The organism is Magnetococcales bacterium, assembly GCA_015231755.1.
GTDB lineage: Bacteria > Pseudomonadota > Magnetococcia > Magnetococcales > Magnetaquicoccaceae > Magnetaquiglobus.
Genome location: JADGAZ010000001.1, coordinates 57672 through 115342, shown reverse-complemented (window position 1 = coordinate 115342; position 57671 = coordinate 57672). Strand labels below are relative to the sequence as shown.

At 60.1% G+C, this 57671-nt stretch carries 58 protein-coding genes (2 of these 58 cut by a window edge); 25 read left to right on the top strand and 33 right to left on the bottom strand.

Features of this window, described 5'->3' with window-relative positions:
* On the bottom strand, positions 1–173 hold the start of the coding sequence (locus tag HQL98_00565) for a phosphoribosylaminoimidazolesuccinocarboxamide synthase (GenBank protein MBF0270553.1). The gene continues 553 nt to the left of window position 1, outside the view; only the first 173 of its 726 coding nucleotides appear in the window; the start codon lies at positions 171–173; its stop codon lies beyond the left edge, outside the window.
* A gap of 13 nt (positions 174–186) precedes the next feature.
* The gene (locus tag HQL98_00560) at positions 187–999 is read right to left on the bottom strand and encodes a TIGR00282 family metallophosphoesterase (GenBank protein ID MBF0270552.1); all 813 of its coding nucleotides are present in this window, start codon (positions 997–999) and stop codon (positions 187–189) included.
* Positions 1000–1424: 425 nt separating this feature from the next.
* Here HQL98_00560 and HQL98_00555 point away from each other — a divergent pair, with 425 nt between their 5' ends.
* The 8 genes from HQL98_00555 to HQL98_00520 all read left to right on the top strand — a co-directional run bounded on the left by HQL98_00555 (position 1425) and on the right by HQL98_00520 (position 7741).
* On the top strand, positions 1425–1655 hold the full coding sequence (locus HQL98_00555; protein MBF0270551.1) for a ferrous iron transport protein A: 231 nt from the start codon (positions 1425–1427) through the stop codon (positions 1653–1655).
* Between the two features lie 2 nt (positions 1656–1657).
* Positions 1658–4015: a Fe(2+) transporter permease subunit FeoB gene (feoB, locus tag HQL98_00550; protein ID MBF0270550.1), complete on the top strand. Its 2358-nt coding sequence runs from the start codon at positions 1658–1660 to the stop codon at positions 4013–4015.
* A complete protein-coding gene (locus HQL98_00545; GenBank protein MBF0270549.1) occupies positions 4003–4248 on the top strand; it encodes a hypothetical protein in 246 nt (81 codons plus the stop codon). Before feoB ends, HQL98_00545 begins: the two co-directional genes overlap by 13 nt.
* Before the next feature lie 102 nt (positions 4249–4350).
* Positions 4351–5604, top strand: coding sequence for an LbtU family siderophore porin (locus tag HQL98_00540; GenBank protein MBF0270548.1), 1254 nt, complete (start codon positions 4351–4353; stop codon positions 5602–5604).
* 2 nt (positions 5605–5606) lie between these two features.
* Positions 5607–6311 carry a hypothetical protein gene (locus HQL98_00535; protein MBF0270547.1) on the top strand — a complete coding sequence of 235 codons (705 nt, stop codon included), beginning with the start codon at positions 5607–5609 and terminating at the stop codon, positions 6309–6311.
* A gap of 112 nt (positions 6312–6423) precedes the next feature.
* Positions 6424–6675, top strand: coding sequence for a molybdopterin converting factor subunit 1 (moaD, locus tag HQL98_00530; protein MBF0270546.1), 252 nt, complete (start codon positions 6424–6426; stop codon positions 6673–6675).
* 14 nt (positions 6676–6689) lie between these two features.
* Complete coding sequence (gene mobB, locus HQL98_00525; protein ID MBF0270545.1) at positions 6690–7223, top strand: molybdopterin-guanine dinucleotide biosynthesis protein B; 534 nt, start codon at positions 6690–6692, stop codon at positions 7221–7223.
* Complete coding sequence (locus tag HQL98_00520; protein MBF0270544.1) at positions 7220–7741, top strand: O-acetyl-ADP-ribose deacetylase; 522 nt, start codon at positions 7220–7222, stop codon at positions 7739–7741. Before mobB ends, HQL98_00520 begins: the two co-directional genes overlap by 4 nt.
* Here the strand turns inward: HQL98_00520 and HQL98_00515 are convergent.
* Entirely contained in the window at positions 7729–8025 is a 297-nt protein-coding gene (locus HQL98_00515) for a hypothetical protein (GenBank protein MBF0270543.1), read from the bottom strand. The genes HQL98_00520 and HQL98_00515 overlap by 13 nt on opposite strands.
* Positions 8026–8070: 45 nt before the next feature.
* On the opposite strand from HQL98_00515, the gene HQL98_00510 reads away from it, so the two are divergent.
* Positions 8071–9087: a 2-dehydropantoate 2-reductase gene (locus HQL98_00510; protein MBF0270542.1), complete on the top strand. Its 1017-nt coding sequence runs from the start codon at positions 8071–8073 to the stop codon at positions 9085–9087.
* Positions 9088–9091: 4 nt separating this feature from the next.
* Here HQL98_00510 and HQL98_00505 read toward each other — a convergent pair whose 3' ends face one another.
* The 11 genes from HQL98_00505 to mgtE (HQL98_00455) all read right to left on the bottom strand — a co-directional run bounded on the left by HQL98_00505 (position 9092) and on the right by mgtE (HQL98_00455) (position 19471).
* On the bottom strand, positions 9092–9241 hold the full coding sequence (locus HQL98_00505; GenBank protein ID MBF0270541.1) for a hypothetical protein: 150 nt from the start codon (positions 9239–9241) through the stop codon (positions 9092–9094).
* Positions 9242–9377: 136 nt separating this feature from the next.
* On the bottom strand, positions 9378–9791 hold the full coding sequence (locus HQL98_00500) for a hypothetical protein (GenBank protein MBF0270540.1): 414 nt from the start codon (positions 9789–9791) through the stop codon (positions 9378–9380).
* An 18-nt stretch (positions 9792–9809) separates the two neighbouring features.
* Positions 9810–10538, bottom strand: coding sequence for a hypothetical protein (locus HQL98_00495; protein ID MBF0270539.1), 729 nt, complete (start codon positions 10536–10538; stop codon positions 9810–9812).
* A 32-nt stretch (positions 10539–10570) separates the two neighbouring features.
* Positions 10571–11161, bottom strand: coding sequence for a MotA/TolQ/ExbB proton channel family protein (locus HQL98_00490; protein MBF0270538.1), 591 nt, complete (start codon positions 11159–11161; stop codon positions 10571–10573).
* 489 nt (positions 11162–11650) lie between these two features.
* Entirely contained in the window at positions 11651–13345 is a 1695-nt protein-coding gene (locus tag HQL98_00485) for a glutamine--tRNA ligase/YqeY domain fusion protein (protein MBF0270537.1), read from the bottom strand.
* 73 nt (positions 13346–13418) lie between these two features.
* The gene (locus tag HQL98_00480; protein ID MBF0270536.1) at positions 13419–13799 is read right to left on the bottom strand and encodes a hypothetical protein; all 381 of its coding nucleotides are present in this window, start codon (positions 13797–13799) and stop codon (positions 13419–13421) included.
* A gap of 53 nt (positions 13800–13852) precedes the next feature.
* The gene (locus HQL98_00475; protein MBF0270535.1) at positions 13853–14161 is read right to left on the bottom strand and encodes an EscU/YscU/HrcU family type III secretion system export apparatus switch protein; all 309 of its coding nucleotides are present in this window, start codon (positions 14159–14161) and stop codon (positions 13853–13855) included.
* Between the two features lie 13 nt (positions 14162–14174).
* Positions 14175–15194 carry a hypothetical protein gene (locus HQL98_00470; GenBank protein ID MBF0270534.1) on the bottom strand — a complete coding sequence of 340 codons (1020 nt, stop codon included), beginning with the start codon at positions 15192–15194 and terminating at the stop codon, positions 14175–14177.
* 6 nt (positions 15195–15200) lie between these two features.
* The gene (gene mgtE / locus HQL98_00465) at positions 15201–16592 is read right to left on the bottom strand and encodes a magnesium transporter (protein MBF0270533.1); all 1392 of its coding nucleotides are present in this window, start codon (positions 16590–16592) and stop codon (positions 15201–15203) included.
* A gap of 32 nt (positions 16593–16624) precedes the next feature.
* Positions 16625–18019, bottom strand: coding sequence for a magnesium transporter (mgtE, locus tag HQL98_00460; GenBank protein ID MBF0270532.1), 1395 nt, complete (start codon positions 18017–18019; stop codon positions 16625–16627).
* A 54-nt stretch (positions 18020–18073) separates the two neighbouring features.
* Entirely contained in the window at positions 18074–19471 is a 1398-nt protein-coding gene (gene mgtE, locus HQL98_00455; protein ID MBF0270531.1) for a magnesium transporter, read from the bottom strand.
* An 810-nt stretch (positions 19472–20281) separates the two neighbouring features.
* Between mgtE (HQL98_00455) and HQL98_00450 the strand changes: the two genes are divergently transcribed.
* Together HQL98_00450 and HQL98_00445 are read left to right on the top strand one after the other, a co-directional pair.
* Positions 20282–21136, top strand: coding sequence for a universal stress protein (locus HQL98_00450; protein MBF0270530.1), 855 nt, complete (start codon positions 20282–20284; stop codon positions 21134–21136).
* Complete coding sequence (locus HQL98_00445) at positions 21133–22332, top strand: cytochrome b/b6 domain-containing protein (protein ID MBF0270529.1); 1200 nt, start codon at positions 21133–21135, stop codon at positions 22330–22332. The genes HQL98_00450 and HQL98_00445 overlap by 4 nt, the downstream gene beginning before the upstream one ends.
* 6 nt (positions 22333–22338) lie before the next feature.
* On the opposite strand, the gene HQL98_00440 is transcribed toward HQL98_00445, so the two are convergent.
* From HQL98_00440 to flhA, 6 genes are all read right to left on the bottom strand, one after another.
* On the bottom strand, positions 22339–23502 hold the full coding sequence (locus HQL98_00440) for a flagellar hook-length control protein FliK (protein ID MBF0270528.1): 1164 nt from the start codon (positions 23500–23502) through the stop codon (positions 22339–22341).
* A 16-nt stretch (positions 23503–23518) separates the two neighbouring features.
* Positions 23519–23998 carry a hypothetical protein gene (locus HQL98_00435; protein ID MBF0270527.1) on the bottom strand — a complete coding sequence of 160 codons (480 nt, stop codon included), beginning with the start codon at positions 23996–23998 and terminating at the stop codon, positions 23519–23521.
* A 20-nt stretch (positions 23999–24018) separates the two neighbouring features.
* On the bottom strand, positions 24019–24798 hold the full coding sequence (locus HQL98_00430) for a FliA/WhiG family RNA polymerase sigma factor (GenBank protein MBF0270526.1): 780 nt from the start codon (positions 24796–24798) through the stop codon (positions 24019–24021).
* 13 nt (positions 24799–24811) lie between these two features.
* Positions 24812–25762: a MinD/ParA family protein gene (locus HQL98_00425; GenBank protein MBF0270525.1), complete on the bottom strand. Its 951-nt coding sequence runs from the start codon at positions 25760–25762 to the stop codon at positions 24812–24814.
* Between the two features lie 115 nt (positions 25763–25877).
* Positions 25878–27122, bottom strand: coding sequence for a flagellar biosynthesis protein FlhF (gene flhF / locus HQL98_00420; protein MBF0270524.1), 1245 nt, complete (start codon positions 27120–27122; stop codon positions 25878–25880).
* Between the two features lie 38 nt (positions 27123–27160).
* Positions 27161–29236, bottom strand: coding sequence for a flagellar biosynthesis protein FlhA (flhA, locus tag HQL98_00415; GenBank protein MBF0270523.1), 2076 nt, complete (start codon positions 29234–29236; stop codon positions 27161–27163).
* 237 nt (positions 29237–29473) lie between these two features.
* Here flhA and HQL98_00410 point away from each other — a divergent pair, with 237 nt between their 5' ends.
* Both HQL98_00410 and HQL98_00405 read left to right on the top strand, forming a co-directional pair.
* Positions 29474–30664: a homoserine O-acetyltransferase gene (locus HQL98_00410; GenBank protein MBF0270522.1), complete on the top strand. Its 1191-nt coding sequence runs from the start codon at positions 29474–29476 to the stop codon at positions 30662–30664.
* Between the two features lie 19 nt (positions 30665–30683).
* The gene (locus HQL98_00405) at positions 30684–31280 is read left to right on the top strand and encodes a TetR/AcrR family transcriptional regulator (GenBank protein ID MBF0270521.1); all 597 of its coding nucleotides are present in this window, start codon (positions 30684–30686) and stop codon (positions 31278–31280) included.
* Between the two features lie 95 nt (positions 31281–31375).
* Here the strand turns inward: HQL98_00405 and HQL98_00400 are convergent, their stop codons facing one another.
* The 7 genes from HQL98_00400 to HQL98_00370 form a co-directional block, all read right to left on the bottom strand.
* Positions 31376–32155 carry a class I SAM-dependent methyltransferase gene (locus HQL98_00400; protein ID MBF0270520.1) on the bottom strand — a complete coding sequence of 260 codons (780 nt, stop codon included), beginning with the start codon at positions 32153–32155 and terminating at the stop codon, positions 31376–31378.
* On the bottom strand, positions 32155–33693 hold the full coding sequence (locus HQL98_00395) for a YifB family Mg chelatase-like AAA ATPase (GenBank protein MBF0270519.1): 1539 nt from the start codon (positions 33691–33693) through the stop codon (positions 32155–32157). The genes HQL98_00400 and HQL98_00395 overlap by 1 nt, the downstream gene beginning before the upstream one ends.
* A 17-nt stretch (positions 33694–33710) precedes the next feature.
* The gene (locus HQL98_00390; protein MBF0270518.1) at positions 33711–35165 is read right to left on the bottom strand and encodes an aldehyde dehydrogenase family protein; all 1455 of its coding nucleotides are present in this window, start codon (positions 35163–35165) and stop codon (positions 33711–33713) included.
* Positions 35162–35425 carry an accessory factor UbiK family protein gene (locus HQL98_00385; GenBank protein ID MBF0270517.1) on the bottom strand — a complete coding sequence of 88 codons (264 nt, stop codon included), beginning with the start codon at positions 35423–35425 and terminating at the stop codon, positions 35162–35164. The genes HQL98_00390 and HQL98_00385 overlap by 4 nt, the downstream gene beginning before the upstream one ends.
* Before the next feature lie 18 nt (positions 35426–35443).
* Positions 35444–36349, bottom strand: coding sequence for a U32 family peptidase (locus HQL98_00380; protein ID MBF0270516.1), 906 nt, complete (start codon positions 36347–36349; stop codon positions 35444–35446).
* Positions 36349–37344 (bottom strand): U32 family peptidase, encoded by a 996-nt coding sequence (locus tag HQL98_00375; protein MBF0270515.1) that lies wholly within the window; start codon positions 37342–37344, stop codon positions 36349–36351. Before HQL98_00375 ends, HQL98_00380 begins: the two co-directional genes overlap by 1 nt.
* 132 nt (positions 37345–37476) lie before the next feature.
* On the bottom strand, positions 37477–38139 hold the full coding sequence (locus HQL98_00370; GenBank protein ID MBF0270514.1) for a UbiX family flavin prenyltransferase: 663 nt from the start codon (positions 38137–38139) through the stop codon (positions 37477–37479).
* Positions 38140–38202: 63 nt separating this feature from the next.
* Between HQL98_00370 and HQL98_00365 the strand changes: the two genes are divergently transcribed.
* The 9 genes from HQL98_00365 (at position 38203) to HQL98_00325 (ending at position 47697) form a co-directional block, all read left to right on the top strand.
* Positions 38203–39858 carry an acetolactate synthase large subunit gene (locus HQL98_00365; protein MBF0270513.1) on the top strand — a complete coding sequence of 552 codons (1656 nt, stop codon included), beginning with the start codon at positions 38203–38205 and terminating at the stop codon, positions 39856–39858.
* Between the two features lie 14 nt (positions 39859–39872).
* Positions 39873–40955, top strand: a complete 1083-nt coding sequence (locus tag HQL98_00360) for an AAA family ATPase (protein MBF0270512.1) — start codon at positions 39873–39875, stop codon at positions 40953–40955.
* Complete coding sequence (locus tag HQL98_00355; GenBank protein ID MBF0270511.1) at positions 40955–41614, top strand: hypothetical protein; 660 nt, start codon at positions 40955–40957, stop codon at positions 41612–41614. Before HQL98_00360 ends, HQL98_00355 begins: the two co-directional genes overlap by 1 nt.
* 18 nt (positions 41615–41632) lie before the next feature.
* On the top strand, positions 41633–42967 hold the full coding sequence (xseA, locus tag HQL98_00350) for an exodeoxyribonuclease VII large subunit (GenBank protein MBF0270510.1): 1335 nt from the start codon (positions 41633–41635) through the stop codon (positions 42965–42967).
* Complete coding sequence (locus HQL98_00345) at positions 42968–43843, top strand: M23 family metallopeptidase (protein ID MBF0270509.1); 876 nt, start codon at positions 42968–42970, stop codon at positions 43841–43843.
* A gap of 100 nt (positions 43844–43943) precedes the next feature.
* Positions 43944–44150 carry an exodeoxyribonuclease VII small subunit gene (xseB, locus tag HQL98_00340; protein ID MBF0270508.1) on the top strand — a complete coding sequence of 69 codons (207 nt, stop codon included), beginning with the start codon at positions 43944–43946 and terminating at the stop codon, positions 44148–44150.
* An 8-nt stretch (positions 44151–44158) separates the two neighbouring features.
* Positions 44159–45046: a polyprenyl synthetase family protein gene (locus HQL98_00335; GenBank protein MBF0270507.1), complete on the top strand. Its 888-nt coding sequence runs from the start codon at positions 44159–44161 to the stop codon at positions 45044–45046.
* Between the two features lie 14 nt (positions 45047–45060).
* A complete protein-coding gene (gene dxs, locus HQL98_00330) occupies positions 45061–46932 on the top strand; it encodes a 1-deoxy-D-xylulose-5-phosphate synthase (GenBank protein ID MBF0270506.1) in 1872 nt (623 codons plus the stop codon).
* A 21-nt stretch (positions 46933–46953) separates the two neighbouring features.
* On the top strand, positions 46954–47697 hold the full coding sequence (locus HQL98_00325) for a TlyA family RNA methyltransferase (GenBank protein MBF0270505.1): 744 nt from the start codon (positions 46954–46956) through the stop codon (positions 47695–47697).
* A gap of 96 nt (positions 47698–47793) precedes the next feature.
* Here HQL98_00325 and ettA read toward each other — a convergent pair whose 3' ends face one another.
* Both ettA and HQL98_00315 read right to left on the bottom strand, forming a co-directional pair.
* The gene (ettA, locus tag HQL98_00320; protein ID MBF0270504.1) at positions 47794–49467 is read right to left on the bottom strand and encodes an energy-dependent translational throttle protein EttA; all 1674 of its coding nucleotides are present in this window, start codon (positions 49465–49467) and stop codon (positions 47794–47796) included.
* Between the two features lie 7 nt (positions 49468–49474).
* Positions 49475–50392, bottom strand: a complete 918-nt coding sequence (locus HQL98_00315) for a branched-chain amino acid transaminase (GenBank protein MBF0270503.1) — start codon at positions 50390–50392, stop codon at positions 49475–49477.
* 249 nt (positions 50393–50641) lie between these two features.
* Here HQL98_00315 and HQL98_00310 point away from each other — a divergent pair, with 249 nt between their 5' ends.
* The 3 genes from HQL98_00310 (at position 50642) to HQL98_00300 (ending at position 53712) form a co-directional block, all read left to right on the top strand.
* Positions 50642–51091 (top strand): hypothetical protein, encoded by a 450-nt coding sequence (locus HQL98_00310; protein ID MBF0270502.1) that lies wholly within the window; start codon positions 50642–50644, stop codon positions 51089–51091.
* A 36-nt stretch (positions 51092–51127) separates the two neighbouring features.
* Positions 51128–51505, top strand: coding sequence for a hypothetical protein (locus tag HQL98_00305; GenBank protein ID MBF0270501.1), 378 nt, complete (start codon positions 51128–51130; stop codon positions 51503–51505).
* A 107-nt stretch (positions 51506–51612) separates the two neighbouring features.
* Entirely contained in the window at positions 51613–53712 is a 2100-nt protein-coding gene (locus HQL98_00300) for an AAA family ATPase (GenBank protein MBF0270500.1), read from the top strand.
* Between the two features lie 109 nt (positions 53713–53821).
* Here the strand turns inward: HQL98_00300 and HQL98_00295 are convergent, their stop codons facing one another.
* The 4 genes in view from HQL98_00295 to HQL98_00280 are tightly spaced (at most 44 nt apart) and all read right to left on the bottom strand, a layout consistent with a single transcriptional unit that may run on beyond the window.
* On the bottom strand, positions 53822–54226 hold the full coding sequence (locus HQL98_00295; protein MBF0270499.1) for a DUF302 domain-containing protein: 405 nt from the start codon (positions 54224–54226) through the stop codon (positions 53822–53824).
* A gap of 44 nt (positions 54227–54270) precedes the next feature.
* Positions 54271–56184, bottom strand: a complete 1914-nt coding sequence (locus HQL98_00290; GenBank protein MBF0270498.1) for a hypothetical protein — start codon at positions 56182–56184, stop codon at positions 54271–54273.
* Positions 56177–56974, bottom strand: a complete 798-nt coding sequence (locus HQL98_00285) for an ATP-binding cassette domain-containing protein (GenBank protein ID MBF0270497.1) — start codon at positions 56972–56974, stop codon at positions 56177–56179. Before HQL98_00285 ends, HQL98_00290 begins: the two co-directional genes overlap by 8 nt.
* Positions 56971–57671 carry the 3' portion of a hypothetical protein gene (locus tag HQL98_00280; GenBank protein ID MBF0270496.1) on the bottom strand. Its footprint extends 1957 nt past the window's final position, so 701 of the gene's 2658 nt are visible here — the last part of the coding sequence; the start codon falls outside the window, past its right edge; it ends in the stop codon at positions 56971–56973. The genes HQL98_00285 and HQL98_00280 overlap by 4 nt, the downstream gene beginning before the upstream one ends.

Sequence of the window (57671 nt, the reverse complement as noted above, 5' to 3'; positions counted from 1 at the left end):
ATCAGCTTGGAGGCCACCAGATTGTTGACCGCGCCTTTGTCGGTGATGGTGCCTTTTTTCACCCCATTGAAGGCGGTGGCGTCATCCTTGAAATATTGAACATACAGGTTGGGATCCTCGGTGGCGAAAATCACCTTGGCCTTGCCCTCGTACAGCCGGTCCCGTTTTTCCATGATCAACCAATCCTTATTGAAATGAGTAACTTTCGCTCAACCCCGCGCCGACACGGGCCGGGATGATGGTTTGACAGCGCCCGGTCTGAAAATCAGCCCGGACGAGTACCGCGCACAACATGCCCTCACCCGTGGCAGGCTCGAAACGGGTGGGCAGTTTGGTCAGGAATCTCGGCATCACGGTTTCGGCCTGCATGCCGATGATCGAATCGTAACAACCGGTCATGCCCACATCGGTGATGAATCCGGTTCCCTGCTTGAGCACCCGGTGATCGGCAGTGGGCACATGGGTATGGGTACCCACCACCGCCGTCACCCGTCCATCCAGATGAAACGCCAAAGCCGTCTTTTCGGAAGAGGCTTCGGCGTGCATGTCCACGATCCAAAGATCCACGTCCCGTCCCAGCCGGTTCGCGTCCAGCACCGCGTCCGCGGCGCGAAACGGGCAATCCAGATCTTCCATGAAGACCCGGCCTTGCAGATTCAGCACCCCGATGCGCGCCCCGCTGCGGCTGGTGAACACCCCGAATCCCCGACCCGGCGCACCGGGGGGAAAGTTCAAGGGACGCAACAGGCGTTTTTGATCCGCCAGGGCCACCTGAATCTCCTTGTGGCGCCAGATGTGGTTGCCGGAGGTGATCACATCCACACCGGCCTTGAACAGCTCGTCGGCCACATCCGGGGTGATGCCCACACCGGCGGCGGCGTTCTCGCCGTTGGCGATGACGAATTCGGCGCCGGAGGCCGTTTTAAGGGCTTCCAGATGCCGGGCAATGGCCCGACGACCCGGACGACCGAAAATGTCGCCGATCACCAACACGCCGATCCGCCGGGAGTTTGCCCGGGGTTGATTTATGGCCATGCCAGCCGTGGATCAAACATTGAGTCCCACTCTCCTTGAGTTGCCCGGCACTATGCAAAATCACGCGAGGAAAAACAATGGGGTTGCTTCAAGAAGACGCCAGCCAAGTATGGACTCCTCGATCCATGCACCCGTCCCGAGGCTTTTTTTTCAATTCCGCATTCTCCCCATGATACTACCCGTCCGGCACCGCGGAAAGGTCTCACAAACAAAGGATGAACAGCGCATGCGCCAACGGGGGAGCCGGGGCGGAATCGGGGCTGGATGGAGGCCCGATTCCGCCCTACGGCAGACAAATACAAATGAGAATTATTTCTATTGACTCCGGAACCTCCCGTCAGCTAGCATGGTCTTAACACATGTTAACCCCTCATCACGGAGACACAGCCATGACCATTGGCGATCTGGAAGTGGGCGCGCAAGCGCGCGTCATCGGTTACAACAAAGGATCCGTCGCATACCGCTCCCGCCTGTTGGCCATGGGGGTCACCCGGGGAGAAACCGTGCAGGTACGCCGCATGGCGCCCATGGGGGATCCAGTGGAAATTCTGCTGAAAGGATTTGCCCTGGTGCTGCGCAAAGACGAAGCCAGCGCCGTTTTGGTGGAAAGGATCGGTTGAAAATGAACACCAATCGAGTGATCGGGATTGTCGGCAATCCCAACTGCGGCAAAAGCACCCTGTTCAACCGTCTGACCGGCAGCCAACAGACCGTGGGCAACTGGCCGGGGGTGACCGTGGAACGCAAAGAGGGGATCTGTCGCTTGGACAACGACCGGGAGATCACGGTGGTGGATCTGCCGGGGGTCTACTCTCTGGCGGCCCACTCCCCAGACGAACAGGTGGCCCGGGATTTCATCCTCTCCGGGCAGCACGACCTGATCGTCAACATTCTGGACGCCTCCAATCTGGAACGCAATCTCTATCTGACCCTGCAACTCATGGAGATGCGGGTTCCCCTGATGGTGGTCCTGAACATGATGGACGTGGCTGATGAGCGGCAAATCGTGCTGGATCCGGAAGCCCTCTCCCGAATGCTGGGCTGTCCGGTGGTGGCGGTGGTAGCCAAAAAACGCACCGGACTGGAAGCCTTGCGTCAGGTCATCGCCCATGAGACCGCCCGGGAGACCCCCACCCTGCCCAACCGACCAGAGCTTCCGGAAGCGTTGTCCCGGGCCATCGACGCTCTGATCCCCGGGTTGGAACCGGCGGCGCGTCATGCCCGGATGGATCCCCGCTGGATCGCCCTCAAACTGATCGAAGGGGATGGGGGCGCCCCCGCCCTGTTCCGGGAGTCGGAATACGCCGCGCTGGCCACCCCCTGGCGGGACAGCTTGGAAGAGAGTTCCGGCGACGAACCCGACATTCTGGTGGCCGACGCCCGCTATCGGGTGATCGACCGGATCATGGCGCAAGCGGTGGGACACCGGGGCGTGGCCTCCCACGCCCTGACCGATCGACTGGATGCCATTCTGCTGCATCGACTGCTGGGCATTCCCATCTTTCTGGCGGTGTTGTACGGAATGTTCATGTTCACCATCAATCTGGGGGGCACCTTCATCGATTTCTTCGACATTCTGTTCGGCGCGATCTTTGTCGAAGGCACCCGGGAACTGTTGCAATGGGCCCACGCCCCGGACTGGCTGATCACCGTGCTGGCGGATGGCCTGGGTGGCAGCATTCAAACGCTGTCCACCTTCATTCCCCCCATCGGATTCATGTTCTTGTTCCTGTCGTGGCTGGAGGATTCGGGCTACATGGCCCGGGCGGCCTTCATCCTGGATCGGCTGTTGCGGTTCATCGGCCTGCCCGGCAAGGCCTTCATTCCGATGATGGTGGGTTTCGGGTGCAACGTGCCGGCGATTCTCGGCGCCAGAACCCTGGAAAACCCAAGGGACCGCATCCTGACCATCCTGATGAACCCCTTCATGTCCTGCGGCGCCCGCATGCCGGTCTACGCCCTGTTCGTGGCCGCCTTCTTTCCCCAGGGCGGACAGAATGTGGTGTTCTTTCTGTATCTGGCAGGGGTGGGCTTCGCCATTCTGACCGGTCTGATCCTCAAAAACACCCTGCTGCGGGGTGAACCGTCCCCCTTCATCATGGAACTGCCTTTGTATCATCTCCCGGCCCCTGGAGCGGTACTCAGACATGCCGCCAACCGGTTGCGGGGGTTCGTCACCCGCGCCGGCCAGGTGTTGATTCCGGTCATCATGGTCTTGAGCCTGCTCAACTCCATGGGTACCGACGGCAGTTTTGGCAACACCAATCAGGAAAAATCGGTGTTGAGCCAGATCGGTCGCCAGATCACCCCGGTTTTCACCCCCATGGGCATCCAAGAGGAGAATTGGCCCGCCACGGTGGGACTGTTCATCGGCATCTTCGCCAAAGAGGCGGTCATCGGCGCCCTGGATGCTCTCTACAACCAGATGAGCGGACAGGAAAACGCAAACGAAGAGAAAAAATCCTTCGATCTCATGGCCAAGGCCGAAGAAGCCGTGGCCTCCATCGGGGGAAAATTCTCTGAACTGGGCAAAACCCTCGCGGATCCCCTCAAGCTGCGGGTTGACTCCTTCGAAAACCTGGAGGAGGCGGCCAAAGCGGGCAAGGTCACCACCGGAACCCTGGGGGCCATGACCCGGCTGTTTGACGGCACCATCGGAGCGTTCGCCTACATGCTGTTTGTTCTGCTGTATTTTCCTTGTGTGGCAGCCACTTCCGCCATTTATCAAGAGACCGGCTGGAAATGGACCCTGTTCGCCGCCGCCTGGACCACGGGCGTGGCCTGGAGTGCTGCGACCCTGTTTTACCAGATCGGCACCCTGGCGCGTCATCCGGGATCCTCTCTGGCCTGGATTGCCGCCCTGGCGCTCTTTTGGATACTGGTGGTGGGAATGATGCGCCGACTCTCCTCCAGACCCGCCGGCATGGCGCTCCCACTCCAGATCCAACCCAACAAGGAGGCCCTCTCATGGCCACATTGAACGATATCAAAACCTGTCTCCAGGGACGGGAGGTGGTCGCCATGGAAGAACTGGCGCAGCATTTGCAAATGGACCCTGCAACGGTACGCGACAGGCTCTCCCACTGGATGCGTAAAGGAAAAGTAAAAATGATAAAAATTTCAGGTTCTTGTCAATCCGGTTGCTCCGGTTGCCCCACCGGAAGCCGGGATGAGGCCTATACATGGATCAGCGACGCGGAAAAACGCCCTTGAGACCATCGCCAATCGACCCGATACACCTTCTAAGGGCTTTCATGATCCACCTTCCAACCGTGCGTGTGCGTTGACACTCACAACTGTCCAAAAGGATTGACCATGCACAAAAGAACCACCCCTGCGCTTCTGGCCGCGACCGCCCTGATGGGGACCGCCTCGGTCGCCATGGCCGCGGATCTGCCCTCGCGGGAAGAAATGTGGAAAATGCTCCAGCAACAGCAACAAGAAATCAACGGATTGAGGCAGGAACTCCAGTCGCAGAAAAGCGCCCCGGCTCCTCAGCAAGCCGCGCCCCCGCCTCAGGCCGCACCTCAGGCGGCGGAAGCCGGCAAAGAGCCTCCCAAAAAAGAAGGCTTGAACTGGTCGGATCGCATCACCTTGAGCGGTGCGGTGGATGTGCGGGCCAATACGGTCGAGACGTTCAAGAACGCCGCCACCAGTGATGTGGTCATCGATACCGTAAAACTGGGGATCGATGTCAAGATCGCCGACATGGTGACCGGTCGCATCGTCTTCTTGCACGAAGAACCCTACAACGCCCCCGATACCGCCTTCGTGGATGTGGATGAAGCCACCATCACCCTCGGAGACACGGAACGTCAGCCCCTCTATCTGACCGCCGGACGCAAAACCGTACCCTTTGGCAAATTCACCACCAACCTGATCAGCGACCCCCTCACCATGCAGCTTGGCGAAACCAAGGAATCGGTTCTGGAGGTGGGTTTCCAGCATAAAGGCGGGTATGGTTCGGTCTACGCCTTCAACGGCAACGCCCAGAAGGCCGGCGGCAACGATACCATCGACCAGTTCGGCGCCAATCTGGGTTATGGCGGCAAGATCCGGGAAGTGACCTTCGACTTCGGCGGCAGTCTGATCAACTCCCTGGAAGACTCGGAAGTGCTGACCTCCCGGATTGCCACGGTGAACGCCATGCAGCAGCACATCGGCGGCGCCGGCTTGCATGCCCAGGTGGGCTTTTCCGGTTTCACCCTGATCGGCGAATACATCACGGCTCTGGACCGCTTCGCTCCGACGGAGTTGGCCTGGAACGGCGGCGGGGCCAAACCGAGCGCCTGGAATCTGGAAGCCGGCTACGGCTTTACGATGATGGGCAAGGAGACCACCATCGCCGGCGCCTGGCAGGGCAGTGAGGAGGCGTTGGGTCTGGGGGGCGGATTGGGCTTCCCGGAAAATCGTCTCATGGTTGGCTTTTCCATGGGCATCTACGACCACACCACCCTCGCCATGGAATGGATGCACGACAAGGACTACAACACCACCGACATCTCCACCGCGCCCGGCACCAACAACACGGCCAATACCGGCACGGTCAAACTGGCTGTGGAGTTCTGAGCTTGAACCGGATTCTGCCAGGGCTCGCGCTCCTTTTGCTGTTGGGGGGCGCGGGCCTGGGCGTGGCCATGGCCACGCTGGACGATCTGCTGACCCAGTTGCAACGTCTCTGGATTCAGGTCGGGGTCACCAACCCCGACCCGGACCTGACCGGGACGTTGGACCGTTTGCAAGGAGCCCTGAATCTGGTGATTCTCGCTTTGGGAAGCGGCTGCGGCGTGCTCGGGGCAGGCCTGTGGATGCGCCGCAGCACGCTCCGGGATCAAGCCGACTGGCAATCCCGCCTGACCCGCATGCTCGCCGACACCCACGAAACCCGCCAAACGGAAATCGCCCGGCTGGAAACCCTGCTGACCGCCCAGACCGAAACTTCCAAGGAAATGACGGTCGCTCTGACCACCCAGACCGAAATCTTCAAAGAGATGGCGGCAACCCTCGCCAACCAAACCAAGGCCTCCCAGGAAATGGCAGCGGAACTGGCCACCCTCAAGGAAAGCGCCCTGCGGGCCGAAACCTTGGCGAACACCCCACCGCTCCCCCCGGTTCATGCGCCGCCGACCAATCTGTTGGCCCCCCTGACGCCGATCGCCTCACCGTTCGCCTCGCAGCACTATACCATGACTCCCCCCCACCACGCCCGACGCTTGGCCATCGGTGGACCTGAAGCCCCCCACGACAAACAGGACGAAGAGTTCGAACCGTTTTGATCCGACACTCCAGCCGTCGCCAACACCATCCGCGCCATTGAATCCCCTCCGGGCTTCAGGGTACAATCCGTCGAAAACGATGGCATCCCCAGCCCGGAGTCTCCGAACCAACATGGCCAGACTGCTCTATTTTTCCTGGGTACGGGAGAAGATCGGCGTTTCATCCGAGACCCTCCCCCTGCCCCCCGAGGTGGTCACGGTGCAAGCGCTGCTGGATTTTCTCAAGACACGGGATGAAGTCCACGCCTCGGCCCTGGCCCATCCCGCCTTGCGGGTGGCGGTCAACCAAACCCATGCCCGCCCGACGGATCCGGTTGCCGATGGAGACGAAATCGCCATCTTCCCCCCGGTCAGCGGCGGTTGAAAAAGGAAGCTTTCATGCCCACACTCCCCCCGGTCATCGGTTTCGTGGCCCCGAGCGGTACCGGAAAGACCACCCTTTTGGAACAGGTGATCACCCATCTGGTGGCTTCAGGCCTGAAGGTGGCGGCCATCAAACATGGACACCACCCCGCCGACCCGGACATTCCCGGCAAGGATACCCACCGCTTCCGGCAAGCCGGGGCGCAAACCGTGCTGTTCGCCTGTCCCGAACGTTGGTTCATGATCCAGGATCTGCATCACCTTCCGGAACCCACCCTGGCCCAACAGGTGGAGCGTCTGATCGGTCATGATCTGATTGTGGTGGAAGGCTACAAGGAGGAGGCGCACGCAAAAATCGTCATGGTACGCCGCGAGGCCGGAGTCCATGCCCTGCACCAAAGTCTCAAACAGGTTGTGGCCGTGGCCACGGACGACCCGGAACTGACCACCCACCTGCCCATGCTGCCCCTGAACGATCCCCGGCGGGTGGCCGGTTTCATTCAGGAGTGGCTCCGGACCGCCCCAACCGTCCAGGATCCCCGGACGTGAACACCCTCCAGACCCTCACCGGAGACATCACCCGACTGGCGGTGGATGCCATCGTCAACGCGGCCAACGCCTCGCTGCTGGGTGGCGGGGGTGTGGACGGGGCCATCCATCGGGCCGGAGGAGTCGCCATTCTGGAGGCGTGCCGACAGATCCGCCAAACCCGCTTTCCGGATGGTCTGCCCATGGGAGAGGCGGTGGTGACCACAGGTGGACAACTGCCCGCCCGTCTGGTGATCCACACCGCCGGCCCCATCCATCACTCCGACCCCGACCCGGAAGGCAATCTGGCCCGTTGTTATCGTCGCTGCCTGGAACTGGCGGTGGAACACGACGCCCGCCGGATCGCCTTTCCCGGCATCAGCACCGGGGTGTATGGTTTTCCCAAGGAGGATGCCGCCCGTATCGCCATCCAGACGATCCGACACTTTTTCGCCCGGTTTCCGGAAGCCGGATTGCACGTGACCCTGGTGGCCTTTTCACCCGCAGACGAAGCGATCCTGCAACGTCATTTGAAATGATAAAACGTTGCGTTGAGATAGGCGACCACATCCGCCTCATCTTCCGGGAACCATTTGGATTGAAGCGCCTGCTGATTGCAAAAGGCCACCTGAGCCTTCAATTTCTCCAAAGAGTCCTTGCGTCCCGGACGCTGATACAAGGCATTGGGATCCCCCTTGCCCTTGGCCGCATGACATCCGCTGGTACAACTGGCATCGTGCAGCGCCTTGCCCTTGACCGGATCCGCCGCCCAGACGGATTGCGCTCCCAGAAGCAAAACCGCCAGCCCCACACCCCAACACATAACTTGTTTCATCCTGGTTGACTCCCCCATAAAAAAGGATTGGACATGAAACAGCACGATACACCCCCCGGCGACAAACATCCAGAAAAGTCTCAAGATCCCCCATCCCCCCCCACGGTGCTGATCGTGGGCACCGGGGCGGTGGGGGGATTCTACGGGGCCGCCCTGGCCAGGGCCGGAGCGCAGGTCACCACGGTACACCGTTCCGATTTTGACACCGTCAGACAACACGGTATCCACATCGACAGTCTGAATGGATCGTTTTTGTTTCGCCCCTACCGGGTCACCAACCGGGTCGAAGCCTGCGACACTCCGGATTTTCTGCTGGTGGCCATGAAGGCGCTGCCCGGTCAGCCGGTGGCGGAGATCATCCGTCCGGCTGTGGGACCCAATACCGTCATCATCATGGTACAAAACGGCCTGGGGGCCGAAGAGCCGGTCCAGCAAGCCTTCCCGAACCATGAAATCATCGCGGGTCTGGCCTTTGTCTGCCTGCAACGCACGACTCCCGGACACATTCAACATCTGTGTCACGGCAAGATCACCCTGGGGCGTCATCCCGAAGGGATCTCTCCGGCGGTGCGGCGTCTAGAATCGTTGTTCCAGGCCGGGGGAGTCCCCTGTCAAGTCACCGACTCCCCGGCCAGGGCGCGCTGGACCAAACTGGTCTGGAACGCGGCGTTCAATCCGGTGTCGGTATTGGCCGGGGATATCACCACCCACGCCATGCTCGCCCTGCCCGAAGGGGAAAAACTGATCCGCACCCTCATGCAAGAGGTGATCGGGGTTGCCAGAGCCCTGGGCCACCCCTTGCCGGATACCCTGATCGATGATCATCTGGCGGCCACCCGTTCCGTGGCGCCCTATCACACCACCATGGCGCAAGACCATATGGCAGGCCGACGGATGGAACTCGACGCGATCCTTGGCGCGGCCATAAAAGCCGCGCACTCGGTCGGATCGACGATGCCACTGTTGGAAAACATCTTTATCTTACTGAAACTGCTGGAAAGAAAAAACGGGGAATCAAGCCGGAACCAGTGCCCGAACGAGCACTCTTAACCCTCTAATGCCGAATCCAGGAGACCAGAATCATGACCTGAACCACGGCCATCCCAATCAAACCATAGGCTCCCCCCACATACAGGGCGTTGAGAACCTTAACCGTGAACTTGGAACCCTCCTCCAATTTTTGACCGGTACGCATGTCCTGCATGGCTCCTCCCGTGCGAAAGGGTGATCGGTTTCCTTGTGTAGAGATGATTTTCGGTCCAGGGCCACCCCAAACCCTGAACCGAAAATCCTTCCTGCTTGACGCTTGACCTGCCTTCAAGCAAGAATCAATCCAACCATCACAGATGCGACAGAAACACCCCGATGGGATTGCCGGATGGGAGTCTGGCCATGGCAAACAGGGTCAACACCACCAGAATCATCAAACCAACACTCATCCGATCATCCCGGCGCCGCAACCGCATGCCATTGAGCAGCAGACCGCCCAGGGCCACCAGCACCGTCAGCCACATGAAGAACCAGCTCAGGGTCATCAAGTCCCGATTCCAGTGTTTGGCTACCCCCATCTCCATGAGCCGATGAAAGAACGACTCATCCGGTGGCTTGGCCAACTGGGCGAAATACATGGCCATGGACCAGAACAAATAGCCCACCCACTTGCACCACAACAGCGGATTGCTTGCCGGATTGTACGCTGTTTTGCGTCGATTTTTCCGTTCCTTGTGGACCGGCACCTGTTCAGCCATTCTCATGCACCCCTATCAAGGAGATCAGTTGTCACCCGGAGCCGACGCGTCACCCGCTCCCCGCACCTCGGAAGTCCGCATCACTCCGATTTCCACCAGATAATGGGAGGCGTCATGCCGTTCCCCCGGCACCTCACCCAGTTTCTTGGCCGGCGAAACCACCCGGACCCGTCTGGGGTCGATACCCCCTTCACCGATCAGATATTCAGCCACCGCCTGGGCTTCCACCATGCCGGCGGCCCAGGGATTCAACAGACCCGCCAGAGGCGGGGGCGGTGCGGGGTCGGGAAAGCCGGTCACCTGGATTTCATTGCGCAAACTTTGCAACATGTTGGCAATCTGACTCAACTTCAACTTGGCGTCCGGATGGATTTCCAGGGTCTTGGGTTTGAACAGGCTCTTTTTGGCCAGTTTCAGGAAGATGCCCGATTCGCTCTCCCGCAGTTCCGCCTCGCCATTGTCCACCAAGTTGTTGACCATCAACTCCAGCTTCTCGACCAACTGCACCAGCTTGATCTCCTGCTGAAAGTCCACACTGACCAGACTGTCGCCACCCACCGGATTGACCTGCTCCGAACTGTTCAAGCCAAAGGCGTGACGCATGGTGCCTTGGAGTTTCTTGAACTTGGTGGCGTTCACCGTGGACATGGAAAACAGAATCACGAACAAACACAGCAACAGCGTGGCCATATCCGCCCAGGAGATGAACCAGAGCGGTGTTCCTTTTTTGCATGTGGGGCATTTTTTGGCCATGGTCCGGCATCCTTATAATCTGGAGAGGTCCGTCAGACCATCATCTCGCGGTGCTTGCGGGAAAGAGCCGAAATCAGGGACTTTTCCAGGATCCGGGGATTGACGCCACGTTGAATCCCCTGCACGCCATCCATGACCAACTCGTAAATGACCCCCTCATGGGTACTGTAATGATGCAGCTTGATGCCGAACGGAATCACGATCAGGTTGGCGACGATGGCGCCGTACATGGTGGCGAGGAGGGCCGTGGCCATCGAAGGTCCGATAGCGTCCGGGTTGCTCAAGTTGGACAGCAACTCCACCATACCCACCAACGTACCCACCATACCCATGGCCGGTCCGGCCTCACCCATACTTTCAAACATCACCACCCCCACGTGGTGACGAATCTGCATGTATTCCAGCTCTTTGGTCATCATCTCCCGCAGATAGACCGGATCCACCCCATCGACGCAAAAGGTGATGGCGGTTTTCAACACCGGATTGTGAATCTGCACCTTTTCCAGGGCCAGGATCCCCTCCTTGCGGGCAATATTGGAGCAGTTGACAATCTGCTCGATGATCTCTTTGGGATGTTCCTTGGGCACCTTGAACAACTTGGAAAGGATACCCGCGGTATTCATGATATCTTCGATATTGAACTTGATGAATGTACTCGCAATCAGGCCACCAATAACGACAATGGTCGCATGCATACTCCAGAACAAACCGATATTGTGCCCCATCAAGCCGATAATGATCAATGCTCCGATCAACATGCCAATGACGGTCGAAATGTCAAGTTTCATTGTCCTTACCCCAGAGCCTGTTCAAAATGTCAAAAAACCGACAAACCTCGTCAATCCGCCTGCATGATCCCGATTGCCAACACAGGTCAACCCGGATTCACGACTGTGACGAAGGGGTATCTTGCACAATACAGGCCATATGAAACTGAAACTGAACCGGAAACACGTGAACTCAACGAGGCGGAAATGGAAAAGCGGAAAGTGGAGCGGCGGAAAACGCCCCACCCGAAAAATCAGAAAAGATTCCCGGGTGGGGGAGAAACAAGGCGTGACCTTCTGCAAACAAAGGCTACAGCGCGGATGGCAGGGGTAACCTCCTCCGGCTCAAACGGTTGCTTTTACCGAACGCTGCTCGATCTTGGACCAAGCGTCACGCAGACTCACGGCGCGATTGAACACCGGACTGCCCGGCACCGCATCCCGATCCCGATGGAAATATCCCAACCGCTCGAACTGATAGGGCAAAATCCCATCGGCCTCGGCCAACTCCGGTTCAAACCGACATCCGGTCAACACCTCGATGGAGTCGGGATTGACATGTTCCACGATCTCCCCTTTCAAGCCATCCGGTTCGGGCATGGTGAACAAAGGGGCGTAAAGCCGTACCTCGCCGCTCACGCAACGGGAGGCGGAGACCCAATGGATCACCCCCTGCACCTTGCGTCCCACGGGATTGGCGTTGAGGGTGGCGGGATCGTGATCACAACGCAGTTCGCAAATCTCGCCGCTGACCGGATCCTTCACCACCTCGCGGCAACGAATCACATAGGCGTTGCGCAAACGCACCTCCCCGCCGGCCACCAACCGTTTGTACTGCTTGGGGGCGGATTCGCGGAAATCCTCCTGTTCGATGAAAATTTCCCGGGTGAAATGGATCGTCCGCCGCCCCATGTCCTCATTCTGGGGATGAACCGGGACCGTCAAAGCCTCTTCATAACCTTCGGGCAAAGAGTCGATCACCACCTTCAAGGGACGCAGCACCGCCATGGTCCGGGGGGAACGGGTTTCCAGATCGCTGCGCAGACAGTTTTCCAACAGGGCGTGTTCCACCCGGTTCGGAGACTTGGAAATGCCGATACAGCGACAAAACTCCCGAATCGCCTCCGGGGTGTAACCCCGACGCCGCAGCCCGGAAATGGTGGGCATGCGGGGATCGTCCCAGCCGGACACCACCCCGGATTGGACCAAAGCGTTCAGCTTGCGCTTGCTCATCACCGTGTATTCCAACGACAGACGGGAAAACTCAATCTGACGTGGCCGACAGGGCAGATCCAACTGGTCCAGGATCCAGTCGTACAGCGGTCGATGATCCTCGAACTCCAAGGTACACAAGGAGTGGGTGACACACTCCAAAGCGTCGGAAATCCCGTGGGCATAGTCATAGGTGGGATAGATCAGCCAAGCCATGCCGGTACGGTGATGTTCCACCCGACGGATCCGATACAAGGCGGGATCCCGCATGTTCATGTTGGGAGAGGCCATGTCGATCCGGGCGCGCAGCACCCGGGCGCCATCCGGAAATTCCCCGGCACGCATGCGCCGGAACAGATCCAGATTCTCTGCCACCGACCGGTCCCGAAAAGGACTCTCCCGCCCCGGTTCGGTCAGAGTGCCCCGGTATTCCCGCATGTCGTTGGCGGACAGGTCGCAGACATACGCCTTGCCCTTGAGGATCAACTCCTCGGCAAACTGATAAAGCGGCTCGAAATAATCGGAAGCGTAGAACTTGCGCTCCTCCCAGTCGAATCCCAACCAGCGCACATCCTCCTGGATGGAGTCCACATACTCCACATCCTCTTTTTCCGGATTGGTGTCATCGAAACGCAGATTGCATTTCCCTCCCGGATTCTCCGCCGCCACGCCAAAATTCAGACAAATGGACTTGGCATGGCCAATGTGCAAATAGCCATTGGGTTCGGGTGGAAAACGGGTCTGAAGGCGTCCGTCGTTGACCCGGGTTGCCAGGTCGTGGGCGATGATGTCGCGAATGAAGTCTGCGGGTTGGGTCGATTCGGTCATGATTTCGGAGTACCAGCGCGTCAAAAGGGATCCAGGAGTAAAACCAGTGCCAAAATCTTTGCAACTTTCAATCCTACTCCGAACCGTCCGTGACATCAACCCGACGCATCAGCACTTCCTGACGTGCGGCCAGTTGATGGATGCGCTCATGGATATCGGTGAGGGTGTCGTTGAGAGAGTGGAGCAGATCGTTCTGATTGGCGAAAATACGGTTGCTCTCCTCCTCCTGCTCTTCGGCCATGCGCATCAACCGCTCCTGCCGGATGGTCAGTTCGTCGAGCTGTCGGGGAAGCGTGGCGGAAAAGTGTTCCAGACGTTCGCGGGTGGTGCGTTCCAATTCGTCCAGACGCCCCACCAAAGAGGCGTGACGCTGATACAACTGGTCGAGCCGCACCGTGAGATCACCGGAAATCGCGTCGCATCCCATTGGAAAGAACCGTTTCTCCTTGGCCATGAACGCCTCCGCGAATAAATGAGTATCAAGCTGGGGAGTCTATCATGCCCGGTTCAAACCGGGAAGCTTTTGTTCATGCGGTAGACGTAGGCCAACACCTCGGCCACGGCCTTGTAAAGGGTGGGCGGAATGGCATCGCCGACGGCAACCTTGCCCAAAAGATTGACCAGATCCGGATCCTCCATGAGGGGAATGCCCGCCTCCCGGGCTTTTTTCATGATGGTTTCGGCGATCAATCCCCGTCCGGAGGCGGTGACACGGGGGGCGGTGTCCTGGTTGCGTTGATAGCGCAAGGCCACCGCCTTGCGCCTGGGCAAGCCACGCTGCGGGTTGTCGCCGGAATCCGCACCCGAGACACTCATCCCCCCACCTCCGCTACAGCCACTTGAGTCGCTTGAAAAACCACACCTCGATCACGCCGATCACCACCAGAATGATTCCTTCCATGGTGAATCCATGCTCGGTGGGAAACCAGGCGCTGTCCGTGTTGAGATACAACCCGCTGACATTGCTGCCAAACCACCCCACCACAAACGACAGGGGCATGAAAAAGGCCGACATCATGGTCAATTTGAACAACAGGTCATTCAAACCTTCGTTGACCACGTTGGCCACCGAGTCTTGAATGATCCCGGCGGTATCGCGAATTTCGTCCAGGTCTTCCATGTGACGGGTGGTTTCGTTGATCACCTCGTGAAGACGGGGTTTGTATTCCGGCCCCATCCAGGGAAACTCTTCGCTCATCAGCCGAGTGATGGCCTCTTTTTGCGGCGACAGATAACGACGCATGGCCACCGCCGCCACCCGCAAACGCCCCAGTTGCTGACGGATCCGGGGTCCGTCGCGGCGGGCCTCGTAGGGATCCCGCTCGGTGAGGGTATAAGCCTCCAACTCCTCGATCTGGGAGCGCATATGTTCCAGAATCGGTTCCATGCGGGCGGTCAGCCGTTCCAGGAAGGTCACCAGCAGTTCCGCCGGGGTTTTGGGGCCGTTACCGTTTTCCAGGGCGTGATAGACCTCTTCGACAAAATACATGCGCCGTCCACGCAGGCTCACCACCCCCGTGGCATCCACCCACAGGCGCAACGCCACCATGTCGTGGAAATCGTGTCCTTCGTTTTCGTTGACGCTGCGCAACAACAAGACCGCGCCATCGTTGAACCGGGAACAACGGGGTCTGGTTTCGCTGGCCATCAACGCCTTGACGGCACTGTGCTCCACCCCGGAGCGACCCTGGATCCAGTGGGTGGCGGTATCGGAGTTGCGGTTGAGATACAGCCAGAACGGTTGCAGTTTGGTGACGTTGGAGGCCTGAATCTCCGACCATGTCAGGGGCTTGCCCCCCCCGACACCATCAAACCGCCAGGCATGAATGACAGGATATGCGGCAACCATGATCGATCAGCCTCCCACCTGTTGCTGAAAAAGGGTGGCGATGAAAAAGTAGGCTGTCACCCCCACCGCATCCAGCACCATGACCACAATCGGCCCCTGGGCCTTGGAAGGATCCACACCAAAACGTCGGAAGATGCCAGGCAGACCGGTGGCGATCAGGGCCGCGAGGACCATGTTCACCAGAATGCTCGATCCCACGGTCCGCGTCAGCACATGGTCCTGAAAAGCCACCCAGGAGACCACCCCGGCCAAAGCCCCGTACAACCCCCCCATCATCACGGCGGTGCGCACTTCGCGCCACACCAGAACGAAATATTGACCCGCCGACAGCACATCCGCAGAGAGGGTACGGGAGACCACGGTGGCGATCACGGTGCCGAAGGTGCCGGACAACCCCAGGATCAATGGCAAAAAGGCGGTCAGGATCAAGGCGCGGGTGAGATCGTGGTCAAAATAATTGACGATCAGGCTGCACATCAGGCCGCCGGCGAACGAGGCCATCATCCAAGGCAGACGGATGCGAAAAATTTTCCAGGGCGAAAGGACATCGATCTCCGAGGAACTGGTACCCGCCACCTTGAGCAGTTCGTCGGTAGTCTCCTGCTCCATCACGTCCATGACATCATCGACCGTGACCAATCCCAGCACAATGCCGGAGTCATCCACCACCGGTACGGCCAGCAGACGGTAACGTCCCACCACATCGGCCACTTCGGATTGGGGCGCATCGGCCCGCACCTTGACCACCTTTTTGTTCATCATCCGTTCCAAGGTGGAGTCCGGATTGGCCAACAGCAACTGGCGCAAGGAACTGACCCCGGTAAGACGGCCATCCGCATCCACCACATACAGATAAAACACCATCTCATAGGCCGCCAGACCACGCACCGACTCGATGGCCTCGGCCACGGTGGTCGCCTCGGGCAGGGCGAAAAACTGGGAGGTCATCAAACCACCGGCGGTGTCCGGGGCATATTGCATCAGGCTTTTCAAGTCCCGCTGGATCTGGATATCCATCTTGCCCAGATAGCGGGAGGCCAACTCCGGCTCCAGCAGGGCGATCAAGTCCGCACGGGTATCCGGTGCCAGCTTTTCCAGAATGGGCAGCACATCGGTGGGCGGACTCTCCGACAGGATGGTCTGCTGCAAAAAGACCGGCACCTCCTTCAACACCAGGGCCGCGTGCAGAACATCCGGGATGCTCATGAAAATCTCACGGGCCTCATCCCCGGGGAAACTCTCCATCACCTTGGCCAGATCCGCCGGAATGATCCGCATCAACAATTTTTGCAAATTGGCCGTGGCCTTCATGTGCAACAAACGGTCGATGGTTTCGACCAGACGGTGGTTTCTTTTCTTGCCAAATTCCTGGGAAGACAACTTCTCTTCGTTAACCATGTCACCCATCCCCTGCCGGTCTTGAAGGTTTCTTAAAGCTTGAACACAAAATAGGCCACGGTCAAATAGTTGATGGAGCCCACCATGTCGATGAAAGCCAACGCCAACGGTCCCGCCGCCACCGCCGGATCGGCACCGAGACGCTTGAAGAAAAACGGCAAGGACATGGCAATCGCCGCCGAACAGATGATACTCAAGGTCATGGCCACGCCCAGGGTGATGGAGAGCAACGGATTCTGGAAAATCGCGTAGGAGGCCACCGCCAGACAGACCCCGTAAAAGCCTCCCTGAATGAAATTGACCCCGAGTTCCTTGAACAGCAGCTTGAAGAAATGGGCGTTATGGATGGTCCCGAGGGCCAGACCCCGCACCACCACAGCCCCGGTCTGACTGCCGGCGTTGCCCGACATGCCAATGACGATGGGGAAGAAAAAGGCCAATTGCACCACTTTTTCCAAGGTATGCTCGAATCCTTCCAGGATGGCGGAGACGATCAGATAGGCGACGAAGGCGGTGATCAGCCAAGGCACCCGGGTCCGGAAAATGGCAAAGGGGGATTGGGCCAGAACGTTGGTATCTTTGGAGCCGATACCAGCCATTTTCAGGATGGAGTTGGTATTCTCCTCCTGGATGATATCGATCAGATTGTCGATGGTCACCTGTCCCACCAACACGTCGAACTCATCCACCACCGGCATGGCCAACAGGCGATAGCGGGAGATGAGATTGGCCACCACCCCTTGCGGCGTATCCACATGCACCTTGACCAGTCGGGTTTGGGTAAACTCCCGCAGGGTTTTGTTCGGATCCGCCAGGATCAAACGACGCAACGAACACACGCCGATCAAACGCTGCATGTCATCGAGCACATACAGATAGAAAATGGAATCGTGGGAAGAGAGCGCCTGCACCGCCTGGATGGCATCCTTGGCAATGGTCTGATCCGACATGGCGATGATGTTGACATCCATCAGGCTGCCGGCGGTTCCCTGCTCGTAGCTGAGCGGTTCATCCATCACCTCGGGGGATTCGGCGCGGGTCAGGGCATGGGACAGACGGGTGCTGTTCTCTTCGTCGAGTCCGGTGAAGGCCATCTGCCGCACCTCGGCAGGCAGAGTCAGGAGCGTCTCCGCCATCTGTTCCATCGGGCCGTTGATGATCACAAAACGACGATGATCATCATCCAGTTCCGTCAGCACCTGGGCGGCATGCTCCGCCGGCTCGATTCTTCTGAAGATCTCCAGGGCGCGGGGTCCGGGAAATCCGTTCAATACTGTACCGATGTCGGCGGGTTTGAGTTTGCTCAACAGTTGGGTGAGGTGGGCGGAAGCGCCCCGTCGGTGCAAACGCACGATCGCCTCGGCGATATTGTTCTTGAGAGGCGGTTGTGCGGTGGGCTTGTTGTCATCCAGAACCATCATGGCCATGGCGATAAACCTTTCTTTTCGAGTCGTTGCAAGAAAACGGCGGCGCGGTGAACCTTACAGCCCGTAGACCAGGGTGGCGATCAGCAGATAGTTGATCACCCCCAGGACATCGACTGTAGTCAGCACATACGGCCCTCCGCCCACCGCCGGATCATGTCCGAGTTTCTGCAACAAAAGCGGCAGACTGGAGGCGATGACCCCCGCGTAGGTGATGTTGCTTAAGATGCTGATGCCCACCACAAAGGCCAACGTGGTACTCTTGAAGACCACCAGGGCGTAGCCCGAAAGACACACACCATAAAACATTCCGATCAGAAGGCCGGTCTGGGTCTCCTTGAACAGCAAAGCGAAATAGTCGCTGACCTTGATCACGCCGGTGGCCAATCCACGCACCGCCACCACGGCGGTCTGACTGCCCACATTGCCCGCCATGCCGAAGATCATGGGCATGAAGAAGCTCAACTGGATCACCTTGGACATGGTGTCTTCAAACATGCCGAGGATCCAGGCCGCCGACAATCCGCCAAAAAACGGCGCGATCAGCCAGGGAAGACGGGTACGGGCCACACTGGTGATGGCCTCGGAAAGGATGCTCATTTTGTGTTCGGCGTCCGCGCCGACGGATTTCAACATGGATTCGGTATCGGCCCGCTGGATGACGTGGATCAGGTCGTCCACGGTGATGATGCCCCGCATCACCCCCTGGTCGTTGACCACCGGCACGGCCATGAGATCCATCTCCGTGACCAGTTTGGCCGCTTCGGTTTGGGCGGTATCGACGTTGACGGTGTGAACCCGGTCATCCATGATATCCCGGACCAGGCGATCCGGCTTGGTGAGCAGCAGACGACGCAGGGAACTGACCCCGGTGAGACGCTGGTGTTCATCCAGGACGTAGACATAAAAAACGAACTCATGGTCCGCCAGACCCCGCACGGCTTCCAGGGCCTCTTTGGCGGTGACGGTCTCCTGGATGGCGAAAAACTGGGAATTCATGATGTGACCCGCCGAATCCGGCAGGTATTGCAGCAGGGTCTGCACCTCTTTCTGGGTTTCCCGATCCAGGGCGTTCATCAGGTGCTGCCCCACTTCGGGATTCAGCTTGCCGATGATGTGGCCACGGGTATCGGGTGGCAGTCCCTCCAGGATCGCCACAGCCCGGTCCAGACCGCACACCGAAATGATGTGGATCTGGAAATCCTCGTTGACCTCCTGAAGGGTTTCCCCGGCCTGCTGGGGATCGGTGATCAGATTGAAGATATCCGCCGCCTCTTCCACGTCCTCGGAAGAGTTGATGACCAGGGCGATATCACCCGGCAACAGCTTGGCCAGAATGCGGGAGAGCTGGGCATTGGCACCCTTGATGTAGAGGCGACGGATCGTCTCGACGTACATGGGAGAGTGACCAGCTTCCATGGGGGTTTGCGGTTCATCGACCACGATCATGCTCATGTCTCGTCCTTCCTTCACGGTTTCCGTGAGGAGGTGAGGAGACGATCGATGGGCTGCGACCTTGCGGACCCGATCCACCGAAACAGATCGGAAGAACCGGGCATGACCATGTCAACCATCCTGCCGGAGCGTTCGGGTATACACCGAAATCCTTGGCTGCTCCAGTGACCGGAAAACATCTTGGGCCGGTTGATCCACAAAACCGACGCCTTGTTTTCCGAATCACCCCAAGGAGAATCGATACTGTTCTTCCGCCTTGCCCTCTTGGCGCGCAAACAGGCCAGAAAGGCAAAACAAAAAAAAGTACACCATCCCTGTGCCGGGATTTTGCAAAGCTCTCTAAGGATTGCCGTCGATTCTTAAGGAAAAGCCAAACGCCTATTCTACGTTTTTTCGCGGGAGAATAAAACGGGCATCCCTTCTTGTGGTCAAGACAAGCAAGGCATGAGTCTGGAGCGGGTAGGCAGGAAAGGCTCGAAGGAGATGGAGTCTCTGTCGAACCGTATCACCGTCCAACGGCGAACCAGAGTCGCAACCATCAATGTGTCCACACATCCTCCGATAGTAGTTAATACTGGCGCGCAGTCTAACCCAACCCCCGGAAAGCCGTCAAGATTCAACTTGCTTAACCACCTAAAAAAAAGCCGTTCCACCCCACCGGATCTTGGAGAACCGATCCCGAACGCTTGAAACCTTGCGCATCCATCTGCTACTCTACACCGGCATGGTGTGGCGTCTTGACGCAAAGGCACTCCCGAAGGCGCGACGCAACGCACCCAAACCACACGACACCTTGGGACTACACAGCACATGAATGACCACGACATCGAGGTTCCGGAACCCTGCAAGGTCATCCTCCTGGCCACCGACGGATCGGAGTTTTCCGCCGGAGTCGAACGGGTGGGCATGGAGATGGCGGTGCAAAACCAGTCGCATTTGCATGTGTTGCGGCTGTTGCTGACCCAACCGGGCACCGACGAGGCCATTGTCGAAGAACAAGACGCCATCGCGAGCCTGGAACAGATCGGTTCGACCTGCACCCAGCGGGGCATCAACCATACGCCGGTGATGCGTCGTTGCGAAGAACCCGCTCCAGGCATTCTGACCGTGGCCCGGGAGATTCAGAGCCATTTGATCATCATCGGGCGTCGCGGACGCCGTGGACTGGCCAAACACAACGTGGGGGAGGCCACCACCCGCATCCTCGACAAACAGGCCTGTTCGGTCCTGGTGGTGCCCCGTTTGTTCTCCTTTTGGAGCAACGGCGTGCTGCTGGTGATCGATCCGGATAATACCGAAGGGGATCGGGTGGCCATGGTGGCGATCCAACTGGCCAAATCCGCCGCGATCCCCCTGACCATCCTGCTGGTGGCCGACGCAAGCGGCGACGAAAGCCGGGAAGCCAATCAAACCGTCAACCGTCTGGTGGCCATGGCCGGGCTGCAAGGAGTGCATGCCGAAGGTCTGATCCAATCCGGCGACATCGATGATGTGATCCTGGAAGTGGCCAGACAGCGTTCCGCGGATCTGATCGTCTGCGAACCCCGGGACCGCTCGGTTCTGGATCGGCTGTTCAACATCAACAAACTGGTCCAACTGATCGGCAAGGCCCACTGCCCGGTGCTGGTGGTCCACGGTGCCCAGAAAAACGGCGCTGCGGAGTGATCCAGCCTGCTTCCAAAAAACCGACGACCCGCTGGCAACGGTTGCGACGCTATTGGCGCGCCTGCACCTTCATCGAACGGGAGGTGTGGGACCGTCCGACCCGTTTCACCCACTGGGCACTGACCGTGGTACTGGTGGCCGCCCTGATCACCGGCTGGTTCGATCCCCCCTGGCAACTGGATCGCCATCTGATCATCGGGGGCATGGTGGCGGGTTTGATGCTGTTCCGTTTCATCTGGGGGGTGTTCGGACCGGAATTCAGCCGTTTCTCCCATTTTTTCGTCAGGCCCACCCTGGTGCGGGAGGATCTCTCCTCCCTCCTGGATGAACGGCTCAAACTCGCCTCCCCGGGACTGAATCCCCTCAACGCCTGGGTCAGCCTCGCCCTACTCCTCACCCTGGTGGCCCTGATGGGGACCGGCCTCATGGCCTATGGCGGCGAAGAACATCTGGGCCCCCTCGCCACGCTGGTGAGTTTCAAGACCGGAGAACAGAGCCAACAGTTGCACGAATGGCTGTCGATGCTGCTCATCGCCCTGGTGGTCCTGCATTACTGGATCATCGAGCGGGAAACCCGTCTGACCCGCATTCCGATTCTGCGCAGCATGATCACCGGCTGCAAGCCTTTGGATCCGGATCTGCCCAAACTCCCGGCCCGTTCCGGAAACGCCACCTGGGCCATGCTGTTGGGTATGGGGTTGATGTTCGGCATCGATCACGCATCCAAAACCCTGGGACAACTCCCCATGGATGGCTGGCGTCCCCTCCAGTTTCCCACCGCCTATCAGGAAAAGTGTGGTCAGTGCCACTGGACCATCCATCCCAGCCTGATGCCCGAAGAGCGCTGGCGGGATCTGCTGCACCATTTGAGCGACCACTATGGCAAAAAGGTGATCCTCACCGGCCCGGAAGCCATGGCCATCAGCACCTTCATACTGGTTCACGCCGCCGAGGACTGGAACACGGAAGCCGCCCACCGTTTCCGCAAAGCCGCGCCCGCATCGGTTCAGGCCGTCTCCGACCATCCGATCTGGGAGAAAATCCACGCCCGGATCGATCCCGAACGTTTCAGCGCCCCCCCGGTCCGCTCACGGACCAACTGCCCGGTCTGTCATCACGACGCCCTCAGTGGCCGCTTTGATTCCCACGCCATCCACACGCCAGCCGCCAACACCCCCACCACCCTGCCCCCGTAACGCGTCTCACGCCTCGGTGCGGAATCCCCCACCTCCCTCCGTGGTGCCCATGCCGAGAAATTCGGCCCGTTCGGCCTTCATGCCCCCCTCCCCCAGCATGGTCAGATCCAAGGCCCGCAGCGGCAATCCCGCAGCCAGCAACCCTTGCCGCAACGCCCCGATGTCGCCCCGCAACGCAGAGAGTGTCTCCTCCTCCCCGGCGGCGATTCCCACCGCCAGCATCCCCTCTCCCAGCACCAGACGGGCCTGCACCGTGCCCAGACGGGTCATATTCAAAGACAGCAGCACCGACAGCACCGATTCGTCCCCCTGACGCCCTCCGCGCTTGCGCTTCTCCCGTTCCTTGCGCCAGACCACCTCCCCCAACCCCCCTTCGTTCAACCAGAAGAGCCGATAGCCCAGCAAAGCCGCGCCATCCTCCGGGGCCGGCGCGGTGTGAGGCAGAATCTGTTGCATGGCCAACAGATCTCCGAGGCGCTGCAAGGCGTGACGGGCACCGGCCACCTCGCTTCCTTCCCCGGCGGCCCCGGCCACACCTCCCCCACCGCCCCCTTTTCCGGCCTCCTGCTGGATCAGGTCGGCGGCCTGGCGCACCAGACGCACCGCGCTGGTCACCTCCTGACGGCTGCCGCCTTCCAGAAGCTGCGTCAGGCCCGACAAATCCCCCTTGAACAGCGCCTCGGCGGAAAGATTCGGCAAGGCCCGCTGAATCACCGACGCCAGACTCTCCCGCCCCACCAGCAACACCGGCGCCCGCCCCCCCAAAGAGGCGGTCAACGCACTGCCGGTGGCCCCACCACGGGACAAACCCGTCAGAACCATCAAACGTCCCATCAGATCCGGGGCGCGGGCCAGACTTTGTTCGGCGTTTTGGGCCAATGCGGAGGCGCTGCCGGATTCGCTGGCCACCAGTCGCACACCGATCTCCGGGACCAGTCGCGTGACTTCCAGCGTCACCTGTTCGCCGACCCGCAGGGATTGTCCTCCGGAAAATGAAAAACCACTGCCATTGGGAAATCGGATCACACCGTGACCGTCCGGACTCAATTGACTGATCCGACCGACCAACAGCCGACCCTCCAGCAACTCGGGGGGGGATGGCGGGGTAAACAGATTGGAAGAAACCGGAGCGGTTTCTCCCGGAGGGAGCGGGACTCCCGAAAGGATCATCGGCCCACTCCGCCGATCATAGATCCCGATCCTCCTGCTGATTGCGATGCAGACGCTTCAAAAGACTCACTTCTTCCACCGCCAGACCGGTCTCGTTGACCACCCGGTCCTCGTCCACGCCGTTGGCGAGCAACAGACGGGCTTCCCGATAAGCATCCGACATGCTGGCCGGTCCGTTGTTTTCGGAAAGTTTGCTCCCATGTCCCCCCATGTTCATCATATTGCCGGAGCCGGGACCGGGACGGGCCATGAAACGCAAATCCGACTGAATCCCCTGCAAATCCTTTTGCAACTGCTCGGGGATGGCGCGTATGGCGGAATCCAGACGCTCTTCCAGGTTGGCGATCTCCCGGCGCACCGTGTTGACGCACTCCAGGGTATCCACCGGTTCCACATCCGGTTCGGCAGCCCGGACCGCTTTCATCTCCTCACGCATTTTCTGCACCTGCAGAAACACCAGGGAGACAGCCAGATAAAGGGCTATGAAACATAGCACGATGAGAAGATTCCAGATATTCACGTGATTCGCCCCGATCCCCGTCGCATCCGCGCCCGCATGCGCATGGCGGCCTTGCTGTGCAACTGGGAGATGCGGGACTCGGTCAAGCCCAGCACCTCCCCGATTTCGCTCATGGTCAGCTCCTCGAAATAATAGAGCGTAACCACCAATCTTTCTTTTTCCGGCAAGGCGGAAATCGCCTCGGAAAGAGAGAAGCGCAATTCATTCAATCCGATGCTGTCCACCGGATCCACGATGTCCGGATCCGCCAGAATGTCCAGCACATCCCATTCGTCCTCGTCCAGGGAAGGACGCAGATCGTCGAACGACAAGATGGCAATCCCGCGCACCGCATCAAGATTGCGATAAAATTCGTTCAGAGACAAGCCCAGATGGGCCGCCACCTCCAGATCCTCCACCGCCTTGCCGTGCTGGCCTTCCAGGAGCAGATAGGTCTCCTGGATCTGGGAAGCGGTCTGACGCACCGCCCGGGGTACCCAGTCCATGGAACGCAATTCGTCCAGAATCGCCCCACGCACCCGGAATTCCGCATAGGTCTGAAACTTGATGCCCCGATGGGGATCAAACTTGGATACCGCGTCGATCAAGCCCAGAATCCCCACCTGGATCAGATCGTCGATGTCCACCGACTGGGGCAGCTTCATCGAGATCCGGCTCGCCACGTACTTGACGATCGGGGCATATTTGAGGATCACCTCATCCCGGGTCAATCCTTCCCAGGTCTGGCCCTGATCATTGTCCGCAGGATCCCGGACGCTATCCGCTTTCTTGGACATCACGCCCCCTCGATCACGATCCGGATTGCTCGTGGGTGTCCCGCAACAGCCGCCGCCAGAAAAAGATCATCCTGCCCTCCTCCTGACGTTTCTCCCGCCACAGACGCATCAGGCTCGTGGACAGTTTCAGGAACGCCCTGGAAACCACCGCGTCCGGATGGGAGACGGAGACCGGCTTTTGCACCCGCACCGACTGGGCCAACAACGGATCCTCCGGGATCGACCCGACAAAATTCAACACAATGTTCAAAAACTTGTCCGCCACCTGGGACAAGGTGCGGTAGACATCCTTGGCTTCGGCCTCGTCGCGCACCTGATTGACCACCAAGTCGAAATGGGAAGCCCGATGGTTCAAAAACAGCACCTTCATCAAGGCGTAAGCGTCGGTCACGCTGGTGGGGTCCGGCGTGGCCACCACCATGATCCGTTCCACCGCCAGCACAAAAAATCGCACATTCTCCGAAATGCCCGCGCCGGTATCCACCAGCACCACGTCAAACTCCGCATTCCAGTGATCGATGTGGTCCATCAAGGCCAACTTCTGCTCCTCGGTGAGGGCTGACAAACCCGCCACACCCGACGCTGCCGGCAGAATGGTGATCCCTTCCGGCCCCTGGATCGCCACCTGATCCAGAGTCAGGTGCCCCTCCAGCACATCCTGGATGGTATATTCCGGAGAAGAGATCCCCAACACCACGTCGATGTTGGCCAATCCCAAATCCGCGTCGATCAACAGCACCTTCAGCCCCTGACGGGCATACTGAATCGCCAGGTTGACCGTCACCAGGGTCTTGCCCACCCCACCCTTGCCACTGGTGATGGCCATGGTGTGAGGCACCCGACGTTGCGAAAGCTCCTCGTTGACCGGAGGCGTAGCCAACGACCCCCGCGTCAGGGCGCCGGTCCTGCGACGCTCGGCAAGTTCCTTCAATGTGGCGACTTGATTGTCCAGATCCTTAATCATGACTCCCCCGCCACCGCGACATCCCATAACCGGGATCCGCCGGATCAGCACGGATCAAAAAGTTGGTATCGATACATCTCATGCAATTCGCATTCCAAGCATGCAATCCCTCGCTTTACTGATCCAGATCCCGCTCTTCCAGAAACCAGCGTGCCATGGTCTTCGGAGACATCCAGCCCAGATTCTCCGGCACCCTCTGGCCATCGGTATACATGGTCAAGGGCAATCCGGCCCGCACCGCCACATTCAGGATGCCCCCGTAGGTGACGGTCTCGTCGAGTTTGGTGAAGATCAATCCCGTGGGCTTCAGCACCGAAAACCGTCGGAAAATGGCCTGCTGCTCGGTTTCGCGCACATTGGCGGCCATGGTCAGGATCACCTCCCGGTCATCCCCCATGATGGGCAGCAGTCCGGCGGTGGAGTTGACCTGACGCCGGTTATAGGGGCTGGAGCCCACCGTATCCACCAACACGAAATCGCAACGGTTCAAGGAGTGCAGCCCGGCTTTGACCTCCGACAGGGTGCGGGCCACCACCAGACGCACCTGCAACAGCTTGGCGTAGGTTTCCAACTGGGCCACGGCCCCGACCCGGAAGGTATCCAGGGTGATCATGCCCACGGAACGTTGACGATTCAGGATCAGATCCGCCGCCAGTTTGGCCAGTGTGGTGGTTTTGCCAACACCCGTGGGCCCCACCAGCACGATCACCCGTGACTTGCCATCCAGCGGATCGCGAAATTTCAGGGTGCGGGAGAAGGCCACATCCAGCCCCCGTTCCTTGCCGGATTGATCCATCATGGCGATCTTGCGGGCAATCGGCTCTTCCACGCCGTGCATCAACAAGGTGCCGTAATGACGCTTGCCCATCACGTCCAGCCCCGAGGCGTCCCCCACCAGGGGAAACTCCGGCGGCAGATCCCCCAGACTCTGCACGATCGGCGAAGGCATCACCGGTTCCGAATCCCGGTTCGCATCCCGGTTTGAAGCCTGGGTGCGGGCGGTGGTTCCCGGTCCCACCGATCCCACGGCCCGGGTATTGGCCTGGGCGGAGTTACGCTCGGGTCTGGCGCGGGGTTCCAGGGCACGGGACGGCATTTCCGGTTCCGGACGCTCGATGGGATCATCCACCACCGCCGAAAAACGACCCGGCTCGCTGCGTGCGCCCCCTCCGGCGCCTCCCTGGGCCGCCGGACTAGGACAAGCGCTCACCTCGATCATGGTCTTGCCCAGAGCCAACCCCCCTGGTCCTTTCTCCCGAATGCTTCGGGTGGAGAGAATCACCGCATCGGGACCCAACTGCTCCTTGACGATCTGGAGCGCTTCCCGCATGTCCCGGGCCTGAAATTTTGTAATGTTCATGATACGGTCGAATCCTTGACAGTTTTGACATCACGCCCTTACGAGAGCGTCACCGTCCCAAGAGAGTGTACCGGAATGTTGGTGGGAATTTCGTTTTGCGACAGCACCGCCAAATGGGGCAAGGTGGCCTCCGCCGCCTGCTTGAAAAAGGGCCGCGCCCGGGCACCGGTGATGATCACCGGCTGTTGCACCTGAGAGGCGATGCGATCCACGGATTCCCGGATGCGCACCATCAGCAGACCCGCGGCCCGTGGCGCCAGCGACAGATAAGAGCCATACTCCCCGTCCACGATCGCCTCGTTGACCAGATTTTCCGCGTCCGCCCCCAAAATCAACGCCGAAAGGCGGCCATCCTCGTCCAGATAACGGGTCACCAGAGAACGGGCCAATGCCTGACGGGTCAACTCCACCAACTGGGAAGGCTGCTTGACCACCCGGGCATAATCGGAAATGGTCTCCAAAATGGTGCTCATGTCCCGCACCGAAACCCGTTCCCGCAACAATCCCTGCAAGACCTTCTGCAACGTTCCGAGAGTGATCACATGGGGGATCAACTCCTCCACCAGCTTGGGCTGGCTCTTGGCGGTCAGATCCAACAGGTTTTGCACCTCCTGACGGTTGAGCATCTCATGGGCATGGGTGTGGACCAGTTCCGTGATGTGGGTGGCCAGCACCGTGGCCGGATCCACCACCGTATAGCCCATCATTTCGGCCCGCTCCCGGTCGTGGGCGGAGATCCACAACGCCGGCAGACCAAAAGCCGGTTCGATGGTCGGATAACCGTCGATCCGTCCGGAGACCGCGCCCCCTTCCATGGCCAGAAACTGCGATGGCTTGAGTTCGCCCCGACCCACTTCCACACCCCGGATCATGAAGGCATACTCACCGGGTCTGAACTGCAAATTGTCCTTGATGTGGATCGGCGGCACCACAAAGCCCATATCCGCGGCAAACTGCTTGCGAATCGAACGGATCTTTTCCAGCAAGGTTCCCTGTTGGCTCTCGTCCACCAAAGAGATCAACCCATAGCCCACATCCAGACGCAGCAGGTCCAGGGCGAGGAAATTTTCGATGGGTTCTTCCACCAGGGCCTCGGTTTGCGCCCGTGCGGTCTCCTTGCGGGCCGTGACCAGTTCCACGGTCTCCAGCCGCTTGAAGAGAAAATAGGCCCATCCGCCCATCAAGATGGCCAGCAGCGCGAACGGAATCGTGGGCATGCCCGGCATCAGGGCGAACAGTCCCAACACACCGGCGCTCAACAGGATCACCCGGGGCTGGGCCGTGACCTGACCACCGATGTGATCCCCGAGATTTTCGTCCGAGGAGGCGCGGGTCACCAGAAAACCGGCGGCGGTGGAGATCACCAGGGCCGGAATCTGCGCCACCAGACCGTCACCCACGGTCAAAATGGTGTAGATGTTGGCCGAATCCGCCGCCGACAGCCCATGCTGACCCACGCCGATGATGAAACCACCGATGATGTTGATGAAGGTGATGATGATGCCCGCGATCGCATCCCCACGGACGAACTTCGAGGCACCGTCCATGGCTCCGAAGAATTCCGATTCCTGTTCGATTTCACGCCGGCGGGTTTTGGCTTCGGTCTCGGAAATGAGACCCGAGTTGAGATCCGCGTCGATGGCCATCTGTTTGCCCGGCATTTTGTCCAAAGTGAAACGGGCCGCCACTTCGGCGATACGCCCGGCACCTTTGGTGATGACCACAAAGTTGATGATCACCAGAATGCCGAAGATGATCATACCCACCACCGGATTGCCTCCGACCACGAACTGGCCGAACGAGCGGATCACCTCACCCGCCGCGCCTTCCCCCTCGGCGCCGTGCAACAGGATCAGACGGGTGGTGGCGATGTTCAGCGCCAGCCGGAACATGGTGGTGATGAGCAACACACTGGGAAAGGAGGAAAACTCCAATGGCCGATGGACATAAACGGTCGTCAGAAGAATGACGATACCCAGTGAGATGTTGACGGACAAAAATACATCCAACAGCCACGAGGGCACGGGGATGATCATGATCGCCAACACCGTCATGACCCCACCGGCCATGACGATGTCATTGAGTCCCTTGAATCGACTGAAGAATGGCACCATATTCTTTCGCTCCCAAACATCCGCGACGGCTTGGTCCGGGCTCGTACCGGGGAATCCTTGACATCGACAAAGCAACTATCATGCCCAGATTCCAACACTTCCCCCCTTCACCCACCCCCGGTTTCCTTGCAGATCCCCGGCCATGACGCCCCTTCCCTTGATCCACGAAAAAAACGTACAATCGAAAACGCGCAAGGCCAAATCACCGTGAGCCACCTCCAAGCCTGCAAGGAACCGATGACCACCACCGAGCCATCCCACTCCCACTCTGTCGGGATCGTGCAAACCAGGCACGCGGAACTCTTCACCGATGGTTCCAGCGCCCTGACCCTCGATTGCGGCGCCTCGTTGGCCCCGGTTCGGGTCGCCTACGAAACTTACGGTCGCCTCAACGCCGACAAAAGCAACGCGCTGCTGATCTGTCACGCCCTCTCCGGCAATGCCCACGCCGCCGGACGCCACAAAGAGGATGACCGCAAACCCGGCTGGTGGGACAACTTTATCGGTCCCGGCAAACCTTTCGATACCGATCGTTTCTATGTGATTTGCAGCAACAACCTGGGAGGTTGCGATGGGACCACGGGTCCATCCAGCATCAATCCGGCCACCGGACGCCCCTTTGGCCTGCAATTTCCCATGATCACCATCGGCGACATGGCCCGACTGCAAAAAGCCCTCATCGACCATCTGGGCATCCCCCGACTGCTGGCCGTGGCCGGCGGCTCCATGGGCGGCATGATCGCCTTGCAATGGGCGCTGGACTACCCGGATGCCCTGCGGGCCTCCATCATCATCGCCTCCACCCCCCGCCTGTCGGCCCAGAACATCGCCTTCAACGCCGTGGCCCGTCAGGCCATCATGGTGGATCCCGGTTTCAATGGCGGCGACTACTACGGCGAAGGGGTGCCCAGACCCGTCAACGGACTGGCCCTGGCCCGCATGGTGGCCCATATCACCTATCTATCGGAAAAAGGACTCCACGAAAAATTCGGACGCCAGTTGCAAGACAGGAGGGAACTCTCCTTCGGCTTCGAGCGGGATTTCGCCGTGGAAAGTTATTTGCATTATCAGGGATCGTCTTTCGTCAACAAGTTCGACGCCAATACCTACCTGTACATCACCAAGGCCATGGACTACTTCGATCCCTTCCCGGATCCGGAGACCTCCGCCAAACGACTGCAAAAGGTCACGGCCCGTCTGCTGGTGATCAGCTTCGACACCGACTGGCGCTTCGACACCTCCCGCTCCAAGGAACTGGTCAAGATGCTCAATTGGCATCAGAAAAACGTCACCTTCGAGCAGTTCCGCTCCCTGCACGGACACGACGCCTTTTTGATCGAAGATCCCCTCTACATGGAATCCTTAAGCTCGTTTCTCAAACGGCTCCACCAGGAATCCAGACACCCGGCAGCCCAAATCACCCTGTGAAACAACGGAGCAATCTGCCGTGGGACGTACCAGCGACGCCAGGGAACGCTTGATTCAAAGCGGCATGGATCTCTTGCAAGCCGGAGGCTACGCCCAGGCCGGCGTGCAGGAAATCTGCGCCCGCGCCGGCGTGCGCAAGGGAAGTTTCTATCACTTCTTCGCCACGAAAAGCCATCTGGGTCTGGCGGTGGTGGAACAGTTCCACGCCGCCTCCATTGAATTGCTGGATCAGGCTTTGGCCAAGGATCTGCCGGCCCCGGAACGCATCGAACGGTTGTTTCTCATGGTCGCCACCATCCAGGAAAACTTCCGCCACGAAGCCGGAGTGGTCAAAGGATGTCCATTCGGCAATCTGGTCTTGGAAATGAGTACCCGGGACGAAAGCCTGCGCCTCGTGCTGGCACGGGTGCTGCGGGAAACCATCGCCCGCCTGGAATCCACCATCCGCTCCGGCTCCCCTGCCGCCGAACCCGCCAAAATCAAAGAACAGGCCGAAGCGGTCTTCTCCCTGCTGGAAGGCGCCATCCTGGTGGCCAAAGCGGAAAACGATCCGGCCATCATCCGACGCATGGCGCTGTGTGCCAAGCAGATGGTGGCGGCATTGACTGAGAAATGAGGCCGCGCTGCACTCTTGAAAAGCAAAAATCAAAGGCCAAGGTCAACACCCTGGGAGAGGAATCTCCCAGACCCGCTCTTTTTTTTCAACAGGGGTCAGGATTGGGATTGGAGGGAGGATGCGGCGACGCGCCCCACCCGCAACGCCAAAGGCCATGCCACCCCCCGCCGTCTGTCCACATCCCCCCAGATGGCACGCAAACGGGGGCGCAACAACGCCACCGGATCGATTCCCCGCACCTTGCAATACTGGGCCGTGGCCGACCAACTGGAAAAATAACCCAACAATGAATCCAGATGCCACCGCGCCCTCATGGCAAAAGTCGGGGCGGGGATGGCGGCAAAAGGAAAAGACAAATCCCGATAGCCGTTTTCCACATGATACCGCTCCGGCGGCCAATGGGGACCGACTTCGTGATGATAGAAATCTTGAACCAGGGTGTTGACCTCCTCTCCTTCAACGCTCAACACCCCATAACTCCACACCGCCAACACGCCGCCCGGTTTCAACACCCGGCGCACCTCGGCATAAAACGCTTCCAGATCAAACCAATGCAGCGCCTGAGCCACCACGATCAAATCCACCGAACCCAACACCAGACCACTCGCCCCGGCCCGAGCCTGCCGATAAACCACCCCCGGACAAGGGGTGGCCTGGGCAATCTGGGCCATACTGGCATCGGTGGCCTCCACCCGCTCGAAATGCCGCGCCAACTCAACGGACGCCTGCCCGGTTCCCGCCCCGCAATCCCAGGCCAACCCCCGCTCCGCACATTGTCCGGCCAGCCAAACGAACAGCTCCGGCGGATAACCGGGACGATTCCCGGCATAATGGCCAGCCACTGTGGAAAAATGGTCCTTGAAGGATTCAGACATCACCCGCTCCCCGGAAACCTCCCCCCCATGCGAAACTGGATCGCCTCCGCCAGATGCCCGGCGGCAATGGACTCCGCCCCTTCCAGATCCGCGATGGTACGGGAGACCTTGAGAATGCGGTTGTGGGTACGGGCGGAAAAACAGAGCTTGCGACTGGCCATCAACAACAGTTCCCGGCTTTCGTCGTCCAACGCGGCAAAACGGTCGAGGGGCGCGCCATCCAGATCCGCGTTCAACACGCCGGGACCGTTGCGGGCCAACTGCCGCATTCGGGCCTCGGTCACCCGCTGACGCACCATGGCGGAACTCTCTCCCGACGGAAGCGCCGCCAGGGTTTCGGGGGGAACCGGAGGCACTTCCACATGCAGATCGATGCGGTCCAGCAAGGGTCCGGACAACCGGGAGGCGTAGCGTTCCACCTGGATCGGCGTACAACGGCAAGGACGCTGGGAATGGCCCCGAAAACCGCAGGGACAGGGATTGCAGGCGGAAACCAGTTGAAACCGGGCTGGAAAACGGGTGGAACGGGCGGCGCGGGAGATGCCCACGTCTCCGGCCTCCAAAGGCTCCCGCAGGGATTCCAGGGCGCTGCGACCGAACTCGGGGATTTCGTCCAGAAACAACACGCCCCGATGGGCCAGACTCACCTCGCCGGGCCTGGGGATGCCCCCGCCGCCGATCAGGGCCACATGGGAGGAGGTGTGATGCGGGGTGCGAAACGGACGCCGGGTCACCAAAGGGGAACGCCCCTCCAGCCGTCCGGCCACGGAATGGATGGCGGTGACTTCCAGAGCGTCTTCGATGGTGAGGGCCGGCAGAATCCCCGGCAGACAGCGGGCCAGCAGGGTCTTGCCCGATCCCGGAGGGCCGCTCATGATCAGATTGTGTCCACCCGCCGCCGCCACTTCCAGGGCGCGCCGGGCATGCTCCTGACCTTTGACATCCGCCAGATCCCGAATGCTCCCCCCGCTTCTGGGTTCTTCTTCCAGCGCCTTGCGCCAATCGGTGGGGGGAACCGGATCCAGGGGCTTTTCGCCGTTGAGATGGCGCATGAGTTCCAGCAGAGTCTCTGGAGCCACCACCCGTCCCCCGGCCAAGGAGCCTTCCACCCCGTTGGCCAACGGCACGATCAACTCGGTCATGCCCAACTCTTTGGCCAGCATGGCTGCGGGCAGACAGCCGGGAACCGGCTTCAAACGACCATCCAGGGCCAACTCCCCCAGGAACAACCGCCCACGCAACGACTCTCCCGGCAACAACTCCATGGCCGCCAGCAAACCCAGCGCCATGGGAAGATCATAGCCGCTGCCCTCCTTGGGCAGATCCGCCGGCGCCAGATTGATGGTGACCCGCCGCGCCGGCAGTTGCACGCCGGAGTTCTTCAACGCGGCCCGCACCCGATCCTTGGCCTCCCGCACCGCCCCATCCGGCAATCCCACCATGTTGAGCATGGGCAATCCCCGCCCCAGGTCCACTTCCACCTCGACGGGAATGGCCCGGATGCCATCCAGGGCGATGGTGTCAACGCGGGCAAGCACGGCAGTCAATCCCTGTTTCAGACACGATAGACCAGCACCCGCTCCTCCAGCATATCCCGCATGGCGTATTTCACCCCTTCCCGGCCCAACCCCGAATCCTTGACGCCGCCATAAGGCATGCTGTCCACCCGCAGGGAGGGCACATCGTCATGGATCACCCCTCCCACCTCCAAAGCGTCGAAGGCCCGCATCACCGTGGAGAAATCCGGCGTGAAAATCCCGCACTGCAACCCGAAACGCGACGCATTGGCCCGGGCGAAGGCCTCTTCCATGGACTCCACCGGGGTCAACACCACCACCGGTCCGAAGGCCTCTTCCGCCACCACCCGGCTGTCCGGATCCACCTCTTCCAGGATGGTGGCGGTCAGGCCGTTGCCCTGCCCCGAGGCCGGAACCGTATTGCCGGTCACCAGATGAGCGCCCAGATCCATGGCTTCGCCGATCCAGGTCTGCAAGCGTTCCCGGTTGGCCCGGTCGATCATCGGACCTAAAGTGGTGGCTTCATCCAGCGGATCCCCAGGCCGCAACGCCTCGGCGGCCTTGCGGAAACGGGCGCGAAACTCCCCCACGATCTCTTGATGCAGGAAAATCCTCTGCACCGAGATGCACACCTGACCACACTGATAAAAAGCGCCCATCACCGCCCGTTTGATCAGCCAGTCCCAGTCCCGCACCTCCCGATCCACGATCAGACCCGCGTTGCCACCCAGTTCCAGCACCACCTTTTTGCGTCCGGCCTGCTGTTTCATCTTCCAGCCCACCTCGGGCGAGCCGGTGAAGGTGAGCAGTTTGACCCGTTCGTCTTCCACCAGCATCTGACCGGCGACCCGATTGCACGGCAGCACGGAAAACGCCTTTAAGGGCCAACCCGACTCCTGGATGATCCCGGCGAGCATCAGCGCGGTGACCGGCGTTTTGGAGGCGGGTTTGAGCACCATGGGACAGCCGGCGGCCATGGCCGGGGCGATCTTATGGATGGCCAGATTGAGGGGAAAATTGAACGGCGCCACCCCGGCCACCACCCCCACCGGATAGTGACGCACCAGCGCCCGCCGACCGGCCCCCATGGGATTGATTCCCAGGTCATAGGCTTCGCCATACACCCGGGTGGCCTCCCCCACGGCGATGTCGAAGGTGGCGGCGGCCCGATCCAGCTCCAGACGGGATTCGGTGATGGTCTTGCCGTTCTCCTGGCTCAGAATCCGGGCGAACTCCTCCCGCCGCGCGATCAGCCGATCCCGCACATGCGCCAAAGCCTTGGCGCGCTGCCAGGGTTCCAGCCGTCGGGTCTCTTCCAGCGACTCCACCGCCGCATCCAAGGCCCGATCGATCTCGCCGGGTCCGCACAAGGCGACCGTGGCCACCAACTCCCCGTTGTAGGGATTGATCACCTCCAACGACTCCGGGGTATCCACCCACTCCCCGGCCAGATAGGCCAGACATTTCCCGGAACCGTTCAAAGAGCGGCTCATGTGGGCTCACCCAGTCGGGCCAGGGCCTCTTCCAGCTCACCCACCCGCTTTTCCAACGCCTCGGCCCGGATGCGCGCCTCACTCAACATCTCGTTGACCACGTTGAACTCTTCACGGGTCACCAGATCGAAATGCTCCACCCCTTCCCGCACCATGTCCTGAGCCTTGCGTTTCAGCTCTTCGCGGGTCTCCCCCACCCGGTTGAACACCCCCATGACGTTCTGGGTGATCTGATCCAAAATCGCGTTGTCGATTTGCATGTGTCGTCTCCAAAAAGATCAGGGGCGATGATAACTCATACCCGGTTTGTTGTGGAAATAGCCGTTGCAAAACGGCTCCCCGCCATTGAACTCCGCCAGCTTCGCCAATCCCTCCTCGGGGGAGAGGCGCCTGTCCACCGTATCGCGCCAGACCGCCACGATCTCGGGCATGAACCGGCTTTGCGGGGAGAGCCTCACCAGATCGACGCCCAACGCCTCAAGACGCGCAACCTCGCCGATGAGGGTGTGGACCTTTTCCGACATGGTTTGAATGCCGTTCATGGAGAGCAGACCTTCCCCCTCCTGGGTACGGGTGATCAGGCCATCGGGAAAATCCCCACACTTGTACTGACAGTTCGCCTTGGAAAGACGAAAGGCCCGCGCCGTGTAACAACGGGCGGAAAAGGTCAACGGCAGCCGGCCATGGGCGAACACCTCGAACTCCACCGGTCTGGCCCGGGGCGCCTGGATGATGCCGGCAATGGAATCGGCGGGCAGTTCCACCGGAAACACCATCCGCACCACCCCGACCTCTTGCAAAAAGTCGAGGGTGGCGGGATTGTAGACATTCACATGGGGTCCGGCCACCAGGGCATGCCCTTCGCCCACGCCGATTCCGGCCATGTCGTTGGCTTCGAGCTTCAGCCCCATCCCCACGGCCAGATCCTTGAGACGGTGCAGATTTTCCTGCTCCTCGTCGCTCATCACCAGACCCAGGGTGGAGACCACCAACTCCTTGCCCGATGGGGCCAACTCCCGCACCAGAGGTTCCAGCTCGTCCAGATGGATCCCCTGACGCTTGGAGCAGACCACCTCCCCCAGATACAGCACATCCGCCGCCGTCTCGAAGGCCATGCGGCGGTAGAAATCCTTCAATGCCGCCCGTCCCCACTCGAACAGCACCGGACCCATGGAGATTTTCATTATTGCCAGCTCTCCTCATAGGTGCCCAGGGTATGGGTGGCGCCCTCGGACGTGGCGTTCAGGGCGCGCAGCCAAGCCGGTTTGGCCCGGTAGGCCCCGGGCGCCTCATAGTAGGCGTCCACCGCCTGCCGCAAAATCTTGGTCACCGTGCCCACATAGGACTTGGTGCGCTGCCGTCCTTCGATCTTCAAAGAAGAGACCCCGGCCTCGATCACCTGGGGCAAGATTTCCAGAATGTTCAACGATCCCGGCTCTTCCATCACATGATAGACCCGATCGTTGGCCTCGAAGCGCCCCTTGCAGATGGTGGGATAGGCGGCGTCCTCCCCTTCGGCGTATTCGGCGATCAACGCCCCACCCAGACGGGTACGCAACTTGCCATCGGTATTTTCAAACCGGACCGCCCGCGCCGGGGAGCAGACCCCCTCGATATTGGGTGACACCCCGGTGACGAACGAGGAGAGATGACAGCGCCCCTCGGCCATGACACACAGGCCGCCAAAGGCGAACACTTCCAGTTCCACATCGATTTTTTCGTGGAGGGCGCGGATTTCCGGAGCGGTCAGCACCCGGGGCAGGATCACCCGGGCGATGTTGAAATGGCGCTGATAAAACCGGATCGCCTCGGCATTGCTGGCGGAAGCCTGCACCGAAAGATGAATCGGCAACTGGGGATGGCGTTCCCGGCAGTAGCGCAGCAAGGCGGCGTTGGCCAGAATGATGGCATCGGCCTTGAGGCGCGCGGCGGCGTCCACGGCCCGGTACCAAGGGGACGGATCGTTGACCTGGGGAAAGGTGTTCAAGACCACATTGGCCTTGACTCCGTGACGCCGGGCGTAGTCGATGCCCTGGACCGCCTCGCTTTCGGAAAAATTCAGCCCCTCGAAATTGCGGGCGTTGGTGGCATCGCGAAAGCCGAAATAGACCGCATCCGCGCCATTGTCCACAGCCGCCCGCAACGAGGGGAGATTGCCAGCCGGGGCCAGGACTTCCACTTTCTTCATGATGACTCTCGCAAACCCGGAAATGTTTGTCGTGTGTGGATCACAAGGTAAGGGTCAGTTTACCACCGAAGCGCGGGGAATCAAACCTTCCTGCAACAAAAACACACTGAAATCACCATCGGTCTACCTGCTGGACCATCCATTGGGATTTGGCTCCACCGGCACCCCGAGTCGGACCAAGATCCGATCCACCACAAAATCCACCAGTTGTCCCACGCTTTCCGGTACATGATAAAATCCGGGCGCCGCCGGCAGGATCACCGCTCCGGCCCGGGCCAGGGTCAGCAAGTTTTCCAAATGGATCACCGACAGCGGGGTTTCCCGGGGGACCAGGATCACAGGCCATCCTTCTTTCAAGGCCACGTCGGCGGCCCGTTCGATCAGGTTGTCCGAAAGTCCCCGCGCCATGGCCGCCAGCGAACCCATGGAACACGGACACACCACCATGGCCCTGGGACCGGTGGAACCCGAGGCCATGGGGGCATACCAGTCGTTTCTGGCATAATGGCGCAGTCCCTCCAACGAAAGCGCCGATCCGGTTTCCCGGTTCAGGTAATCCGCAAGCCTCTTGGTCCACTCCGGGCCATGCTCCGGCAACTCCAGAGCGCACTCCTGACGAATCACCTCCCGCCCCGCGTCCGAGATCAGCAGATCCACCCGGTACCCGGCGGCCAACAGCCGCGCCAACAGCCGCAACCCGTAAGGCGCGCCGGAAGCCCCGGTCATGGCCAGGGTCACAGGAATAGACTTCTCATGGATCCAACGATTCGTATACACTGATGCCATCCACCCCGCCAACTTTGGAGAACTCCCATGTCCCAACCCGACCAATCCTCCAAAAAAGAGTCCATCAAGGCCGCCGATCTGTTTGTCCAGTGTCTGGAGGCCGAAGGTGTGGAACGCATCTTTGGTGTGCCGGGAGAAGAGAACCTGGATCTTTTGGAATCGTTGCGCGCCTCGTCCATCGAACTGGTACTCACCCGTCACGAACAGGCGGCGGCCTTCATGGCGGCCACCTTCGGACGTTTGACCGGCAAGGCAGGGGTGGTACTCTCCACCCTGGGGCCGGGAGCCACCAATCTGATCACCGGCGTGGCCTATGCCCAGCTCGGCGGCATGCCACTGGTGGCCATCACCGGACAAAAACCCATCAAAAAAAGCAAACAGGGCCGCTTTCAGATCATCGACGTGGTGGGCACCATGCGCCCCATCACCAAATTGGCCGAACAGATCCCCTCGGCGGACAAGATTCCCTCGTTGGTGCGGGAGGCCTTCAAGCGGGCCGAAGAGGAACGACCCGGCGCCACCCATCTGGAACTGCCCGAAGACATCGCCAGGGAATACACCGAAGCCACCCCCTTGCGCAAGGTCACCTCACGGCGCGCCGCCCCGGATCCCGAAGCGATCATCGCCGCCGCCGAACGCATCGCCATGGCCAAACGTCCCTTGTTGCTGATCGCCGCCGGCGCCAATCGCAAACAGGTCTCCGCCAGCCTCACCGCCTTTGTGGACAAGACCGGCATTCCCTTCGTCTCCACCCAGATGGGCAAGGGTGTGGTGGACGAAAGCCGTCCCGGCTATCTGGGCACCGCCGCCCTCACCGACGGGGATTATCTCCACTGCGCCATCGACTGGGCCGACCTGATCATCGCCGTGGGCCACGATGTCACCGAAAAACCCCCGGCCATCATGGGACACGACGGCTCGGCGGATGTGATCCACATCAACTTCACCGCCGCCCAGATCGATGATGTCTATTTCCCGGGACTGGAGGTGGTGGGCGACATTTCCCGGGGCATCGAGGCGTTGACCCGCTTGTTGATTCCCTCCCCGGAGTGGGATTTTTCCTATTTTCATCAAGTGGGCGCGGATCACGCCCAACACGTCTTGGACCGGGGCGATGCGAACAACTACCCCCTCCTGCCCCAACGGGTGGTGCGAGATCTGCGCCGCGCCATGCCCAGTGACGGCATTCTGGCGCTGGACAACGGCATGTACAAACTCTGGATCGCTCGCAACTATCCGGCCCATCAGCAAAACACGGTGCTGCTCGACAACGCCCTGGCCAGCATGGGCACGGGTCTGCCCTCGGCCATCGCGGCCAAGATGGTCCACCCGGAACGCAAGGTGGTGGCGGTGTGCGGCGACGGCGGCTTCATGATGAACTCCCAGGAAATGGAAACCGCCGTCCGCCTGAAACAGGATCTGGTGATCCTGATCCTGCGGGACGACGCCTACGGCATGATCCGCTGGAAACAAGAAAGCATGGGACTGCCGGATTACGGCCTGAATTTCTCCAATCCCGACTTCGTGCTCTACGCCCAAAGCTACGGCGCCCACGGCCACCGGGTCATGACCGCCGACGAACTCTTTCCCCTGCTGCAAACCTGTCTGGCGTCGGGTGGGGTCCACTTGATCGATGTGCCGGTGGACTACACGGAAAACATCCGCGTGCTGACCGAAGAGTTGCAGGCCAAAAGCTGCCTGATGCCGCAACGCGTTTGAAGTGAGGAAAAAAAATGTTGGACTCGCTCTATATTGCCAATTTCAGGCTGTTTCGTGAACTCAAAATCAAACGATTGGGGATGGTCAATCTGTTCTCCGGAAAAAATGGCAGCGGAAAGAGTTGTCTGCTGGAGGCGTTGAACATCTACTTTGGAAACGGCCATCAGCGGTTGTTGGCCGACTTGATCGCCTCAAGAAATGAAGACAAATACCCCAATCAGGCAGATTACCTGGATCTGGAAAACGGCCTGAAGAACAACCCGTTCAGACACCTTTTCAGAGGACGCGCCTTTCCCCCCACGTCTGAAGATGGCATTCAAATTGGAAAGGCAGATCAAACAAACCTGCTCCAAATCTGCACAAGAAAAACAATCGAAAAAAACAATCAGATCTTCATCACATCAGACAATGAAGATTATATCTTTCTCATGTCCAGTCGTGAAGGAAAATTCAATCCCATATCCCCGATCAACCAATCGAAGAATAAAGGGCAACCCATTTATGCAAGAGACGGTTACGGTTACAGTCAAAAATTGCATCATTTGGATTCATACGGCTTTCTTGACAAGAATATCACCGCTCGCCTGTGGGATGAAATCACCCTGACCCCACTTGAAGAACACGTCATTCAAGCTCTCAATTTTATCAACGATCAAATAACAGGCCTGACTTTTTCTGTTACAACAGACCTGGAAGACAGAAGAATACCTGCCGTCCGGATTGGTCATTCCTATGACAGAATCCCCCTGAAAAGCCTCGGTGATGGCGCAGTCAGAATCCTGCATATCATTCTGGCCATGGTCAATGCAAAAGAGGGTGTTCTGTTGATCGACGAAGCCGAAAACGGTCTCCACTGGTCTGTCCACCCCAAATTATGGAAAATCATCTTCCATCTATCCCAGCAATTGAACATCCAGGTCTTCGCCACCACCCACAGCAAAGACTGCATCGCGGGATTTCATGAGGCTTGGCTGGAAAATCCCGAGGAAGGCGCCTTCTTTCGCCTGGATGCCGATCCGGAAGAAGGGGCCAAGGTCATGCCCTATTCTTTGAAGACCCTCGGCAACGCCTTGAAATCCCAGGTGGAGATGCGTTGATGGGGGATCCCTGCACACACAAAGGCGCCCAGGTGCTGCTTGTCGAAGGGACCAATGATTGTCATGTAATCATGGCCTTGTGCGCTCATTTCAAAATTCCCCAAACGTTCGGCATCCATGAATGCGGCAGCGACACACAAGTTCTGGAGTATGCGGATGGTCTGCTTCGGGCTCCTACGGAGAGTCCGATTCATAAATCAAAACACAAAATCGGTCTGGTGCTGGATGCCGACGAGGCAGCGGCGGATTTTCGCTGGCAAGAGATCCAGAAACTCATGGATCTTGGAGCGTATACCATACCGGAAAAACCGGGCCCCGATGGCACCATCCTCACCACTGCGGAGCTGCCCAGGCTGGGCATCTGGATCATGCCCAACAACGCAGACCCCGGCCGACTCGAAGATTTTTTGCTGGAAATGGCACCTCACGACGCGATCCAACTGGCGCAAGCGTGCGTGACTCTGGCAGAAACGCAAGAAATCGCACGCTTCAACCCCATTCATCGCCGCAAAGCCGAAATTCACACCTATCTGGCTTGGCAAAAGGAGCCGGGTTCCCCCTTGGGCCGTTCCATCACCCAACACGCCTTGCAACCCGACACCCCCACGGCCCAGACTTTTTCAAAATGGCTGCGCCAATTGTTCGACGATGAGAGCTGAAACCGTGTGGAAAAAAACGTGACCGGATTCGCCACCTGCCTGACCGTCTCCCAACTCAACGAGGAGATCCGTGACCTGCTGGAGGAGGAATATCCCTATCTTCAGGTGCGCGGAGAGATCGCGGATTGGAAGATCGCCCCGTCGGGGCATGTCTATTTCTCCTTGGTGGATGCCCAATCCCGCATTCGGGCGGTGATCTGGAAGACCACCCGAATGCGCATTCCCACCCTGCCCCGCTCCGGGGATGCGGTGGTGACCACGGGGCGGATTTCCGTCTACACCCCGCGGGGCGAATATCAATGGGTGGTCGAGGGGTTGCGGCCCGATGGCGCGGGGGGGGAACGGGAAAAGCTGTTGGCCCTGCATGCCAAATTGACCGCCGAAGGGGTATTCGAGGTGAGTCGCAAGCGGCCCTTGCCGTTTCTGCCCCGGGCGGTGGGGGTGGTGACCTCGGCTTCCGGGGCGGCCATTCACGACATCACCCGCACCCTGGACCGCCGTTTTCCCGCCTATCATCTGATCCTGGCCCATGCCCGCGTCCAGGGGGAAGGGGCGCCGGAAGAGATCGTGCAGGCTTTGCAACGACTGGCCGCAGATGACCGGGCCGAGGTGATCCTGTGTGGTCGCGGGGGAGGCTCCGCAGAGGATCTGGCCGCCTTCAACGCCGAAATCGTGGTGCGGGCCATCGCCCACTGCCCCATTCCGGTGATTTCGGCGGTGGGTCATGAAATTGACGTAACCCTGGCGGATCTGGCGGCGGACGCCCGGGCCTCGACTCCCTCCGCCGCCGCTGAAATGGCCATGCCGGAAATGGCCATGCTCGCCACCCGTCTGAACGGACTGCAAACCCGACTGCTGGCCGTGGTCATAGCCCGAATTCAAACCCGACAAGAGCGCCTCGCTTCCCTGCGCGCCCGACTGGTGCATCCCCGCCGCCGCATCGAGCAGGCCCGCCTGCGCTGCGACGAACTGCAACAGCGACTGCTGTTGGCCCTGCACCGTCTGATCGCAAGGCGTCGGCAGACCACCGAGCATCTGGCGGCCCGACTCGCGGGATGGGGGAATGGAAAACCATTGATGTTGCGGGGGACCCGGCTCCACCATCTGGAAACCAGACTCATCTCCCAGACGCGCCAAGGGCTGAAACATCACCAGGACCGCCTCCGACTGCTGAACGCACGTCTGACCGCCATCTCCCCGTTGCACGTATTGACGCGGGGTTACGCCCTGGTCCAAGATGAACACGGTACCATCGCGCGTGACGCTACGCTTTTTCCACCCGGAACCACCCTGCGGGTGACCCTGGCCTCCGGAACCCTCACGGTCCAGGTCACCGGGGTCAAGGAGCCTTAAATGCTGATTCTTCGCATGCGTTTCCCGCTGTTGTGCGCTCTGATGTGGTGGACGCTGTGTCCTGTTGCGGTCTCCGCCGCCACGCTGGAGTTGTCCGGTGATCTGCAGCCGGGCATGGCGGTGTTGTTGACCGTGAAAGGTTTCCCGCAAGGAGCCAAACTGAGCGGCTCGCTGGACCGGCAACCGTTCCCGATCACCCCCCAGGGACAGGCCATGGTCGCTGTGGACATGGAAAAACAACCGGAACGGATCACGCTTCAGGTGGTGATCACCCCCACGGGCGCCCCTCCCGAAACCCTGACCCGCACCTTGACCATTCCCAAACGCGCCTACAAGGAAGAACGCATCGACCTGCCCAAGAAAAAGGTCGATCTGGATCAGCCCGACATGACCCGCGCCACCCGAGAAACCGAAACCATCGCCGCCGCCCTGAAAGTCCGGGAAGGACGCACCGGTTTCGAGCATGGATTCAAGCAACCGGTTCTGGGACGCTTTTCCGGGGTATTCGGCAGTCGCCGGGTTCTCAACGGTCAGCCGCGCAAACGCCACAACGGGGTGGACATCGCCGCTGCCGCCGGCACCCCGGTGACCACCATCGCTCCCGGCACCGTGGTTTTGGCGGGTCGGGACTATTTCTTCACCGGCAACACCCTGGTGGTGCATCACGGCCATGGGGTGGTCTCCCTGTATGCCCATCTGGAACACATGCAGGTCAAAGAAGGGGATTGGGTGGAGGCGGGCGCCACTCTGGGAACCGTCGGCATGACCGGTCGGGCCACCGGTCCCCATCTCCATTGGGGGGTGCTGGTACGGGGCGACCGGGTGGATCCCATGGGACTGCCGGGCATCCGCCATGGACATCCAGTCGCCGAATGACCATCACGGCGATTGATTCCGGACACCCGCGATGTTATACTTTCTTTATTTATAGGGATCCGATCCGGATGGAGCGCGGGGGGAAACACGCATGAACACGATGACATCACTCGATTTCGAGCGATCCTTAAGCCGTCTGGAAGAGGTGGTCTCCCGCCTGGAAAAAGGGGATCTTCCCCTGGAAGAAGGATTGACCGCCTTTGAAGAGGGCATGAATCTCTCCCGGCATTGCCAGTTGCGTCTGGACGCTGCCGAAAAACGGATCGAAGAGTTGCTGGGCAATCCCGGCCAGGGGTTGGGCCAGTGATGACCCCCCTGGAACTGCAACACTATCTGGATGACCGCAAACTGCTGGTGGAAAAACATCTGGATGCTCATGTCCCGTCCGCCAGTCGCCCGCCGCAACGGCTCAACGCCGCGATCCGCCACAGCCTGTTGGGGGGTGGAGGCAAACGGTTGCGACCGATTCTGGTGCTGGCCGCAGCCGAAGCCGTGGGGGGAAGCATCGGGCCTCTGCTGCCCATGGCCTGCGCCCTGGAGTGCATCCACACCTACTCTTTGATCCATGACGATCTGCCCGCCATGGACGACGATGACCTGCGCCGAGGGGTGCCCACCTGCCACAAGGCATTCGACGAGGCCACGGCGATTCTGGCCGGAGACGCCCTGCTGACTTTGGCCTTCGAGTTGGCCGCCACCCCGGTCCCCGGACAAAACGATGGGGCGGTATTGGCCATGATCGCCCAATTGGCCCGGGATGCGGGCATTCATGGCATGGTGGGCGGGCAGATGCTCGACATCCAGGCCGAAGACCAGGAAACCACCCTGGCGGAACTGCAAAACATCCACATTCACAAGACCGGCGCCCTGCTGCGGTCCTGTTGTCTGATCGGTGCCCGGCTCGGCGGCGGCGACGAAAACCAGGTCCGCCGTCTCAACCGCTTCGGCGAGGCCTTCGGACTGGCCTTTCAGATCACCGACGACATCCTGGATGTGGTGGGGGATCCCCTGATCATGGGCAAACAACCCGGCAACGACCAGAAACACAACAAGGCGTCCTATCCAGCCCTGATGGGCATCACCCAGGCCCGACAAGAGGCGCAAAACATGGTGAACGCAGCCCTGGAGGCTCTTTCACCCTTTTCCTCGGCAGCCGATCCGTTGCGTGCCCTGGTCACCCTCCTGCTGGACCGGACCCACTGACAAACGAGCGATTCATGCATCCATTGCTGCAATCCATTCAAGAACCCCGTCAACTGCGCAACCTCCCGGAATCGGCGTTGCGCCAGTTGGCGGACGAATTGCGCGACTTCACCATCGAGACCGTCTCCAAGACCGGAGGCCATCTCGGAGCCAGCCTCGGAGTGGTGGAACTCACCATCGCCCTGCATTACATCTTCGACACTCCGGAAGATCGACTCATCTGGGATGTGGGCCATCAATCCTATCCCCACAAGATCCTCACCGGACGACGGGAACGCATGGCCACCCTGCGGCAACGCCATGGACTTTCCGGATTCACCAACCGCACGGAAAGCCCCTATGATCCCTTCGGGGCCGGACACTCCTCCACGTCCATCTCGGCGGCGCTGGGCATGGCCATGGCCAGCCGTCACCAGGGCAACAAGCGTCACGCCATCGCGGTCATCGGCGATGGGGCCATGACGGCGGGCATGGTGTTCGAGGCTCTCAACAATGGCGGCGAGTATCAAAAGCAGGTCAATCTGATCGTGATCCTCAACGACAACGACATGTCGATTTCGGCCAATGTGGGGGCTTTTTCCGCCTATCTGAGCCGCATCATGAGCGGACAGATGTACACCCGCATCAAGGGGGGAACCGGACGGATGCTGGGTCGCATCTCCCCACCACTGCTGGACGCGGCCCGCAAGGCCGAAGAACATGTCAAAGGCATGCTCACCCCGGGCACCTTGTTCGAGGAGTTGGGTTTCGATTACTTCGGCCCCATCGACGGCCATGATTTCAACCAGTTGCTGCCCACCTTGCGCAACGTGCGGCAGTTGCCGGGACCGATCCTGGTGCATGTGGTGACCAAAAAAGGCAAAGGGTTCACCCCCGCGGAAAACAATCCCTGCACCTATCACGGGGTCAACCCCTTCGACCGTCGCCAAGGGGTGATGCCCGCCCGGGATGTGACCCCCTCTTACACCCAGGTCTTCTCCGAAACCCTGGTGGAGTTGGGCCGGAAAAATCCCAAAATCATGGCCATCACCGCCGCCATGCCGGAAGGGACCGGACTCAACGATTTCAGCGAGCAGTTCCCGGATCGCTTCTTCGACGTGGGCATCGCCGAACAGCACGCGGTCACCTTCGCCGCCGGTCTGGCCTGCGAGGGTTACATCCCGGTGGTGGCGATCTACTCGACCTTTTTGCAACGGGCCTATGATCAACTGATTCACGACGTGGTGCTGCAAAAGCTGCCGGTGGTATTCGCCCTGGATCGGGCCGGACTGGTGGGGGCCGACGGTCCCACCCATACCGGAGCCTATGACCTGACCTTTCTGCGGGCCATTCCCGAACTGGTGATCATGGCCCCGGCGGACGAAAACGAACTGCGCCACATGCTCGCCACCGCCATTGCCCTGGGCAAACCGGTGGCGTTGCGCTATCCCCGCGGCACGGCCATGAACCTCCCCCCCGAACCGATCCGGACCCTGTCCGTGGGGGTGGGACGCACCCTGCGGGAAGGCGGTGACGTGGCTTTGGTGGCTGTGGGCCAACCGGTGCATGTGGCGTTGCAGGCCGCCTTGCAACTGGAACAAGAAGGCATCCAGGCCGGAGTGTTCGACGCCCGTTTCGTCAAACCGTTGGATACGGCCCTGTTGCGCCACGCCGCCCAAAGCCAGGCCCTGGTCACCTTGGAGGAAAACACCACCTTGGGGGGATTCGGCGCGGCGGTGCTGGAATTTCTGGCGGAAGATGGCCTGCTGGACACCGGATTGAAGATCCGCAACTGGGGTCTGCCGGACCGGTTCATTCCCCACGGCACCCAGGCGGAACTGCGGGCCGAGTTGGAACTGAACGTGGAGGGTCTGGTGCAACGTGTCAAAAAACTGTTGTCCCGATAGTCCCCACGGAGGCGGCCAGCCATGGCCCAACGGTTGGATCGTCTGCTGATCGCCCGGGGACTGGTTCCCGACGAAGCCACCGCCCGGGGATTGATCATGACCGGCAAGGTACTGGTCTGCGACCGGCCCAGCCTCAAGCCCGGCAGCCTGATTGCGGATGACGCGCCGATCCGCCTCAAGGATCCGCCCCTGCCCTGGGTCTCCCGCGGGGCGCTCAAGCTGGAAGCGGCCCTGGACGGATGCGGACTGGATGTCACCGGTCTGATCTGTCTGGATGTGGGGGCTTCCACCGGGGGATTCACCGATCTGTTGCTGTCCCGTGGCGCGGCGCGGGTCTTCGCCCTGGACGTGGGCTATGGTCAACTGGCCTGGAAGTTATTGCAGGATCCCCGGGTGGTGGTCATGGACCGCTGCAACATCCGTCATCTGCAACCCAAGGATCTGCCCGAACCGGTGGATTTTCTCACCACCGACATCAGTTTCATCGCGTTGACCCTGGCGCTGCCTCCGGCGGTGGCCTGTCTGCGGGACGGGGGCGTGGGGGTGGCTTTGGTCAAACCCCAATTTGAACTCCCCCGGGAACAGATCCCCAAAGGGGGCGTGGTCACCGACCCCCGACACCACCAGCAGGCCATCGATCAAGCGTTGGCCGTGGGGGAAAAACTGGGCCTGACCACCATCCACACCCTCCCCTCACCCATTCTCGGCCCGGCGGGCAATCGGGAATTTCTGTATTGTTTCCGCAAACCATCTTGTCACGATTGAAATCGCATCGACCCGATTGATCCACGAAAAAAAAAATCCAGCTTCACAACAGGTTTTCCAGGGAAACGACTCCCCCTGGAAAACCCGCGTGACGGATCAATGCACCAGTTTCTTGTAGTGGACCCGATGGGGACGATCGGCCTCGGCGCCCAGACGGCGTTTGCGGTCCGCTTCGTACTCCTGGTAGTTGCCCTCCAGAAACACCACCCGCGAATCCCCCTCGAAGGCCAGGATGTGGGTGGCGATGCGATCCAGAAACCAGCGGTCATGGGAGACCACCACCGCGCTGCCCGCGAAATCGGCGAGGGCGTCTTCCAGGGCTTGCAGGGTTTCCACGTCCAGATCGTTGGTGGGTTCGTCGAGCAGCAACAGGTTGCCGTTCTGCTTGAGTACCAGGGCCAGATGGGCCCGGTTGCGCTCGCCACCGGACAGCACCTTGACCTTTTTCTGCTGATCCTGACCCTTGAAGTTGAACCAGGAGACATAGGTCCGGGAGTTGATTTCCCGCCCACCCAGATCCAGCATGTCCAGCCCGCCGCTCACCGACTCCCAGAGGGATTTCTCGGGATTCAGGGTGCTGCGGCTTTGATCCACATAGGCCAGTTTGACCGTCTCACCCAACAGGATGCGGCCCGAGTCGGGTTCTTGATCCCCGGTGAGCATGCGCAAGAAGGTGGTCTTGCCGGAACCGTTGCCGCCGATCACCCCGAGAATGCCGCCACGGGGCAGAATGAAGGAGAGATCCTCCATCAACAACTTGCCGCCGAACCCTTTGGTGAGTCCCTGGACTTCGATCACATTGCCACCCAGACGGGGACCGGAGGGGATGAACAGGGTACTGGTCTCCCGTCTGGCCTCGCGGGTGCGGGCGGCCAACTCCTCGTAGGCGTTGACGCGGGCCTTGCTCTTGGTCTGACGGGCCCGGGGAGAGGAACGGATCCAGGCCAATTCGTCGCTCAAACGCTTGTGCAAGGCTTCGTCTTCGCGTTTTTCCTGGATCAGACGGGCATCTTTTTGTTCCAGCCAGGAGGTGTAGTTGCCCTTCCAGGGAATGCCACGACCCCGGTCCAGTTCCAGAATCCAGCCCGCCGCGTTGTCGAGGAAGTAGCGGTCATGGGTGACCGCCACCACCGTGCCCGGATAACTTTGCAGATAACGCTCCAGCCAGGCCACGGACTCGGCGTCCAGATGGTTGGTGGGTTCGTCCAGCAGCAGCATGTCCGGGGCGGACAACAACAGACGACACAATGCCACACGCCGCTTCTCCCCACCGGAGAGGGTGGAAACCTCCGCATCCCACGGAGGCAGACGCAAGGCGTCGGCGGCGATATCCAGCTTGCGGTCCAGATCCCAGCCGTCCAGATGATCGATGGCCTCCTGCAAGGCTCCTTGTTCCTGGATCAGGGCATCCATGTCCGCGTCCGGATCACCGAAACGTTCTGACACATCGTTGAAACGTTGCAACAGTTCCTTGATGTTGGTCACCCCCTCTTCCACGTTGCCCCGCACATCCTTGGAGAGGTCGAGTTGGGGTTCCTGGGGCAGGAAACCGGCACGAACGCCGGGAGCGGCTTTGGCTTCGCCGGTGAAGTCGGTATCGATCCCGGCCATGATGCGCAACAGCGTGGACTTGCCCGAACCGTTGAGACCCAACACGCCGATTTTGGCGCCGGGCAGAAAGGACAAAGAGATGTCTTGCAAGATGACGCGATTCGGCGGAACCGCCTTGCACATCCGATGCATGCTAAAGATATATTGCAATTCAGCCATGTTTGCGTCACTCCACCCGTGTCAGCCAGCCCAGATGTCCGGGATGGCGTCCTTGCACCACATCGAAAAACCGTTTCTGGATCTCCTTGGTGACCGGACCGGCGTGACCCACGCCAATCTTGCGGCCATCCAGCTCCCGGATCGGGGTGATTTCCGCCGCCGTTCCGGTAAAAAATGCCTCATCGGCCAAAACCACCTCATCTCTGGGAAAACGTTGCTCGATCACCGGCAGGTTCATCTCGGCGGCCAGGGTGATCACCGTATCCCGGGTGATGCCATCCAGGGCGGAATCCAGGGGCGGGGTGATCAGACGACCTTTTTTCAAGATGAAGATGTTCTCCCCCGAGCCTTCGGAGACGAACCCTTCCGGATCCAGCAGCAAGGCCTCGTCGAATCCACAGGCGATGGCTTCGGACTTGGCCAGGATGGAGTTGGGATAGTTGCCTACCCCTTTGGCGCGGGTCATGGTGATGTTGGGATGGTGACGGGTATACGAAGAGGTTTTGACACGGATGCCGTGTTCCATACCCTCTTCTCCCAGATAGGCTCCCCACTCCCAGGCGGCCACGGTGGCATGGACATGACACTTGGCCGGATTGAGTCCCATGCTCTCCGCGCCGTAAAAAACCAACGGACGGATATAGCCGGATTGCAGGCCATTGGCCTTGAGCACCGCCAGACAGGCGGCGGAAAGCGCTTCGCGGGTATAAGGAATGGTCATGCCCAACACATGGGCCGAGCCGAACAGACGATGAATATGTTCGGCGAGCCGGAAAACCGCCGGTCCCGAGTCGGTCTGGTAACAACGGATGCCCTCGAAGACACCGAGACCATAATGCAGGGTATGGGTCAGGACATGGACCTTGGCCTCCCGCCACTCGGTGAGTTGTCCATCCAGCCAGATTTTTCCGTCTTTATCGTGCATGAGCGTGCTCGTTGTCTCGGGGTTGTGATGGAAAGGGTAATGCCATTTTAAAAAACCCATGGTGAGGGATTCTAGCACATCGCTTTGGATTGCGGGAGCGGACAAAAGCACGGCGCGAAGGAATTTCATCCACTTGACAAGAAGGTGGCGCACATAGATTGGCATCAATGTTGCTTTTTAACTATCAGCAACTCGGGAATTTCGCTCCCGGCCCTGTTTTCCAGACCGTCAGCCCGAAAGAGAGAGTCCATGAGTGAGTCCATGTTGCCATCCGTTCAACCACGCGCCTGGGGGCGGGATGCCACACGACTCTCCACCAGCGGTGATGCGGAAACCGGAAAATCCGGTGAGGCACGGATTCATTTTCGTGATTTTTTATCCCCGGTCAACCCCCGGCAGGATCCGGCGGAGTCGGAGGAACGCCCCTCCGCCCTCATGAACGGCTCCCCGGCGGAGTTGGCCGCCTTGAACGGACAAACCTCCGCCCCGTCGGAATCCGGCGAGACGGCGTTGACCGCTCTGGACTCCGAACCGGAGCCGTGGACCCTGATGGCGCCAACCGTTGCCCTGCCCCGTGTCCGATCGTCCATGGCCGGCAACGCAGCGTTCCGGATTTACGCCCGTGCCGCCCATCCGCTCGCGGATCCGGCCCCGGCCTCTGCACACCCCGATGAACGGGGCGAAGAACCCCGTCGTTAAAAAACCCATACCTTGCTTTGGATGGAAGGAATCACCATGCAAACCCGACACTCCGTGACCCAGGCCGAGATCATGATCACGCTCATGCAGCTGGAACGGGATCTCGAAAAAGAGCGCCTCGACTGCGCCCGCCCCCTGATCGAATCCTTGCGCCACTCCCTGGTGCGGGATGCCCAGATGATCGGCACCCCTCCGGGAACCCTTTCGGTACAGGGATGGATCTCCCTGTTGACCCGCTGGGAAGAGGATCTGCAACACATTCCCGCGAGAAGACTGCGGTATGTACGTGGATTCTTTCAGGAATTACAAGAACGGGCCGACGTGGCCGGCTCTCCCATCGGCATGGCCGTCGGCGAACTCACCGGACTGCTCGACAGCCTGCCCGTAAACGAAAATACTTTGGCAGCCGCGTGAGCAGCGATACACTTTTCTGACTGTCTTGAACGGACAGGTTCTGTTATGATGCCCGCGTTGAATGGTATCCACCCAGGATCAATGATCGGCATCGACAGAAAAAACTCATGGAAGCGGTCAGACCAGCGACTCCCGCGCCCTCCCGCTCTGCCGACCAACGGCAGTCGGGTCGCCGTCCACAATTTTTCTCCGCCAAAAGCCATGCCGCCATTTGGCGTGTGCTGCGTGCCGCTCTGCTCCGGGCCGAAGGGGTAATCCTCCTCACAGGCGTGGAAGGGAGCGGCAAAAGCTCCCTGCTCAAGCGACTGCCCGGCATGATCCCGGACAACCGGGATCTGGCGATGGTGCAATCCGCCGATCTGCCCGACTCCGAATTCCTGCAACAACTCATCGCCGCTACCACACTGGTCAAAGGGGAATCCGGTTCCCTCTCCCCGGTGGATCCCCATGCCCCGGATGTCCCGACCCTGGCGGATTTTCAGGAGGATCACCCCTCCCTGACCTTGCAGGATCTGGTGGATGCCATGGAAGAACGGGTCGCCATGGGTCGCAAACTGGTGCTGGTGGTGGATCAGGCCCATCTGCTCAACCCCGAAACCCTGGCGTGGCTGGACATGATGGCCCGCTTCGTCTCCGAGGGCATCAAACCGGTACAGTTGCTGCTGTCCGGGCAACCCGAACTGCGTTCCCTGCTGGAATCGGAAACCGGTCGCAACCTGGCGGACAAAATCGTCGGCAGCTGCGAAGTGACCCCCCTGACCCGGGGGGAGGTCTGGGATTATCTGGCCTTTCAACTGGACAAGTCCATGGGATGGCCGGTGCGGGTCTCCTGGTTCGGCTGGATGGAAATCTACGCCTATTCCCTGGGGATTCCACTCAAGATCGATCTGCTCCTCAGACGGGTCCTGCCCCTGGTGCGGCAACGCAACGCCAAAGTGGTCACCCGCTCCATGGTGCGGCTGGCCATGACCATGGGCAAACCCATGGAACGGGGATCGTTTCTGGCCACCCTGCCCGTCAAAACCCGGGTCGCCCTGCTGGCCGGCAGTGTGGTTTTTGTGTCGGGCACGGGATATCTGGCAGGCCTGTTCGATTCTCCCTCGCAACCGTCCGAAAAACCGGTGGCCAAAAAAGGGGATTCCGGAGAAGGCTCCGCCTACATCCGAATTGTCCAGCCGGAAACCCCCGGTTCCGGGACCAAACCCGACAAAACCGAAAAAACCGACAAACCCACTCCCCCCAAGGATGCCAAATCCCCGGAGGAAAAAACCGACGACCGCTCCCCGGCTCCCAAAAAACGCTACTGGGAGCCGAGTTTGCCGAATCGGGCTTCCGACACCCCCTTGCCCCAACCGATTCCCGAGCGGGCGGAACCCGGGCTGGCCGCCCTGGCCAAGCCCTCCCCAGAGGCGCCGCTGCCGGGAAACCGGTCGCCGGTGACGGATCCCGAAGCCTTTCGCAAGCGCTATCAGACTGCCAAAACCGCGAGCGCCAACGCTCCCGCTCCGGCTCCCGAAACCCAACCCGTCGACATGCCTAGCGAACCGGCTGCCGGGACCGAAGCCAAAAAAGCCACCCCTCCCGCAACCCCGCTCCCACTGGCCGCCAACAAGACCTCCCGTCCGACCTCCGGCCCGGATGGGGCTGGCGATGCGGAAGAGTCCGCCAAACCCCGGGATCCCCCGCGACTCCCACCGCCCCCTCCACCACCACCGCCCCTGCCATCAGCGGCCCGCCACACCGCCGCCATCATCCCCCCCGGCGACGGCGGCGAAAAGGAGGAACTCTCCAGCAAGCCTGCCAACCTCCCCGCCAAACCGGTTCCATCCGGCCTCCGCCCCCCGGCAGAGCGCAAAGGGGAAACCGAGGAAAAACCCACCAAGCCTGCTCCCAAAACGGCAGCCAAGGAAAACGCCCCCTTGCCACACATCACCGGGGTCGCCACCGAAAAATCGTTTCGCGCGGTCGGCAAGCTGTATGTGGTGCAAATCGGCTCCTTCACCACCCAGGAGGGGGCGGACAGCCTCAAACAGACCCTCTCCGGCAATGGACGGGATCCCTATGTCCATCTCTCCCAGAAGAAAAACCGTCGATTCTACTCGGTACGCATGAACTACCGTGCCCGGGACGCCGCCGAACGCATGGCCCATACCATTCAGCAGCAGGAAGGGTTGTCGGGGAAGGTGCTGGAGTTGAACTACGATTGAGTCGGGGGGGGGATCCGAGAAGCGGAAGCCAGACGACAACCCGCCATCCCGGATTGAAGAATGAAGGGTCAATGGGGGAAGACTCCCCCAGACCCGCTCTCTCTTGTGATCAATTCACCGCGTTCATGGCCGTGCGGATTTTCTGATCCGCCTCGGCGGCCACCTGGGACAACTCCGGATGATTGATCATCAGGCCCATGGTTTCCGGATTCATGGCGACGATCTCCACCACGCCGTCGGCGTTCTCCCGCACCACCACGTTGCAGGGCAGAAAAACACTCACATCCGGCACGGCGGTCATGGCGCGATGGGCCAGCTTGGGATTGCAGGCCCCCAGAATGATGGTCCGGGGAGTATCCACATTCAGCTTTTTTTTCAGCGTGGCCGCCACATCGATTTCGGTCAGGATGCCAAACCCCTGCTCTGCCAACGCGGCCTTGATGGCCTGAATCGTGGTGTCGTAATCCGTGGCAACGGTTTTTTTGAGCGCATACGGATTGCTGGTGTCAAGCATCAAAAACTCTCCTCAGCGAAAATTGGTCAACAGAATCGGAACGATCAGGAGTCCTTCTTGCGATTGCCATCCCGTTCCCGCGGGGCCACGCCACCCCCGTGCAGCAGATCCGAAGGGGCGGTATCCCCCCGCAACGGCAAACGGAACAACAAGAAAATCGTCACCACCGCCACCACCGCGTAGACCTCCCCCAAAGTGATCACAATCTCCTGCCAGGGCAAAGGCAACGCCTCGAAATCGTATCCCGGGGGCAACAGATCCTGATAACGGGAGATGATCCCCTTGAACCCGTCATCCAACAAATAACGCAAGGCCGGAATCATGCCAAACACGGCCAGGGCTCCGGCGGTCAGGGTGGCCAGCAGCATCTGCCAGATGAGCTTGCCGTAAATGCCGGTCCAGGTGAATCCCCGACTCAACAAAATACCATAGTGGTGGCGTCGATGTCCGATGAGGGTACCCGCCTGGGCCAACAGCAAGGCGCCCAGAAAGATTCCGAAGGTCAACGCGTAAGCCGGTGTCATGGTGGAGAGCAGATCGCTCAACAGATTGAACCGGTTCAAGGCGTCTTGATACATGGAGTGGATGTTGAACGCCGGTCGTCCGTCCCGGGTGCGCACCGCCATCAGCGAACGGATGCCCCGGCTCAAACGGGTGGGATCCGGCATGTAGACCCGCACCGCGGAAAAAGCGGTACCGGATTCGGTCACGTCCCAGGGGGCGTAGACAATCGGCTGACCTGCCTTGGGGCGTCCGCTGGGACATAGGCTGTCCCGCAGAGGATTGTCCATGGGAAGACGGTGACAGGGCATCCAAAGACGGTGGTTGTCATCGTGATTGATCACGTCCCATCCATCGTCCCCGGATTGACGCGACCCTCCGGGGGCGGCGGGAATCTGGGGGCGGGCGCAACGGTTTTCGGGAATTTTCGGCAGACCCGTCAGGCCGGTCTTGGCCATCTCCTCCTGAAGACACTGGGCGTGGGAGGCGATTTCACCCTTGGGATAGGAAGAGGCGGTCAGACGCCGATGCTCCTCCGGATTGCCCACCCCTTTCGATTTGACATCGAAACGGATCTCCGGAAAATGAAACGCCGCCAGCAACGCGTGATAGGTGGTCAAAGGAAACAGAAATGCCACCTTTTCCATGGCCGGCAGATGATGCACCCACCGCACCCGGAACGGCACCAGTTCCTGATTGTTGCCGATGTTCAGTTCCAGCCAGATGGTATCCAGGGCGTTGCGCAACGAATCCTGGGGCGGTTTCTCCGGCAAACGCCGCAGTTTCTTCTGCACCAGGATCGGCTGCACCGCCTCCCGGTAGGCTTCGTAATTGAATCCTTCGGCAAACTGGGATTCACTCAACACCACGGTCAGAGGCAGGCCCATCCAGCCGTCGGCCATCTGGTTCTGATCCTCGACCCAATCCTTGGGAATCTCCAGATTCCACAACGGATCGTTGGGATACACCGCCCAGCCGATCCAGGGGGAGCCGGGATCCCAACTCGACGCGCCGGGCAGACGGATCTTGGGGGAGGCGTCCCCCACCTGACGATAAGGATAGGCGGTCACCCCGAAGGATTCACCGGGGATACGTTTTTCCATCTCCTTGAGACGCCCCAGCAGATCCGAACCGATCCCCTGATGGTTCTCCCAATGGGAGGTGACCCACACCGGCACGCCATGGGGCCGCAAGGTGCCCAGGAGGGCATCGGTGAACCGTTCCAACAAGCCGGCCCGTGTGCCCACCAGCAGCAAGGCCATGCAGATCACCAGGGCCAGCAGCAGGGTCAACCAAGCGAAGTCCCGACCTCCGCCGGTACAGCCGAAGCGGGCGCAGGCAAAGGAACGCCAATAGGCCCGGGCACCCAGGGAGACCCACACCGGGGTCCAGCGTCGTTTGATTTTTTCTCCCGGCAGGGGAGGTGCGTCACGGAGGGGATCGGAGGATTCAGCCATGGTCGAATTGGGGTTCCGGCGGCTTGCCGCCTCCCTTGAGGCGCAGATGACAACGATTGTTGGCCACCATCAGCCAATGATTGACCCGGGGATCCAGGGCATCGGATTGATGGTGGGTGACCCAGATCACCATGCGATCACCGGTGGTGAGCCAGCGATCCACCAACGACATCACCTCCCGCCGGGTTTCGGAGTCCAGGTTGCCGGTGGGTTCGTCGGCGAACAGCACATACGGATCGTGGATCATGGCCTGGGCCAGGGCGACCCGCTGAAACTGTCCCCCGGAGAGTTGATTGGGATAACGCTCCAAAAACTCCTCGGGGGTGGTCTCTTCGATGCGACTGCCATTTTTGTCCCGCAGCAACACCCGATCCATGGCGGCGTGGACCTTGCGATCCATCTCCGCATCGGAATACCCACCCCTTTGTTCCAGGGGATAACGCAGATTCTCCCGCACCCGCAGATAGGGGGTCAGGGTGCTGCTTTGATAGGCGAAACCAAAACAGCGGCGACGGATGTCGGTCAAGGTGAGGGTGGAGGATGCGGAGTCCAATCCCTTGGGACCCCAGGCGGCCTGGGATCCATCCGGAAAACTCCACCGCACCCATCCCTCGGTGGGTCTTTTAAGAAAGGTGAGCAGATACAACAAGGTACTTTTGCCGCTGCCGCTACGTCCCAGCACCGGCAGACGACCGGAAATGGTATTGGCGTCCAGTTTCAGCCCACCCACCTGTAGGGTGAAATCCCCCCAGCCGACGGTTGCGGCCCGAACCTGAACGCCCCACGTCATGGCAGGAATTCCTGGGGAATCCAATATCCCCGCATGCCACCGATCTCATGCCCGAAACGGTAGTTCTTGTCCGGTCCCAAAGGCACCTGTTGAATGGCCTCGCTGATTTGCGGCAGGGCGCGGCCATTGGCCGTGGCGTCCGGGCATTGGCGGGGCTGATAGGGCACGGTCTTGAAGACCGGACGGACATAATCCCGCTCGATGATCTCCAGCATCTCCTTGGACTTGATGGCCCACAAGGCCAGCCGACGCAACTCACAGGCCGGAGAGGCCATGATCTCCTGGCCCGCCTTGTCTTTCATGGGATTCTTGTTTTGATCCAGCACCACCAGTCGGCCATCCTTGTTGCGCGCCGTGAACTCGGCGGAAAGAGAAGGAACCGGATAACTCAACAACGGACTGTGACGCCGCACCGGCAATCCGCCACGCCGCTGGGCATATTCGGCGGGGGTTTCACCGGCCACATCGATGGGGGGACGGCGGATCTCCTGTTGCAAACCGAGAATCATGGCGCTGATCAAGGCCCGTCTGAGTTGAGACTCCGGCAAGTCGAAATAGCCCTCGAATCCTTTGAGGATGCGAATCCAGGAAGAGAGCGCTCCACTGCTGATCCAGAGTTCCTCGGCCACCTTGTCGTCGGCTTCCACATAGCCGATGCGGGTGGTATCGTAGACCCGATCCTCGCACTGCTTGCCCA

Coding starts and splice junctions, on each gene's coding strand:
- HQL98_00380 (MBF0270516.1), bottom strand. CDS start 36,349: ATGAAAATCTCCATGGGTCCGGTGCTGTTCGAGTGGGGACGGGCGGCA.
- flhF (MBF0270524.1), bottom strand. CDS start 27,122: ATGAACATTACAAAATTTCAGGCCCGGGACATGCGGGAAGCGCTCCAG.
- HQL98_00310 (MBF0270502.1), top strand. CDS start 50,642: ATGAGTGAGTCCATGTTGCCATCCGTTCAACCACGCGCCTGGGGGCGG.
- xseB (MBF0270508.1), top strand. CDS start 43,944: ATGACATCACTCGATTTCGAGCGATCCTTAAGCCGTCTGGAAGAGGTG.
- feoB (MBF0270550.1), top strand. CDS start 1,658: ATGAACACCAATCGAGTGATCGGGATTGTCGGCAATCCCAACTGCGGC.
- dxs (MBF0270506.1), top strand. CDS start 45,061: ATGCATCCATTGCTGCAATCCATTCAAGAACCCCGTCAACTGCGCAAC.
- HQL98_00345 (MBF0270509.1), top strand. CDS start 42,968: ATGCTGATTCTTCGCATGCGTTTCCCGCTGTTGTGCGCTCTGATGTGG.
- flhA (MBF0270523.1), bottom strand. CDS start 29,236: ATGGTGCCATTCTTCAGTCGATTCAAGGGACTCAATGACATCGTCATG.
- HQL98_00490 (MBF0270538.1), bottom strand. CDS start 11,161: ATGAATACCGCGGGTATCCTTTCCAAGTTGTTCAAGGTGCCCAAGGAA.
- HQL98_00480 (MBF0270536.1), bottom strand. CDS start 13,799: ATGGCCAAGGAGAAACGGTTCTTTCCAATGGGATGCGACGCGATTTCC.
- HQL98_00555 (MBF0270551.1), top strand. CDS start 1,425: ATGACCATTGGCGATCTGGAAGTGGGCGCGCAAGCGCGCGTCATCGGT.
- moaD (MBF0270546.1), top strand. CDS start 6,424: ATGGCCAGACTGCTCTATTTTTCCTGGGTACGGGAGAAGATCGGCGTT.
- HQL98_00545 (MBF0270549.1), top strand. CDS start 4,003: ATGGCCACATTGAACGATATCAAAACCTGTCTCCAGGGACGGGAGGTG.
- HQL98_00500 (MBF0270540.1), bottom strand. CDS start 9,791: ATGAGAATGGCTGAACAGGTGCCGGTCCACAAGGAACGGAAAAATCGA.
- HQL98_00290 (MBF0270498.1), bottom strand. CDS start 56,184: ATGGCTGAATCCTCCGATCCCCTCCGTGACGCACCTCCCCTGCCGGGA.
- HQL98_00430 (MBF0270526.1), bottom strand. CDS start 24,798: ATGTCCAAGAAAGCGGATAGCGTCCGGGATCCTGCGGACAATGATCAG.
- HQL98_00385 (MBF0270517.1), bottom strand. CDS start 35,425: ATGCAAATCGACAACGCGATTTTGGATCAGATCACCCAGAACGTCATG.
- HQL98_00370 (MBF0270514.1), bottom strand. CDS start 38,139: ATGGCATCAGTGTATACGAATCGTTGGATCCATGAGAAGTCTATTCCT.
- mgtE (MBF0270533.1), bottom strand. CDS start 16,592: ATGGTTAACGAAGAGAAGTTGTCTTCCCAGGAATTTGGCAAGAAAAGA.
- HQL98_00390 (MBF0270518.1), bottom strand. CDS start 35,165: ATGAGCCGCTCTTTGAACGGTTCCGGGAAATGTCTGGCCTATCTGGCC.
- HQL98_00325 (MBF0270505.1), top strand. CDS start 46,954: ATGGCCCAACGGTTGGATCGTCTGCTGATCGCCCGGGGACTGGTTCCC.
- HQL98_00450 (MBF0270530.1), top strand. CDS start 20,282: ATGAATGACCACGACATCGAGGTTCCGGAACCCTGCAAGGTCATCCTC.
- HQL98_00540 (MBF0270548.1), top strand. CDS start 4,351: ATGCACAAAAGAACCACCCCTGCGCTTCTGGCCGCGACCGCCCTGATG.
- mobB (MBF0270545.1), top strand. CDS start 6,690: ATGCCCACACTCCCCCCGGTCATCGGTTTCGTGGCCCCGAGCGGTACC.
- HQL98_00505 (MBF0270541.1), bottom strand. CDS start 9,241: ATGCAGGACATGCGTACCGGTCAAAAATTGGAGGAGGGTTCCAAGTTC.
- HQL98_00360 (MBF0270512.1), top strand. CDS start 39,873: ATGTTGGACTCGCTCTATATTGCCAATTTCAGGCTGTTTCGTGAACTC.
- HQL98_00510 (MBF0270542.1), top strand. CDS start 8,071: ATGAAACAGCACGATACACCCCCCGGCGACAAACATCCAGAAAAGTCT.
- HQL98_00315 (MBF0270503.1), bottom strand. CDS start 50,392: ATGCACGATAAAGACGGAAAAATCTGGCTGGATGGACAACTCACCGAG.
- HQL98_00400 (MBF0270520.1), bottom strand. CDS start 32,155: ATGTCTGAATCCTTCAAGGACCATTTTTCCACAGTGGCTGGCCATTAT.
- HQL98_00495 (MBF0270539.1), bottom strand. CDS start 10,538: ATGGCCAAAAAATGCCCCACATGCAAAAAAGGAACACCGCTCTGGTTC.
- HQL98_00410 (MBF0270522.1), top strand. CDS start 29,474: ATGACCACCACCGAGCCATCCCACTCCCACTCTGTCGGGATCGTGCAA.
- HQL98_00475 (MBF0270535.1), bottom strand. CDS start 14,161: ATGAGTGTCTCGGGTGCGGATTCCGGCGACAACCCGCAGCGTGGCTTG.
- HQL98_00300 (MBF0270500.1), top strand. CDS start 51,613: ATGGAAGCGGTCAGACCAGCGACTCCCGCGCCCTCCCGCTCTGCCGAC.
- mgtE (MBF0270532.1), bottom strand. CDS start 18,019: ATGGCCATGATGGTTCTGGATGACAACAAGCCCACCGCACAACCGCCT.
- HQL98_00440 (MBF0270528.1), bottom strand. CDS start 23,502: ATGATCCTTTCGGGAGTCCCGCTCCCTCCGGGAGAAACCGCTCCGGTT.
- mgtE (MBF0270531.1), bottom strand. CDS start 19,471: ATGAGCATGATCGTGGTCGATGAACCGCAAACCCCCATGGAAGCTGGT.
- HQL98_00485 (MBF0270537.1), bottom strand. CDS start 13,345: ATGACCGAATCGACCCAACCCGCAGACTTCATTCGCGACATCATCGCC.
- HQL98_00355 (MBF0270511.1), top strand. CDS start 40,955: ATGGGGGATCCCTGCACACACAAAGGCGCCCAGGTGCTGCTTGTCGAA.
- ettA (MBF0270504.1), bottom strand. CDS start 49,467: ATGGCTGAATTGCAATATATCTTTAGCATGCATCGGATGTGCAAGGCG.
- HQL98_00470 (MBF0270534.1), bottom strand. CDS start 15,194: ATGGTTGCCGCATATCCTGTCATTCATGCCTGGCGGTTTGATGGTGTC.
- HQL98_00285 (MBF0270497.1), bottom strand. CDS start 56,974: ATGACGTGGGGCGTTCAGGTTCGGGCCGCAACCGTCGGCTGGGGGGAT.
- HQL98_00425 (MBF0270525.1), bottom strand. CDS start 25,762: ATGATTAAGGATCTGGACAATCAAGTCGCCACATTGAAGGAACTTGCC.
- HQL98_00515 (MBF0270543.1), bottom strand. CDS start 8,025: ATGTGTTGGGGTGTGGGGCTGGCGGTTTTGCTTCTGGGAGCGCAATCC.
- HQL98_00295 (MBF0270499.1), bottom strand. CDS start 54,226: ATGCTTGACACCAGCAATCCGTATGCGCTCAAAAAAACCGTTGCCACG.
- HQL98_00305 (MBF0270501.1), top strand. CDS start 51,128: ATGCAAACCCGACACTCCGTGACCCAGGCCGAGATCATGATCACGCTC.